This window comes from Kitasatospora sp. MAA19 (genome assembly GCF_029894125.1).
In the GTDB taxonomy this organism is placed as follows: Bacteria; Actinomycetota; Actinomycetes; order Streptomycetales; family Streptomycetaceae; genus Kitasatospora.
The window spans coordinates 57,672-115,342 of sequence record NZ_JARXYZ010000007.1 but is presented as its reverse complement, the minus strand read 5'-3'; the positions used below and the strand labels follow the sequence as shown (position 1 = coordinate 115,342).

The window sequence follows — 57,671 nt, the reverse complement described above, 5'->3', positions numbered from 1 at the left end:
AAGATCTCCAGCAGGTCCTTGCGCAGCCGGCGCGCAGCCGCGCCGGTGTCCAGCTCCGCCTCGATCACGATGCGGCCGCTCACGATGTGCAGCCCGCCCGCGAACCGCAGGATCGCCGACACCTCCGCCTTGCGGCAGCAGGCCCGGGTGACCGGGAGCCGGCTGATCTCGTCCTTCACCGCTGGAGTCATCGCCATGGCCCGATCCTTCCATGTGTCCGGAAAATCCGGTCGTACGCGGCCGCCAACAGCTCCGGGTCGTGTCGCGGGGTGCCGTCGGTGCGGGCCACCCGGCCGAGCACCAGGGCGGCGCCCATCCGCTCGGCGGCCTTCTCCAGCCCGGCCAGGTCCGCCTGGCCGAAGGCGCCGCCGGTGACGGCGCGCTCGTCCACCAGGATCGCATCCACCGCGAGGCCGGGGGCGTGGTCGGCGATGACCTCCAGGTGGCGCTGCGGGGTGAAGCCCTCGGTCTCGCCGGGCTGGGGGGCCAGGTTCAGGGTGAGCAGGCGGCGGGCGCGGGTCTCGGTGAGCGCCTTGGCCAGCTCCGGCACCAGCAGGTGCGGCAGCACGCTGGTGAACCAGGAGCCGGGCCCGAGCACCACCCAGTCCGCCTCCCGGACGGCGGTGACCGCCTCCGGGACGGCCGGCGGCCCGTCCGGCAGCAGCCGGATCGACTGCACGGTGCCGGGCGTGACCGCGACGCTGGCCTGGCCGCGGACGGCCGTCACCTCGCCGGGGCGCTCCGGGTCGTGGCCGCGCACGGTCGCCTCGATGTCCAGCGGCACCGCCGACATCGGCAGCACCCGCCCCTGGACGTTCAGCAGCCGGCCGACCCAGTCCAGGGCCGCGACCGGGTCGCCGAGCTTCTCCCAGAGCGCGACGATCAGCAGGTTGCCGACGGCGTGGCCGCCCAGCTCGCCGGTGCCGGTGAAGCGCTGCTGGATCACCTCGGACCAGGTGCGGCCCCAGTCGTCGTCCCCGCACAGCGCGGCCAGCGCCTTGCGCAGGTCGCCTGGGGGCAGCACGCCCAGCTCGGTGCGCAGCCGGCCGCTGGAGCCGCCGTCGTCGGCGACGGTGACCACGGCGGTCAGGTCGCTGGTGAGCCGGCGCAGCGCGGAGAGCGAGGCGGACAGGCCCTGGCCGCCGCCCAGCGCGGTGATCCGGGGGGCCGGATTGGCCCGGGCGGGGCTGCTGCGCGGCCGGCTCGGGGCCGGCGGCCGGGCCGGGCCACCCGCCCGGTCGGCACTCCTGTTCTGCGGCTGCCGCCCGGGCACGTATCCCGCCACACTCACCTCGCGTTCCTCGCCGCCGCCACCGGCCCCGCCGGCGACCCGGCTAGGAGGCGGCGGTCACTCCCGTCCCATGTCACGGTGGACGAGCACCGTCTCCACTCCGTCGGCGATGAGACGCTTGGTCAGGCGCTCGGACATCGCGACGCTGCGGTGCTTGCCACCGGTGCAGCCTACGGCAAGCGTCATGTAGCGCTTCCCCTCGCGGCGGTACCCCTCGGTGACGATGCGCAGCAGCTCCGCGTAGCCGTTCAGGAACTCGTTGGCGCCGGGCTGCTGGAACACGTAGTCGGCGACGTCCGCGTCGGTGCCGGTGCGGGCGCGCAGCTCGGGCACCCAGTGCGGGTTGGGCAGGAAGCGGCAGTCCACCACCAGGTCGGCGTCGACCGGCAGGCCGTACTTGAAGCCGAAGGACATCACGGTGGCGCGCAGCTCGGGCTCGTCGTGGTCGGCGAACTGGGCGTCCAGCTTGGCGCGCAGCTGGTGCACGTTGAGGTTGGAGGTGTCGATCACCAGGTCGGCCTCGCCGCGCAGGTCGCGCAGCAGGTCGCGCTCCCTGGCGATGCCGTCGACGATCCGGCCGTCGGCCTGCAGCGGGTGCGGGCGGCGCACGCTCTCGAAGCGGCGCACCAGCGCGTCGTCGGAGGAGTCCAGGAACACCACGCTGAGCCGGACGCCGCGCTTCTCCAGCTCGTCGAGCGAGGTGAGCAGGTCGTCGAAGAACTGGCGGCCCCGGACGTCCACGACCACGCCGATCCGGGCGACGTTGCCCTGGGAGCGTGCGCCCAGGTCGACCATGGTCGGGATCAGGGCCGGCGGCAGGTTGTCCACCACGAACCAGCCCAGGTCCTCCAGGCACTTCGCGGCGGTGGAGCGGCCGGCTCCGGACATGCCGGAGATGATCACCAGCTCCGGCGCGTTCTCGGCCACGTCTGACACGGTCACTTCGGTTCCCCGTTCTCGGTCTTTCTGCTGGGGAGAACGCGCAGGGCACGGCCGCCCTTCCCCCGCCCGGACAGGCGGGCGGGAGTGGGGCGCGCCGCCCGACGGGCGACGTCGGCCGTCATGGCGTCTCCTGGGATGGTGCGGTCTGGGGTGCTGCGGCCACCGGCTCGTCCCCGTCCCCGATGATCTCGCCGGTCGCGGTGTTCACCGCGGGGGCGGCGGGTGTACGGGACGACAACGCCGCCGCAACAGTCTCCGCCGTGCGGCGTCCGATGCCGGGTACGGCGCAGAGTTCGTCGACGGTGGCGGCCCGGAGCCTCTTCAGCGAGCCGAAGTGCTTGAGCAGCGCCTGGCGGCGAGTCTCGCCGAGGCCCGGGACGGAGTCCAGCTCCCCGGCGGTGAGTCGCTTGGAACGCTTGCTGCGCTGGTACGTGATCGCGAAGCGGTGGGCCTCGTCGCGGACCCGCTGGAGCAGGTAGAGGCCCTCGCTGGAGCGCGGCAGCACCACCGGGTCGTCCTCGCCGGGCAGCCAGACCTCCTCCAGGCGCTTGGCCAGGCCGCACAGCGCGACGTCGTCGATGCCGAGTTCGTCCAGGGCGCGTTTGGCGGCGGCGACCTGCGGCTGGCCGCCGTCGACGACCAGCAGCTGCGGCGGGTAGGCGAAGCGGCGCGGACGGCCCGTCTCCGGGTCGATCGGGCCGGCCGGGGCCCCGGTGCCGTCGGCGGCGCCCGGGTCGTCGGCCTCGGGGACGGCCCACTCACCGGTCTGCTCGCGCTCCTGGAGGTAGCGGCGGAAGCGCCGGCCGATCACCTCGTGCATCGAGCGGACGTCGTCCTGGCCCTCGAAGCCCTTGATCTGGAAGCGCCGGTACTCGCTCTTGCGGGCCAGGCCGTCCTCGAAGACGACCATCGAGGCGACCACGTCCTCGCCCTGGAGGTGGGAGATGTCGAAGCACTCGATGCGCAGCGGCACCGAGTCCAGCTCCAGCGCGTCGGCGATCTCCTGCAGGGCGCGGCTGCGGGTGGTGAGGTCGGAGGCGCGCTTGGTCTTGTGCAGCGCCAGCGCCTGCTGGGCGTTGCGCTGCACGGTGGTCATCAGGTCCTTCTTGTCGCCGCGCTGCGGGATGCGCAGGTCGACCTGGCTGCCACGCAGGCCGCTCAGCCACTCCCGGACCGGACCGGCCGGCTCGGGCAGCGCCGGGACCAGCACCTCGCGCGGGACGGATTCGTTGCGCTCGTCCTGCCCGGCACCGCCGTAGAGCTGCTGGAGGGCGTGCTCGACCAGGGCGGCGGTGTCGACGTCCTCGACCTTGTCGGTGACCCAGCCGCGCTGGCCGCGCACCCGGCCGCCGCGGACGTGGAAGATCTGGACGGCGGCCTCCAGTTCGTCCTCGGCGACGGCCAGCAGGTCGGCGTCGGTGGCGTCGGCGAGCACGATGGCGTTCTTCTCCATCGCGCGCTTGAGGGCGCCGATGTCGTCCCGCAGCCGGCCCGCCTTCTCGTACTCCATCTCCTCGGCGGCCTCCCGCATCTGCTCTTCGAGCCGGCGCAGGTAGTTGCCGGTGCGCCCGGCCATGAAGTCGCAGAAGTCCTCGGCCAGTGCCCGGTGTTCGTCCGGCGTGACCTTGCCGACGCAGGGCGCGGCGCACTTGCCGATGTAGCCGAGCAGGCAGGGCCGGCCGACCTGCCGGGCGCGCTTGAACACGCCGTTGGAGCAGGTGCGGACGGGGAAGACGCGCAGCAGCAGGTCGACCGTCTCGCGGATCGCCCAGGCGTGCCCGTACGGGCCGAAGTAGCGCACGCCCTTCTTGTGCGCCCCGCGCATCACCTGGACCCGCGGGTACTCCTCGTTCAGGGTGACGGCGAGCTCCGGATAGCTCTTGTCGTCGCGGTACTTGACGTTGAACCGCGGGTCGAACTCCTTGATCCAGGAGTACTCCAGCTGGAGCGCCTCGACCTCGGTGGCCACCACCGTCCACTCCACCGAGGCGGCCGTGGTGACCATCGTCGCGGTGCGCGGGTGCAGGCCCGCCAGGTCCTGGAAGTAGGACGACAGGCGCGGCCGCAGGCTCTTGGCCTTGCCGACGTAGATCACCCGGCCGTGGGCGTCACGGAACTTGTAGACGCCCGGCGAGGTCGGGATCGCGCCCGGCGCCGGCCGGTAGGTGCTCGGGTCAGCCATGAGTCCACCGTACCGAGTGGGGCCGGGGCTGCGGAGGGGAGATCAACTGCTTCAGCTCGGGGTCACCTTGAGGTTCCCGCCGTCGACCGTGACGGTGTAGGCGGGCAGCGGGCTGGGGGCCGGGCCGTCCTGGACGGCGCCGTCGGTGATGGCGAACCGGCTGCCGTGGCAGGGGCACTGGATCTGCTGGTTCTTCACCTGGTCGACGATGCAGCCGGCGTGGGTGCACTTGGCGCTGAAAGCCTTGTACTCCCCGGCGGCCGGCTGGGTCACGACGATCTTCTGCTCGCGGAAGACCTTGCCGCCGCCCTCGGGCACCGCCGAGGCCGGGCCGAGGTCCACCGGGCCCTTGGCGGCGGTGCTAGAGCTGGAGGAACTCGCGGAGGAACCGCAGCCGGTGACCGCCACGGCGCCGCCGGCCGCGAGGACGGCCGCGGCCCCGCAGAGCAGGGTGCGGCGGGAGGTGGCGGGGCTCGTCTCGGGGGCCTCTGACATCGGTGCGCTCCTGCGGTTCGGCGTGCTGCGTGGGACGTCGGAAGTCTATGCGGCACACGCCCCGCCGTTCCCGGGGACGGGAGCGGCGGGGCGGTGTCGGCCGTACTTCTTCGCTGCGGCTCTACTTCTTCGCTGCGGTGGCCCGCTTGCGCGGGGCGGCCGCCTTGGCCCGCGTCCTGGCCGGGGCGGCGACCGGGGCGTCCGCGAACCCGCCCGGCAGGATGTCCCGCAGGAACTTGCCGGTGTGGCTCTCCGAGACGGCCGCGATCTGCTCCGGGGTGCCCTCGGCGACCACCGTGCCACCGCCGGAGCCGCCCTCGGGGCCCATGTCGACGACCCAGTCGGCGGTCTTGATCACATCGAGGTTGTGCTCGATGACGATCACCGTGTTGCCCTTCTCGACCAGCCCGCTGAGCACCTTGATCAGCTTGCTGATGTCCTCGAAGTGCAGGCCGGTGGTGGGCTCGTCCAGCACGTAGACCGTCCGCCCGGTGGAGCGCTTCTGCAGCTCGGAGGCGAGCTTGACGCGCTGCGCCTCGCCGCCGGACAACGTCGGCGCGGACTGGCCGAGCCGGACGTAGCCGAGGCCGACGTCGTTGAGCGTCCTGAGGTGCCGGGCGATCGCCGGGACGGCCTCGAAGAAGGCCAGCGCCTCCTCGATCGGCATGTCCAGCACCTCGGCGATGGACTTGCCCTTGTAGTGCACCTCCAGCGTCTCCCGGTTGTACCGGGCGCCGTGGCAGACCTCGCACGGCACGTAGACGTCCGGCAGGAAGTTCATCTCGATCTTGATGGTGCCGTCGCCCGAGCAGTTCTCGCAGCGCCCGCCCTTGACGTTGAAGGAGAACCGGCCCGGCAGGTAGCCGCGGACCTTCGCCTCCTGCGTCTCCGCGAAGAGCCGGCGGACGTGGTCGAACACCCCGGTGTAGGTGGCCGGGTTGGAGCGCGGGGTGCGCCCGATCGGCGACTGGTCGACGTGCACCACCTTGTCCACCAGGTCGGTGCCGGTGATCCGGGTGTGCCGGCCGGGCACGCTGCGGGCGCCGTTCAGCTCCCGGGCCAGGTGGGTGTAGAGGATGTCGTTGACCAGCGTCGACTTGCCGGAGCCGGAGACGCCGGTGATCGCGGTGAAGGTGCCGAGCGGGAAGCCGACCGTGACGTCCTTGAGGTTGTGCTCGCGGGCGCCGTGGACGGTCAGCTGGCGCTTCTTGTCCCGGTCGCGGCGGCCGGCCGGGATCGGGATGGACCGCTTGCCGGAGAGGTACTGGCCGGTCAGCGACTCCTTGTTGGTCAGCAGCTGCTTCAGCGAACCGGAGTGCACCACCTTGCCGCCGTGCTCGCCGGCGCCCGGGCCGATGTCGACCACCCAGTCCGCCGTCTTGATGGTGTCCTCGTCGTGCTCGACCACGATCAGGGTGTTGCCGATGTCGCGCAGCCGCACCAGCGTCTCGATCAGCCGGTGGTTGTCCCGCTGGTGCAGGCCGATGGACGGCTCGTCCAGCACGTACAGCACGCCGACCAGGCCGGAGCCGATCTGGGTGGCCAGCCGGATCCGCTGGGCCTCGCCGCCGGACAGGGTGCCGGCCGCGCGGTTCAGCGAGAGGTAGTCCAGGCCGACGTCGACCAGGAAGCGCAGCCGCTCGTTGACCTCCTTGAGGACGCGCTCGGCGATCTGCTTGTCCCGGTCGTTGAGCTTCATCGCGCCCAGGAACTCGGCGCAGTCGCTGATCGACATCGCCGAGACGTCGGCGATCGAGCGGTCCTCGACGGTGACCGCGAGCACCACCGGCTTGAGCCGGGTGCCGTCGCAGGTCGGGCAGGGCACCTCGCGCATGTAGCCCTCGAAGCGCTCGCGGCTGCTGTCGCTCTCCGCCTCGGTGTGCCGGCGCTGGATGAACGGGACGGCGCCCTCGAAGCCGGTGCTGTACGAGCGCTCGCGGCCGAAGCGGTTGCGGTAGCGGACCTGCACCTGGTGCTTGTGCCCGTACAGCAGCGCCTTCTTGGCCCGGGCGGGCAGCCCGGCCCACGGGATGTCGGTGCGGAAGCCCAGTTCCTCGGCGAGCGCGTCGATCAGGCGCTGGAAGTACTCCTTGGCGTGGCCGGCCGACCACGGGTGGATCGCGCCCTCCTCCAGCGAGCGCTCCGGATCGGGGATGACCAGCTCCGGGTCCACCTCCATCCGGTTGCCCAGGCCCGAGCAGTCCGGGCAGGCACCGAACGGCGAGTTGAAGGAGAACGAGCGCGGCTCCAGCTCCTCGAACGACACGTCGTCGTACGGGCAGTAGAGGTGCTCGGAGTACATCCGCTCGCGCTCCGCGTCGTCCTCGGGGAGGTCGACGAAGTCGAGCACGACCATGCCGCCGGACAGCCGCAGGGCCGTCTCCACCGAGTCGGTGAGCCGCCGCTTGGCGCTCTCCTTGACGGTCAGGCGGTCGATGACCACCTCGACGGTGTGCTTCTCCTGCTTCTTGAGCTTCGGCGGCTCGGCGAGCTGGATCGTCTCGCCGTCCACCCGGGCGCGCGAGTAGCCCTTGGACTGGAGGTCGGCGAAGAGGTCGACGAACTCGCCCTTGCGCTCGCGCACCACGGGGCTGAGCACCTGGAAACGGGTGCCCTCGGCGAGCTCCAGCACCTTGTCGACGATCGCCTGCGGCGACTGCTTGGCGATCGGGCGGGCGCAGTGCGGGCAGTGCGGCTTGCCGATCCGGGCGAACAGCAGGCGCAGGTAGTCGTAGACCTCGGTGATGGTGCCGACGGTCGAACGGGGGTTGCGGTTGGTGGACTTCTGGTCGATCGAGACGGCCGGGGAGAGGCCTTCGATGAAGTCCACGTCGGGCTTGTCCATCTGCCCGAGGAACTGACGGGCGTAGGACGACAACGACTCGACGTAGCGGCGCTGGCCCTCGGCGAAGATCGTGTCGAAGGCGAGCGAGGACTTGCCGGAGCCGGAGAGGCCCGTGAAGACGATGAGGGAGTCGCGGGGCAGGTCGAGCGAGACGTTCTTGAGGTTGTGCTCGCGAGCACCGCGGACGATGAGGCGGTCGGCCACTGCTTCTGGCGCCTTTCTCCGGGGCGAGAGGGCTTGCGGTGAGATTCGGTACTTCTTCCAGGATGCGGCAGCCAGCCTATAGCTCAGGCGTTCGAATATCGACCTTGTCCAGTGGAGTCCACCCGAACGAGTGAGGGCGCCCCTCGGACCGTCCGCACCCGGACCGAAAAAGGCCCTGCTCAGCGGCCGGATTCGGCGGTAGCGTCAGCTGGTCAACGAGCGAAGCCCCGTGCGGGCAACGCGCCGTCTCCCACAGAAGGCCGATCCGATGACCGACCCGCAGACCGCCGCCGCCTCCGCCGCCCTCGCCACCGAGCGGCTGGGCCTGGTCGAGGAGAGCACCCGGCACCTGCTGCGCACCGTGTCCGAGCTGAAGCCCGCGGCCGCCGCCGAGCCCTCCGCGCTGCCCGGCTGGACCAGGGGCCACGTCCTGGCCCACATCGCCCGCAACGCCGACTCCCTGGTCAACCTGCTGAACGGCGCCCGCACCGGCACCGACATCCCGCAGTACGCCAGCACCGAGGCCCGCGACCGGCAGATCGAGGACGACGCGCCCCGCCCGGTGGACGTCCAGCTGGCCGACCTGGAGGCCAGCCACCAGCGCTTCGCCGCGGCGGCCGCGCCGATGACCGGCGAGGCCTGGACGGTCGAGGTCCGCCACCGCACCGGCTACGTCTTCCCGGCCTCCGACATCCCGTGGAAGCGCCTCGCCGAGGTCGAGTACCACCACGTCGACCTGGACGCCGGCTACACCCCCGCGCAGTGGCCGGAGGTGTTCGCGGTGGCCGAGTTCGGCAGGCTCGCCGCCGGGCTGGCCGGCCACACCGGGCTGCCCGCCGTCCGGCTCGTCGCCGACGACACCGAGGACCGCGGCACGATCGGCGCGGGCGAGCCCGCCCTGACCGTCGAGGGCCCCGTCCGCGCCCTGCTGGCCTGGCTCTCCGGCCGCTCCGACGGCGACGGCCTGCGTCGCACCCCCGACACCGCGCTCCCCCAGCTTCCCCCCATGGGCTGACGGCGGGACGATGATCCTGACCCCTGCAGTCGGACGAGGAGCGGACGGATGACGTACCACGGAGCGGTCAAGGTCGGCGGACCGCCGGACGTGCGCGAGCTGGCCCACCTGATCATCACCAAGGCGGCCGTGGGCCCGTACGACAACAACGCCTACCTGCTGCGCTGCCGGGCCACCGACGAGCAGCTGCTGATCGACGCGGCCGCCGACGCCCCGGTGCTGCTGGAGAGCATCGGCGACGAACTGGCCACGGTGGTCACCACCCACCGGCACCACGACCACTGGGGCGCGCTCGCCGAGGTGGTCGCCACCACCGGCGCCCGCACCGCCGCCGGTGCCCACGACGCCGAGGGCATCGACGTGCCCACCGAGCTGCTGCTCGCGGACGGCGACCGGCTGCGGGTCGGCCAGGTCGAGCTCACCGTCCGGCACCTGGTCGGGCACACCCCCGGCGCGATCGTGCTGGTCTACGACGACCCGCAGGGCCACCCGCACGTGTTCACCGGCGACTGCCTCTTCCCGGGCGGCGTCGGCAACACCTGGGGCGACGCGGAGGCGTTCAAGACCCTCTTCCGGGACGTCAACGAGAAGATCTTCGACGTCCTCCCGGACGAGGCCTGGGTCTACCCCGGCCACGGCAACGACACCACCCTCGGCGCCGAGCGCCCGCACCTCGACGAGTGGCGCGAGCGCGGCTGGTGAACCCGGACACGGCCGAGGCCCCCGCGACCGTCAGCGGTCACGGGGGCCTCGGCCGTCAACGGGCTCAGGCGTCCAGCTTCTCGGCCTCGCGCTCGGCCCGCTCCCGCTTCTTCGAGGCCATCAGGCTGGTGACCGTGGTGACGGCCAGCACGACCACGATGACGCCCAGCGAGAGCGGGATGCCGATCTCCGGCACGTTCGCGCCCGCCTCGTGCGCCGCGTGCAGCACCAGCTTCACCCCGATGAAGCCGAGGATCACCGACAGGCCGTACGACAGGTGGACCAGCTTCTTCAGCAGGCCGCCGATCAGGAAGTACAGCTGGCGCAGGCCCATCAGGGCGAAGGCGTTGGCGGTGAAGACGATGTACGGGTCCTGGGTGAGGCCGAAGATCGCCGGGATGGAGTCCAGCGCGAACAGCACGTCCGTGGTGCCGATCGCCAGCATCACGATCAGCATCGGGGTCATCAGCCGGCGGCCGTTCTCCCGGACGAAGAGCTTGGTGCCGTGGTACTTGTCGGTGGACGGGAAGCGCTGCTCGATCGACTTGAGCAGGCGGTTCTCCTCGAACTCCTCGTCCTCCTCGCCGGCCCGGGCTTCCTTGATCAGCTTCCAGGCGGTCCAGATCAGGAAGGCGCCGAAGATGAAGAACACCCAGGAGAACTCGGAGACCAGCGCCGCGCCGCCGGCGATGAACACCGCCCGCAGCACCAGCGCGATGATCACACCGAACATCAGCACGCGCTGCTGGTAGATCCTCGGCACCGCGAACTTGCCCATGATCAGGATGAACACGAAGAGGTTGTCGACACTGAGCGACTTCTCGGTGATGTAACCGGCGAAGAACTCACCGGCCGGCTGCGCGCCGGAGTGCCACCAGAGGAACCCGCCGAAGATCAGCGCCAGCACGATCCAGACCGCGGTCCAGATCCCGGCCTCCTTGATCGAGACCTCGTGCGGCTTGCGACCCCCGATGAAGAAGTCCGCCACGATCAGTGCGATCAGCACACCGATCGTGGTGACCCACATGGCTATGGAAACGTCCACTACTGCTCCTCCGGCAGGTAGGCGAGACAGTCATCGTCACTGCCGGAGGTCTCTTCCGCCCGCCGGGCCCGCTCCGGGGCGTCCGCACGGACCAGCGCCCCGGGGCGCCGCTCGTGGGCACCCGTGATGACGGGACAACTGCGGGGGAATACTCCCCTCCGCTGCCATCGAGAGTAACAGGAAGCCCAAAGAAAGGTAAAGAAGGTAAAGAACCGTCAGAGGTGCGGCTCGATCGCCGGGAGCAGGTCCTGGAAGGTCCGCCCCTTGGCCGGCGCGCCGATCGCCTGCATCTCCCAGCCGCCGGACCCGTCGCGGAACACCTTCGCCATGATCTGCCCGGTGTGCGGCCCGCCCCCGGCCAGCTCGTACCGGGCCAGCTCCTCGCCCGTGGTCTCGTCCACCAGCCGGCAGTGCGCGTTCTGCACCTCCGCGAAGGTCTGCCCGGTGTACGAGCTCACCGTGAACACCACCTGGGTGATGTGCGGCGGCACGTGCAGCAGGTCCACCAGGATCGCCTCGTCGTCCTCCGCGCCGGAGCCGCCCTCCAGGTTGTCCCCGGTGTGCCGGACGGAACCGTCCGTGCTCTCCAGGTGCTGGAAGAACACCACGTCGGACGGGGTCTTCTCGGCGTACAGGAGCGCCGAGGCGTCCAGGTCGATCGTCCTGGTCCGGCTGCCGAACAGGCCCCGCTTGGGCGCGGCCCGCCAGCCGAGCCCCATCCGGACCACGGTGAGCGTGCCGCCGGGCCCCTTCTGGAGACTGACCCGCTGGCCCTTGGCAAGGTTCACCGACACGGCGTTGTCCTCTCTGCCCGGCCGCGCGGTCGGTCCCCGCGCGGCACCACGGTGGAACACCCCGTGCCGTCCCCCGGCTGAGGCCCCCTGTTGCTGCCGCACCGCCCCGTCCCGAGGTCGATGCCGCAGGCCAGCCTAGGGCCTGCGGAACCCCGCTTCCCCCGGCGTTCGCCGCTTTGTGGCAAGGCTGAGACAGCGCCGGGCTTGACCGGTGTCACACCGGCCCGGCCCGGCGGCCCCCGCCACCCCCTCGATCAGGCCACGCCGGCCTCCCGCATCTGACGCAGCTCCCTCTTCAGCTCCTTCACCTCGTCGCGCAGCCGGGCCGCGACCTCGAACTGGAGGTCGGCGGCGGCCGCGTGCATCCGCTCCGTCATCGACTGGATCAGCTCCGCCAGCTCGGTGGCCGGCAGGCTCTCGCCCTGCTTGCGCTCGATGCCCAGGGCCGGCACCGGCGCCTTGCCCTTCGACGCGGCCCCGCGGTAGCCGGTGGAGAGCAGCTCGTCGGTGTCCACGTCCTCGCGGGCGAGGGTGTCCAGGATGTCGCCGATCTTCTTCCGCAGCGGCTGCGGGTCGATCCCGTGCTTCTTGTTGTAGGCCTGCTGCACGGCCCGGCGGCGGTTGGTCTCGTCGATCGCCTTCTCCATCGACGGGGTGATCCGGTCCGCGTACATGTGCACCTGGCCGGAGACGTTGCGGGCGGCGCGCCCGATCGTCTGGATCAGCGAGGTGCCGGAGCGCAGGAAGCCCTCCTTGTCCGCGTCCAGGATCGCCACCAGCGACACCTCGGGCAGGTCCAGGCCCTCGCGCAGCAGGTTGATGCCGACCAGCACGTCGTACCGGCCCGCCCGCAGCTCGCGCAGCAGCTCCACCCGGCGCAGGGTGTCCACGTCGCTGTGCAGGTACCGGACCCGGATGTCCAGGCCGAGCATGTAGTCGGTGAGGTCCTCGGCCATCTTCTTGGTCAGCGTGGTGACCAGGACGCGCTCGTCCCGCTCGACCCGGCGGCGGACCTCGTGCACCAGGTCGTCGATCTGGCCCTCGGTCGGCTTGACGATCACCTCCGGGTCGATCAGGCCGGTCGGGCGGATGATCTGCTCGACCTGGCCGTCGCCGCGGGACAGCTCGTACGGGCCCGGCGTCGCCGACAGGTACACCGTCTGGTCGGTCCGCTCCAGGAACTCCTCCCACTTCAGCGGGCGGTTGTCCATCGCGGAGGGCAGCCGGAAGCCGTGCTCGACCAGGGTGCGCTTGCGCGAGGCGTCGCCCTCGTACATCGCGCCGATCTGCGGGACGGTGACGTGCGACTCGTCGATGACCAGGAGGAAGTCCTCCGGGAAGTAGTCGAGCAGGGTGTTCGGCGGGGAGCCCGGCTCGCGGCCGTCGAAGTGCATCGAGTAGTTCTCGACGCCCGAGCAGGTGCCGATCTGGCGCAGCATCTCGATGTCGTAGGTGGTGCGCATCCGCAGCCGCTGGGCCTCCAGCAGCTTGCCCTGCTTCTCCAGCCTGGCGAGCGTCCCCTCCAGCTCCGCCTCGATGCCGGTGATCGCCCGCTCCATGCGCTCCGGGCCGGCCACGTAGTGCGAGGCGGGGAAGACGTACACCGACTCGTCCTGGCTGATGATCTCGCCGGTGAGCGGGTGCAGGGTGTACAGCGCCTCGATCTCGTCACCGAACATCTCGATCCGGACGGCCAGCTCCTCGTAGACCGGGAAGATCTCGATGGTGTCGCCGCGGACCCGGAAGGTGCCGCGGGTGAACGCCACGTCGTTGCGGGCGTACTGGATGTCCACGAAGCGGCGCAGCAGGACGTCCCGGTCGATCTCCTGGCCGACCTTCAGCGGCACCATCCGGTCCACGTACTCCTGCGGGGTGCCGAGGCCGTAGATGCAGGACACGGACGCGACCACCACCACGTCCCGCCGGGTCAGCAGTGAGTTGGTCGCCGAGTGCCGCAGCCGCTCGACCTCCTCGTTGATCGAGGAGTCCTTCTCGATGTAGGTGTCCGTCTGCGGGACGTACGCCTCGGGCTGGTAGTAGTCGTAGTACGAGACGAAGTACTCGACCGCGTTGTTCGGCAGCAGCTCGCGGAACTCGTTGGCCAGCTGGGCGGCCAGCGTCTTGTTCGGCGCCATCACCAGGGTGGGCCGCTGCAGCCGCTCGATCATCCAGGCCGTGGTGGCCGACTTCCCGGTACCGGTGGCACCGAGCAGGACGACGTCCTTCTCCCCGCCCTTGATCCGCCGCTCCAACTCGGCGATCGCCGCCGGCTGGTCCCCGTTCGGCTGGAAGGGACTGACGACCTCGAAGGGCGCCACTGACCGCTCAATACTCGTGATGGGTCGCACGGGTCCACCGTACGACCCATCACTGACAAGCGGCACCGGTCCGCTCAGGCCGCGTGCGCCTCGAACCTCATGGCGGGCTCGCGCGCGGGGTCGATCCGGACCACGGAGTCGAAGGCGGCGGCCAGTCACTCGATCAGCGGCAGCGTCGGATCGACGCCGCTCTCCTCGATGCTCTCGACCGTCTCCTCGTCCAGCCCGGCACGCTCTGCGAGCTCGGCGGGCGTCCAGCCGAGAGCGGACCGGCGGGCGTACACGGCCTCGGCCAGCGCCATCCGCCGCCCGATACTCCTCGCTCTCCCGATGCTCCGGCGGCACGACCCACCGCGTGTGATAGCCGCTGCTCACTCGCGCACCTCGGGTTCGATCTCGATCGAGTAGCCCGCTACGGACCCGCCACCGGCCATGCGTCCCCCCTCTGTTCCACGAGGGAGCAACGTCCGACCGGAGTCGCGGGTTACGGGCTCAGGCCTTCGCGCTGTCGCGGGCGAGGGCCACCAGGCGGGAGATGGCGCGGAGGTACTTCTTGCGGTAGCCGCCGCGGAGCATGTCCTCGGGGAAGACCTGGTCGAAGGGGAGGCCGGAGGCGGTGATGGGGAGTTCGCGGTCGTACATGCGGTCGGCGAGGACGACCAGGCGCAGTGCGGTGGACTGGTCGTCGACCTGGCGGACGCCGCGCAGGCAGACGGCGGCGACGTCGTCGAGCAGGGCGCCGTAGCGGCTGGGGTGGACGGCCGAGAGGTGGGCGAGGAGGGTGTCGAAGTCGTCCAGGGAGGCGCCGGGGGTGCGGGCGGCGACGGCCTCGACGGTCTCGTCGGAGTAGGGCGGCGGGGCGTCCGGGAGGCCGCGGTGGCGGTAGTCCTGGCCGTCGATCCGCATCGGGCGGAAGTGCGCGGACAGGCCCTGGATCTCGCGCAGGAAGTCGGCGGCGGCGAAGCGGCCCTCACCGAGCTTCTCCGGCAGGGTGTTCGAGGTGGCGCACAGCTTGACGCCGTTGTCGACGAGGCGGCCGAGCAGGGTGGAGACCAGGACGGTGTCGCCCGGGTCGTCGAGCTCGAACTCGTCGATGCACAGCAGCGTGTGCCCGGAGAGGGTCCGGACGGCCTGCTGGAAGCCGAGGGCGCCGACCAGGTTGGTCAGCTCGACGAAGGTGCCGAAGGCCTTGGGACCGGGCGCGGCGTGCCAGAGCGAGGCGAGCAGGTGGGTCTTGCCGACGCCGTAGCCGCCGTCGAGGTAGACGCCGGCCGGGCCGGTGGGCGCGGGGGCGGAGCGGCGGAACCAGCTGCGCTTGGGCGCGGAACCGTTTCCTCCACCGAGGGTGGTGGCGAACTGCTCCAGGACCTGGACGGCCTCGTACTGGCTGGGCTGGTTCGGGTCCGGGAGGTACGTCCCGAAGCTCACGTCGGAGAACCGGGGCGGCGGGACCATCTCGGCGACCAGCCGCTCGGCGGGCACGACGGGGCGGCGGTCGGCGAGCGCGATCGGGGAGCCGGCCGCGCTCGCGGCGGCTATCGACTCGGTCGCGGTGTCGGGGCGGGGAGCTGCGGGCACGTTAGTAGAGGGTACGCCTGCTCCCACCCCCCTCCGGACGGCCTCCGGTGGAAGACTGTTGGCATGCAACAGTTGATCAGCCCGCTGGGCGAGCCGGTCGCCGACCCGGCCTCGCTGGAGTCGCTCGCCGCCGTCTACGCGTACCCCGACCAGGTGAACCGGGGACGGCCCTGGCTGCGCGCCAACATGGTGGCCGGCCTGGACGGCGGGGCGAAGCTGGACGGCCTCTCGGAGGGCCTGTCCGGGGACGCGGACAAGCGGATCTTCGGTGTGCTGCGCGCGCTGTCGGACGTGGTGCTGGTGGGCGCGGAGACGGTCCGCACGGAGGGCTACCGGCCGGCCCGGGCGCGGGCCGAGTTCGCGGCGGCGCGGGCGGCGGCCGGGCAGGCGCCGGCCCCGGCGATCGCGGTCGTGAGCCGCTCGCTGACCCTGGACCTGAGCGCGCCGCTGTTCACCGCGCCGCTGGTCAGGACGGTGGTGATCACCACCGCGGACGCCCCCGAGGAGCGCCGCCGGGCGGTCGCCGAGGTGGCCGACCTGGTGCTCGCCGGCGAGGGGTCGGTGGACCTGCGGGCGGGCGTGTCGGCGCTGGCGGAACGGGGCTGGACGCGGTTGCTGAGCGAGGGCGGCCCGCGGCTGCTGGGACAGCTGGCGGCGGCGGGCCTGCTGGACGAGCTGTGCCTGTCGCTCGCCCCGCTGATCACGGGCAGCGACGCGCCGCGGATCATCCACGATGCGGAAATGCCTGACGTGCAGCGGATGCGACTGGTCTCATTGATCGAGCAGAAAGGATTCCTCTTCACCCGCTACCTGCGTCCGCCGACCCCGTGACCCCCAGGTCCCGATCCCGTTCCCCAGTGGGGCCTTCGTCACGCGTGGCCGGTGCGCCGGGGGAGCCCGGACGAGCGACGCGTGGCGAAAGCTTCCCCCGGGCACCATGGGATCCGACGCCGGGGCCCGGGGGCCGGCCACTGGAAGGGACTCACGTGTTCAAGACGGTACTGATGATCGAAAAGGCTCTCTCCGACGCGGACGTGGAGCTCGTCACCACGCTCCACAGCGACGAGAAGGTCTCCTTCGTCGTCCTGATGCAGCCGCGCGGCAAGCAGGACGAGCTGCTGCGGGCGCTGGACGACGTCGCGCTCGGCCACCTCGACAGGATGGTGCACGAGCACGACGAGTCCGAGACCGGGCCGACCGTGGCCTCCGAGTCGCTCGAACACAGCCTGCGCCACCTGCGCGAGGCCGGGGCCGAGGCGGTCGGCGAGCTGGTCGAGGAGAAGCCGCTGGACCGGCTGCGGGCGGCGGTCGAGGAACACCGGGCGGACGAGGTGGTGGTGCTCACCTCCCCGCACTTCGTGGAGGAGTTCTTCCACCGCGACTGGGCCTCCCAGGCCCGGCACAAGGTGGGGGTTCCGGTGCTGCGGCTGTTCGCCAGCGACTCCTAGGGCCGGTCCGGTCGGTCCGCGCGGGCCCGGCAGGATCGGCCGGACAGGCCCTGAGTCACCCGGCCGGTGGTGCAGAATCGTCCTTGCGGTCCGCCCGCGAGGACGATTCCCCTCTCGTCCGCCCGATCTGTCCCGCCCTCCTCGCCCGCCGCCGGGCAGGAGGGGTCCCCATCGCCCTACGGAGCCCCGCCTTGAACGACGCCGCGCACGACCTGCACGCCCCGCACTTCATCGGCATCGGCGGCGCCGGGATGTCCGGCCTGGCGAAGATCCTCGCGGTGCGCGGCGCCAGCGTCTCCGGCAGCGACTCCAAGGAGTCCGAGACCGTCCTCGCGCTGCGCGCCCTCGGCGCGACGGTGCACGTGGGCCACGCGGCCGAGCACGTGCCGGACGGCGCCAGCAGCGTGGTGGTCTCCAGCGCGATCCGCGCCGACAACCCGGAGCTGGCCGCCGCCCGCCACCGCGGCATCCCGGTGGTGCACCGCTCCGACGCGCTGGCCGCGCTGATGGGCGGCCGCCGGGCGCTGGCGGTGGCCGGCACCCACGGCAAGACCACCACCACCAGCATGCTCGCCGTCGCCCTCGGCGAGCTCGGCCTGGACCCGTCCTACGCGATCGGCGGCGATCTCGACGCGCCCGGCTCCAACGCCCACCACGGCGTCGGCGAGATCTTCGTCGCCGAGGCCGACGAGAGCGACCGCAGCTTCCACAAGTACGAGCCCGAGGTGGCGATCGTGCTCAACGTGGAACTGGACCACCACGCCAACTACGCCTCGATCGAGGAGATCTACGAGTCCTTCGAGACCTTCGTCGGCCGGATCGCCCCCGGCGGCACCCTGGTGGTCTCCGCCGACCACGAAGGTGCCCGCGAGCTGACCGCCCGGGTGGCCGGCCGCGAGGGCCTCACCGTGGTGACCGTCGGCGCCGCCGAGGACGCCGACGTCCGGGTCCGCTCGGTGGTCGCCCACGGCATGACCAGCGAGGTCACCGTCGAGCTGGACGGCGCCGAGCTGGTCTTCACCGTCTCGGTGCCCGGCCGGCACTACGCGCACAACGCGGTCGCGGCGCTGGCCGCGGGCGTCGCGCTGGGCGTCCCGGCCGCCGACCTGGCCAAGGCGCTCGGCGCCTACACCGGCGTGCGCCGCCGCCTCCAGCTCAAGGGCGAGGCCGGCGGCGTCCAGGTGATCGACTCCTACGCCCACCACCCGACCGAGATGACCGCCGACCTGGAGGCGATCCGGGAGGGCCTGGAGGGCGAGGGCCGGGTGCTGGTGGTCTTCCAGCCGCACCTGTTCAGCCGCACCCAGCAGCTCGCCGAGGAGATGGGCCAGGCGCTGGCGCTGGCCGACGCCTCGGTGGTGCTGGACATCTACCCGGCCCGCGAGGACCCGATCCCGGGCGTGACCAGCGAGCTGATCATCGACGCCGCCCGCCGGGCCGGCGCCGACGTCACCGCCGAGCACTCCTTCGCCGCCGCCCCCGCCCTGCTGGCCGGCCTGGCCCGCCCGGGCGACCTGCTGCTCACCATGGGCGCGGGCGACGTCACCAACCTGGGGCCGGCCGTCCTGGACGAGATCAAGGGAAGCCTGCAGCACCTCTCGAACGTTGCCTCCAACGTCTGACGTACCCCGACCGGGAGCCGTGATGAGCTACGAGATCGAGAAGACCGAGGCCGAGTGGCGGGAGCAGCTGAGCCCCGAGGAGTACCACGTGCTCCGCGAGGCGGGCACCGAGCGCCCGTTCACCGGTGAGTACACCGACACCAAGACCGTCGGCGTCTACGGCTGCCGGGCCTGCGGCGCGGAGCTGTTCAGCTCCGAGACCAAGTTCGACAGCCACTGCGGCTGGCCGTCGTACTACGCGCCGCTGGCCGGGGACCGGGTCCAGTACATCGAGGACACCACGCTCGGCATGCGCCGGGTCGAGGTGCGCTGCGCCCGCTGCGGCGGGCACCTGGGCCACGTGTTCGAGGGCGAGGGCTACGGCACGCCGACGGACCAGCGCTACTGCATCAACAGCGTCTCGCTGACGCTGAAGCCGGCCGAGTAGGACGGCACAGGAGGCCCGGGCAGCCGTGCCGGCGGCCCGGGCCTTCGTGCGGTCCCGTGCCGTCCCGTGCTATCCGGCGACCGGGGCGAAGCGGACCGGGAGGTGGACCAGGGCGCGGTGGAAGGGGCCGGGGCGCCAGAGCAGGTCCTCGGCCGGAGTGGCCAGTTCGAGGTCGCTGAGCCGGCTGGTCAGCTGTTCGATCGCGGTGATCGCGATCAGCAGCGCCGGGTCCCGGGCCGGGCAGGCGTGCGGGCCGGCCGCCCAGGCCAGGTGGGCGCTCTCACCGCTGCGCAGTTCGGTGCCGTCGGTGGGCGGCGCGGCCTGCGAGTTGGCGGCCGCGTAGGAGACCAGCACCAGGGTGCCGGCCGGGATCTCCCGACCGTGGAAGGTGATGTCGTAGCGCGGGTAGTGGGCGGACAGGTTGGCCAGCGGCGGCTCGTGCCAGAGCACCTCGTCGATCGCCTGGTAGGCGGTCATCGCGCCGCCGATGAGGGAGCCGGCGTAGCGGGCGTCGGTGAACAGGCGCAGCAGGGCGTTGCCGATCAGGTTGGTGGTCGGCTCGTGCCCGGCGATCATGGTGAGGGTGATCTGCCGGATCACCTCCTCGTCGTCCAGCTCCGCCGGGTGGGTGACGAACCAGGAGGCGAGGTCGTGCCGGGGCCGCTCGCGCCGCTCGGCGACCATGGCGGTGACCACCGCGACGAGGTCCGCGTACGCGACGACGGCCTTCTCGGTGGACTCGATCATCCCGGCGATCCCGGCGACCAGTCGGGCGCTGTGCTCCTCGGGCACGCCGAACCAGGTGGTGAGGACGAAGGCGGGCAGCTGGCGGGCGTACTGGGCGATCAGGTCGGCGGTGCCGGCCGCCTCGAAGCGGTCGATCAGCTGGTGGGCGACCTCGGCGACCCGGCGCTGGAGCCGGTGCGGTTCGAGCAGGGCGAGGCCGTCGGTGATCACCGCGCGGTAGCGGGCGTGCACCTCGCCGTCGCTGAACAGGGCGGTCGGGCGGTAGCCGAGCACCGGCAGCAGCGGGTTGTCCGGCGCGACGGTGCGCTGCCAGGCGCGGGAGTCCTTGGAGAAGGTGTCGGTGTCGCGCAGCAGGTCCAGGGCGGCCTGGTAGTCGGTGACCAGCAGGGCCTCGACGCCGGGCGCCATCTCCACCGGGGCGACCGCGCCGTGGCGGCGCAGCCGGTCGTAGACCAGCTGTGGATCGGCGGCGAAGACCGGGCCGTAGATCGGGGTCGGGCGGGTCTCGGTGGTCACGGGCGCTCCTCGGCGGCGGAAGCGGCAGGGGCGGGGGCGGGCGGCACGGAAGCGGCAGGGGCGGGGGCGGCCTCGGCGGGCAGGCCGTCCAGGACGTGCTCGGCCAGCGCGATCAGCGCGTCGAGGCTGGCGCCGCGCTCGCGGGCGTCGCAGAGCAGCAGCGGGGTGGCGGGGTGCAGGTCCAGGTGGGCGCGCAGCACCTCGACCGAGTGGCCCGGCGCGTCCGGGAAGCAGTTGACGGCGACGGCGTACGGCAGGCCCTGCTCCTCGACCATGTCCATGATCTCGAAGGAGTCGGCGAGCCGGCGGGTGTCGGCGAGCACCAGGGCGCCGAGCGCGCCGCGGGCGATGTCCTGCCAGAGCGGGAAGAAGCGGCGCTGGCCGGGGGTGCCGAACATGTAGAGCACGAGGTTGCCGGGCAGGGTCAGCCGGCCGAAGTCGACGGCGACCGTGGTGGTGGCCTTCTCGGGCAGGCCCGCCAGGTCGTCCACCGGTCGTCCGGTCTCGGTCATCGCCTCCTCGGTGTGCAGGGTGGCGATCTCGGAGAGGGTGCGGATGAGCGTGGTCTTGCCGACCCCGAACGGGCCGGCCACCAGCAGCTTCATCAGCGTCTGGTCCCGGTCGGGCAGGTAGCCCACCCGGCTCGGCCGGTCGGCCGGGCTACCGGAGCGCACGGAGTCCAACGAGGAGCCTCTCGACGATGGAGCGGTCGGTCTGCTGGGCGCGGGGGATCGGCGCGCGGGCGCGCAGGCAGCCCGCCTCGACCAGATCGGCCGCGAGGAAGACGGTGGCGCTGACCGGCAGGCGCAGGTGCGCGGCGGCCTCCACCACGGTCAGCGCGCCGGGGCGCAGCAGTTCCCAGAGCCGGTGGTGTTCGGGTTCCAGTTCGCGCGGCGGTTCGGCGCGGTCCGCGAACAGCACGGTGAGCCGGTCGAAGCCGGCGGTGCCGGGGCGGGTGCGGCCGCCGGTGGCCAGGTAGGCGGGCACCATCCGCCTGCGGGGTACGGCGGTCATGATCGGGCGGTGCTGTCCGGCTGCCGGGTCGGACTCGCGAGGGCACGGCCCAGGGCGGCGACCTGCACCTGCATCTGGTAGGCCACGTTGCCGAGTTGGGCCTCCAGGGAGGTGAACACGGCGAGCGAGGTGTTCTCCCCGGCCGGGACGACGACGGCGTAGCCGAGGTCGGACTCGACCACGGTCTGGGCCAGCCGGGGCCGCTCGGTGCCGGTGAAGGCGCTGGTGAACGCGCGGGCGGCGGCGTGCACGGTGGCGGTCATCGCGGCGACCCGCTCGGCGGAGGCCCGGTCGAGCCCGTCCGAGGCGCCCTCGACGAGGCCGTCGCCGGTGGCGATGACCGCGTGCAGCACCCCCGGCAGCTCCAGCAGCGGGGTCAGCACCCACGAGATCTCGTCGGTGGTGGTCGGGCTGGGCGTGCTGCTCACTGCTCGGCTCCTTCAGGGGTCGGGGCGGGCGGGCGGCCGGTGGTGCGGGCACCGGTGTCGCGGGCGGCCGTGGTCGGGCCGGGCTCGCCCGTCGCGCCGGTCCCGCCGTTCGGACCGGTCTCGTCGTTCGGACTGGTCCCGCCGTTCGGACCGGTCTCGTCGTTCGTACGGGTCTCACGGGCGGCCTGGGTCACGGCGGCCCGGCCGGAGCCGGTGCCCTGCTGCAGCGCCTGCCAGTGCTCGGCGGCCCGCTCGGGCGTCCGGACCGGCGGCTCGGCCGGTCCGGCGGACGGCCGGGCGGCGGCCTCGGGAGCGCCCGGGCCGTCGGCGGGGAGCGGACGGCGGCGGCGCCGGCTGGGCAGGCCGGTGCCGTCGTCGGCCGGGTCGGCGGGGCCGGCCGACGCGTCGGGCACCACGTGGATGGCGGGCGCGGGGTGCGGGCCCGGCTGGTTGTGCCGGTCGGCGAGCGCGGGCGGGCCGTCGCCCTCGTCGGCGTCGCGCATCGGCGGGACGGCCTGGACGGTGGGCGCGGGGGCCGGGCCGGCACCGGCCCGCAGCGGCAGCGGGGTGAGCACCGACAGCTGCTGCTCGTCGTCGACGACCGTCACCAGCGCGGCCGGGATCCGCAGGAGGGTGCGCATCCCGCCGTACGGCGAGGGCTCGATGTGGCAGGAGAAGCCGTACTGGCGGGCCAGCTTGCCGATCACGGCGAAGCCGGTCTTGGGCGGGTTGCCGAGTTCGGTGAGCAGGACGTCGGGCGGGCCGGCCAGCAGCCGGCGGGCCCGGCGCAGCTGGTCGTCGTCCATGCCGATGCCGCTGTCGTCGATGATCACCAGCGCGCCGCGGCCGCCCTGCTGGACGGTGACCGGGATGTCCGTCTCCGGATGCGAATAAGCGGAGGCGTTGGCGAGGAGTTCGGCGACGGTGATGGCCAGCGGCTCGGCGGCCCGGGCGACCACGGCGAGCCGCTGCTCCCGCAGGTGGTTGGCGACCTTGATCCGGGCGTAGCCGGGCACCCGGGAGAGCGCGCCGACCACCACCTCGGCGAGCGGCGAGTCGGTGCGGGCCAGGCCCGGCCAGGCCTCGCAGAGCACGGCGACGGTCTGGATCCGGCGCAGCGCGACCTCGTTGCGGAAGTCGACCTCCAGCAGCCGGGGGTCGTCGTTGTCGTCCTGGAGCTGCTGGACCAGGCTCTGGATCTGGTAGAGCAGGGTCTGGATCCGGGAGGTGGCGCCGCGCATGGCGGCGCGGGCGGCGGCGTCGACCCGCTCGCGCTCGTCGGTGAGGGCGGCGGTGGTGGCGTCCAGGACGGACTGCAGCGCCCGGACCGCCTCGGGGCCGACGGTCTGCGGGTCCAGCGGGCCGACCAGCGGGGCGTTGGCGTGGCTGAGCCGGACGGCCGTGGCGGCCACCCGTTCCTGGGCGAGGTGGCCGATCTCGGCGAGCAGGGCGGCGGTGTGCGCCTCGGCGGCGGCGAGCCGCCGTTCGGCCTCCTCGGCCCGGGTGCCCGCGGCGGTGGCCCGCTGGTCGGCCTCCCGGGTGGCGTCCTCGGCGGCGCGGCCGCGGCTCTCGGCCTCCCGGCTGCGCTCCTCCGCGGCCCGGTAGCGGCCCTCCGCGTGGCGGGTCTCCTCGACGGAGCGCCGGGCGGCCTCCTGCGCCTCGCGCAACTGCTGCTCGGCGCGGGCCAGCCGGCCCTCGGCGGCGCGGGCGCGCTCCTCGCCGTGGCCGCGGGCCGTCTCGGCGGCGACCGCCCGGGCGAGGGCCCGGGCCCGGCCGCGGGCGAGCAGGGCCGCCGTCGCGGCGGCGACCAGCGCCAGGGCGATCAGCGCGACCAGCGCGATCTGCGTCATCGAAGTCCTCGGGAGTCCTCAGGGGGTCCTGGCTGGTGGGCTGCTGCCGGGGCCGGGCGGGTGGCGGTCCGGCCCGGGCCCGGCGGGCGGTCGGTCGGTCCCGGACGGTCAGTCCCGGGCGGCGGCGCGCGGACGCGGGATGCGGGCGGCGTCCTCGGCCAGTTCGTGGGCCACCAGGGCGACCTCGCTCATGGCCTCCAGGACGTTCGGCACCTCGGTGCCGTCCAGGTGCCGGTACTCGGCGGCGACGGTGAGCACCAAGCGCTCGGGCAGGCCGAGTTCGGGGTGGCGCTGCTCGGCTATCACCCGCCGGGCGGCGTCCAGCGCGGGGAGCCCGGCGGTGTGCAGGGCGTGTGCGCGCTCCCGGACGTACTCCAGGTAGGCGATCTGGGTGCGGACGCCGTCGCGGTCGAGCACCGGGCCGTGGCCGGGGACGAAGATCTCCGCGCCGGTGGCCAGGACCAGCTCGCAGGCGGCGATCACGTTCTCCAGCGGGCCGGCCCAGTGCACCGGGTGGTCGCCCGGGTACTCCGGGGTCGAGCCGAAGATCACGTCGCCGGTGAACACGGTGCGCTGGTACGGGAGGTGGACGATCAGGTCGCCGCCGGTGTGGGCGGCGGGCAGCCCGGTCACCTGCACCGGGTACTCCCCCACTCGCAGCTCCAGCTCGCCGGTGAAGACGGTGTCCGGGTGCACGGGCGCGGTGGCGGACCAGTCGAACCGTCCGAAGTGCTCCCTGAGGTAGCCGCCGAGCGGGGAGTGCGGGTCGCCGCCGACGACGAGCGCGTGCTGCTGCTGCGGGGTGGGCTCGTAGTGGATGTGCTCCAGCGCCTCGCGGGTGGAGATCACCTCGGCGTCCGGGACGACCCCGGCACCCCACAGGTGGTCGCCGTTGGCGTGGGTGACGATCACCCGGTCGACCTCGACCCCGGCCGGCAGCAGGCGGCGGCTGGCGGCCAGGAACTCCCCGGCCAGGGTGGGGTCGTAGGGGGTGTCGATCCAGAGCGCGGTCTTCGCCGAGGCCAGCAGCCCGCAGTTGGCCAGGCCCCAGCCCCGCTTCGGGGGGAGCCACACGTACAGGTCCTCGGCAATCGCGCTCACGTTCGCACGGTTGATCGTCATGTGCGCGATTATGCCCATACCGTGTCAGGAGTGGGGCAAAACCTGTACGACCGCCAGGAGTTGCTGCCCCAGACTCTCCCGAGCTGTCCGGTTTCACCCCTGGTGGTCGAGACCAATCGTCTCAATGTTCGGGATCGTCCGTGGACACCTGGAACGCCCGGACACCCCGCGCGGCGATCGGGACGGGGCCGGGGCGGAGACCAAGGCGGGGCCCGGATCAGAGCGTCGGCAGGATCCGGCAGACCTCGACCGTGACGTCCACCGGGTCCAGGCCGATCACCCGCCCCTCGACCGCGACGAATCCTTTCTCCCCGGAGCGGAAGATCGCCGCCAGCGGAGATTGCCGGCCCGCCGCGGCCAGCGCCTCCACCGCCATCGCGGACCCGAAGGCGAACACCCCGCAGAGCACGATGCACGGCGCCTGCCGGGGCGTCCGGGTCACGAAGATGAAACCGTGGTCCCGGATCAGCTCCCCGGCCGGGTTGTACAGCGACTCGAAGGTCATTCCGCCCCAGCGGGCGCGGGCCTCGTCCGGGTACTCGATGCCGAAGTCCGGGAACACCGCGTCCAGGACGCCCCGGGAGTAGGAGTTGACGCCCGGGCCGCCGATCGAGAAGGTCGGCATCCGCGGGTCCTGCGCGCCGGCCACGACCAGTTCGATCGTCGCCTTCCGGTTGACCTTTCGCAGCAGGTCCGTCAGCTGCGCTATCGCCCTGGCCTCGGCCATCGGCATGAACAGCACGTTCTTCGGCCCCCGGCTGGTCAGCTGGCAGCCGTCCACGGCGAAGGCGAACTCCTCGACCTCGATGCTCGGCGTGATGATCTGCACCCGGCCGTACGGGGCGAGCATGGCCCGGAGGAAGCCGTACTGCAGGAACAGCCGGGTGCGGGCGAGGGAACGGGCCACGAGGAAACCGATCACGGCCGGAACCGAGGCGATCAGGACCTGAAGCAGGATCTCCATATCATTCCCCCGGGGGAAGACTCGGCCACGAACTGTGTGCCCTCAGGTAAGTCCCCGCCGACGGACCGGAATACCCCCGTTACCGCGCCCCGAATACCTCCGCCCACACAATTCCCCGCCGCCTTCCCGGGGAATATCCTCAACCGATCCGGCTCCGCCCATTCCGACGTACCGTCACATCCACTTGCCAGACGGCGACTTCAGGCGCCAAGCCGCTTGATCCCCTTGAACTCCCCGGCACAGCGCTCGTACCCCAGCCACGCGTTGATCGCGAGCATCGGCGCGTTGGTCGCGTCGTTCGCGGTGTACGCGTGCCGGACGCCGGCCGCCGCGGCCAGCCGCAGCGACTCCAGCTTGGCCAGCTTGCTCAGGCCCCGCCCGCGGAACTGCCGACGGCAGGCGGTGAATCCGGACCAGTACAGGCCCCGTCCGTCGGTCTGCGCGATGGTGAACGCGGCCGGTTCGCCGTCCACCACCGCGACCGTGGTCAGCGCCTGGTCCAGGTCCGGCCGATTCCAGACGCCCTGCCGCCAGTCCTCGTACTCGGTGGCGTCCAGCACCACCTCGCCGGGCTCGTCGCGGCTCGCGTCCTCGTCGATCACGAAGAGCGGGAGCGGGTCGTCCGCCCAGTCGCTCCCCGGGCGCAGCTCCACGCCGGCCGGGAGGACGGGCGCCTGCGGAAGCGGCAGCGTCAGGTCCCGTCCGGAGAAGTAGCCCTGCCGCCCGATCACGAAGCCCCGGGCGGCCGCGAAGGCCAGCGACCCGGGTGCGTCGTCCACCCAGCCGTGCACCTCGGTCACGCCGTGCTCGGCCAGGTGCCGCTCGGCGGCCGCGAGCAGGCCGGTGAACGCGCCGCGCCGCCGGGCCCCGGGCAGCACGCTGCCGTTGGCGTAGCCGACGCCCACGGTCGTCGTCCCGACCGCCACCGCGCAGCGGACCGAGCCGACCACCCGGCCGTCCAGTTCGGCGACGAAGGTGCGGAAGTGCTCGCCGGGCAGCTGCCGGTCGTTCATCCAGACCAGGTTCTCGGCGGTCATCACCAGGTGCGCGCGCCCGGCCCGGTGCGCGGCCACGGCCGCCTCGGCGTCGTCGGGGCGGAAGTCACGGATTGTCAATGAAGTCTTCGAAGTCATGGATTCGCACGCTATCCGCAGTGGGCCGCCCGCCGCTTCGCATTTTCCGCCGGCGGGCCCGCCGTTGTGGCACCCCACCTGCGGCAACGTCCGGATCCGGGGACTAAAGTCCCTCATCACCAGGACGGCAAGCTCAAATAATGCTCTGAGATGACCGGGTGAGGCTTGGCAGCCACCCCACCCGGGGACATCCTCAGCAGCACGGCCGCGCGGTCCTGGCGACGACGCCCGCACCACCCGACGGCCCTCCCCACCCAGCCCTCCGAAGGGGGCGAACCGATGACCTCCCCTGCACTGGAACTGCCCGCACGGGCAACCGCCGGCCCCGCCACCGCGGACCGGACCGCGGCGGAACGGACGACCGCGGACCGGACGGCCGCGGACCGCGCCACCGCGAACCGCCTCGGTGTCGGCCTCGGCTGGCGCGCGGAGATCGACATCGTGGTCGAACGCCAACCCGGCCTGGACTGGGTCGAGGTGGTCGCCGAGAACATCTGCGCCGACCACCTGCCCGAGTCCCTGACGGTCCTGCGCGCCCGCGGCGTCACCGTCGTCCCGCACGGCGTCGCGCTCGGCCTCGGCGGCGCCGACCTGCCCGACCCCGCCCGGCTCGCCCGGCTCGCGGAGACGGCGCTCGCACTCGAATCCCCGCTGGTCACCGAGCACCTGGCGTTCGTCCGGGCCGGCGGCCTGGAGGCCGGCCACCTGCTGCCGGTCCCCCGCACCCGGGACTCGCTGCGGGTCATCGCCGAGAACGTCCGGATCGCCCAGGACCAGCTCCCGGTCCCGCTCGCCCTGGAGAACATCGCCGCCCAGCTGGCCTGGCCCGACGACGAACTGACCGAGGGGCAGTTCCTCGCCGAACTGGTCGAGCGCACCGGCGTCCGGCTGCTGATCGACGTCGCCAACCTGCACACCAACCGGGTCAACCTCGGCGTCGACCCGGCCGCCGAACTCGACCGCCTGCCGCTAGAGGCGCTCGCCTACGTCCACGTGGCGGGCGGCACCCTGATCGACGGCGTCTGGCACGACACGCACGCCCACCCCGTCACCGAACCGGTGCTGGACGTCCTGGCCGAACTCTGCGCGCGGATCGCACCACCCGGCGTCCTGCTGGAACGGGACGCCGCCTTCCCGCCGCCCACCGAGCTGGCCGGTGAACTGGACGCCATCCGCCGGGTGCTGGAGGGGAGCACCCGCGGATGAGCGACCTGACCACCCGCGTCGAACCGAACGGGCCCGCCGGTGCCGCCGCCGGCACCGGGGCCGAGCGCCCCGGAGGCGAGTGCGCGACCGGCGCAGCCCGCGCCCGGCTGGCACGGCGCCAGCAGGAGCTGCTGGCCGCCCTGGTGGCCGGCGGCCCCGTCCCGCCCGGCTTCGACCCGGACCAGGTCCGCGCCCAGTCCACCGGCCTGGCCACCAAACGACGGGACACCGTCGCCAAGGTGGCCCCCGACCTGCCCCGCCTGCTCGGCCCGCAGTACGGGCCGCTGTTCCTCGGCTACGCCCGCCGGCACCCGCAGACCGGCGGCTACCGCGCCGACGCCCGGGCCTTCGCCGCCTGGGCGCTGGCCGACGACGGCCCACTCGCCGCCGACCGCCGCCGGGCCCTGGAGCAGTGGCTCCACCCGGCCCCCGAGCGGCCGACCGGCCCGCTCGCCCGTCTGCGCCAGGCCCTGCGGCGCTGAGTACCCGCCTTCACCGCACACCTCGGGGGAACCCGCCCATGTGGCACAACAGTTACTTCGTCATCCCCGCCGTCCTGCTGGCGGCGGCCGCCCTGTACGCGACCCGGACCAGGCAGCGGATCGGTCACGTCCGGTACGCCCGGGGCCTGCCCGGCCGCGGCCTGCCGCTGATGGACACCGCGTTCCTGTCCGGCGGCCCGGGCCGGGTGTTCGACACCGCCCTGGTCCGGATGCACCTGGCCGAGCGGGCCGTGATCAACCGCGCCGGCCTGGTCACCCTCATCGGCCACAAGCCGTACGACGCCGTCGACCAGGCCATCCTGGAGGCCGTCGGCCCGGGCGGCAGCCGTGAACTCGCCCCGCTGCGCCGCGCCGTGATGCGCTCCGCCGCCGTGCAGGAGATCGGCGACCGGCTCGCCGACCGCGGTCTGCTGCGCCGGCCCGAGCGGCTGCGGCGGGCCCGCACCGCCCGGCGCCTGCTCTGGCTCGCGCTGCTCGGCGTGGTCGTCTTCACCGTCCTCGCCTACGTGCTGGACGACGGCGGCGCCGGCTCCGACCGGCCCGCGGTGTGGATCCCGCTGCTGCTCCTGTTCATCGGCGTGGTCAGCCTGCTCGTCACCCCGACGGTCAAGGGCCGGATCACCCCGGCCGGGCAGCGCCAGCTCTCCCTGATGACGGTCGGCTCGCCGTGGACGCCGAGCGCCGGCCTGTCGCCGAAGATGACGGGCGGCGCGCTGCTGGGCGCCCTCGCGCTCGGCGGGTTGGCCGCCGCCGGGCTGGAGAACGACGAACTGCAGGAGGTGATGCTGGCGGCCGCCCAGGAGGAGGCGGTGAAGTCGGCCGCCGCGAGTGCCTACTCCTCCTCGACGAGCTCCTCCTCGTCCGGCTCGTCCAGCTGCTCCAGCTCCTCCGGTTCCTCCTGCGGGGGCGGCTCCGCGGCCTGGTGCGGCTCCTCCGACTCCGGTTCCGGCTCCCACTCCCACTCCTGCGGCGGAAGCGGCAGCAGCTGCGGCTCCAGCTCCAGCAGTTGCGGCTCCTCGTCCTCCAGCTGCGGGTCCTCGTCCTCCAGTTGCGGCTCGTCCTCGTCGAGTTGCGGGTCGAGCTGCGGTGGCGGCGGCTGCGGCTCCTGACGTCACAGTTCGGTATCGCGGTCCGGTAAGCCGTTCCCCGCGCCATCGGCCCAGGCATACAACAAGCCCATGTGGTTGCTGTTCCTGATACCGGCGTGCGTCGCCGCGGTCCTGTCCTGCATCCGGCTGGTCCGGACGACCGCCGCCGCCGACGCCCTGGCCGAGGCGGACGGGCTGCGGCCGCCGGAGGCCGTCGGGATCGGCCTGTACGAGACGGCCTACCTGGCCGGCGGCCCGGGCCGGGTGGTCGAACTCGCCCTCGTCCTGATGGCCGGCCGGGGCCGGCTGCACCTGGCGCACACCGGCTGGACCACGGTGGTCGACCCCAAGGGCCGCAGCCGCCTGGAACGCGCGATCATCACCACCGTCGGCCCCGACGGCCAGTGCCGCACCGACGAGCTGCGCCGGGCGATGGCCGAGCACCCGACCGTCCTGGAGATCGGCGCCCGGCTCTCGCTGGCCGGCCTGGCCACCCCGGCCCTGATCCAGCGCAGCACCGTCCTGGTGGTCCGGCAGGTGCGGCACGCGCTGCTGCTGTCGCTGCTCCTGCTGGCCGCCGCGCTGGCCCTCAGCGGCTTCACCGGCGGTGACGCCCTCGCCCCGCTCGCCTGGTTCTCCCTGCCGCTGGTGCTCACCTCGGGCACCCTGCTGATGGCCCGGGTCGACGTCTACCCGTACACCCGCTGGGCGTCCCCGGTCGGCCAGGAGGTGCTGCGCGAGGTCCGCCCGGCCCGCCAGCGCGGCCTCGCCGACGACGAGGAGCGCGAACTGCTCACCGCCGTCGCCATGAACGGCCCCGCCGTCCTCCCCGACGCCCGCCTGCGCGCCGCCCTCCGCCCGCACCGGACGTGACGGCGCCGCGCCGGACGCACCGGACGCGCCAGACGCACCGGACGTGACAAACGGAACGGGGCCCGCCGAAGCGGACCCCGTTCTCCGGCCCCGAAGTGGTCAGGCCAGGCCGTTCAGCAGCTCGCTGACCGGCTTGCGGCGGCCGGTGAAGAACGGCACCTCCTCGCGGACGTGCAGCCGGGCCCGGGAGGGGCGCAGGTCGCGCATCAGGTCGACGATGCGGTGCAGCTCGTCAGCCTCGAAGGCGAGCAGCCACTCGTAGTCGCCGAGCGCGAACGAGGCCACCGTGTTGGCCCGCACGTCCGGGTAGCCGCGGGCCATCTGACCGTGCTCGGCGAGCATCGCGCGCCGCTCGGCGTCCGGCAGCAGGTACCACTCGTAGGAGCGGACGAACGGGTACACGCAGACGTAGTCGCGCGCGCGCTCGTCGGCGAGGAACGCCGGGATGTGCGACTTGTTGAACTCGGCGGGGCGGTGCAGCGCCATGTTCGACCAGACCGGCTCCAGCTGGCGGCCCAGGCCGGTGCGGCGGAAGCGGTTGTACGCCTCCTGCAGGTCGTCCGAGTCGCCGGCGTGCCACCACACCAGGATGTCGGCGTCCGCGCGCAGCCCGGACACGTCGTACGTGCCGCGCACCGTGACGTCCTTCGCGGCCAGCTGGGCGAACAGCTCGTCCACCTCGGCGGCCAGGGCGCTGCGGTCCTCGGGCAGCGCGCCCTTGAGCTTGAACACCGACCACATGGTGTAGCGGATGACCTGGTTCAGGTCGCGCGCCTTCTTCTTCTCGGGCTGCTGCTCCGGCTGCTCCGGCTGCCGCTCAACGGTCTCAGTCATGCGCCCATTGTCCTCTCCGTGGAACCTTCCCCGGTCGCCGGGGCCAACAGTTTGTCGAGGGCGGCCACCGCGGCGGCCGCCGAGCCGATGCAGGCCGGAATGCCCACCCCGTCGTACGCGGCGCCGCACAGCGCCAGTCCCCCCACCCGGGCCGCCGCCGCCCGCACCCGGGCCACCCGGTCCAGGTGGCCCACCGGGTACTGCGGCAGACCGGCCCGGAAGCGTGAGACGGCGGTGTCGTACGGCCGGGCGGTCAGGCCGATCGCCTCCCCGAGGTCCGCCAGCGAGCGGGCCACCAGTTCCTCGTCCGGCAGCTCCAGCGCCTCCTCCTCGCGGTAGCGGCCCAGCGAGGTGCGCAGCAGGAACGCGTCCGGGGCGGAACGCTCCAGCCAGCCCCACTTGTTGGAGGAGAACGTCGACGCCTTGATCCGCCGCCCGTCCACCGGCGGCACCAGGAACCCGCTGCCGACCGGCACCTCGGCCAGGTCGGCCCGGCGGAACGCCAGGGTCACCAGCGCCATACCCGCGTACTCGACGGTGTCCAGCTCGGCGGCCGTCGTCGGCGCGTCCGCGCGCAGCAGCCGGGCCGCGGCCGGGGCCGGGGCGGCCAGCACCACGGCGTCCGCGTGCAGCACCTCGCCGCCGGTCACCACCCGCCAGCCCTCGGGGGTGCGGCGCAGCTCGTCCACCGGCGCGTTCGTGCGCAGGTCCACGCCCGCCTTCACGCAGGCTGCGGCGACGGCCTCCGGCAGGGTGCCGAGGCCGCCGTGCAGGCCCTGGAACACCGGGGTGCCGACCACCTTCGGCCGCGAGGCCAGCTCGTGCACCCCCTCGACCAGCGAACCGCCGCCGCGGGCGATCGACAGCAGCTGCGGTACGGCGGCGCGCAGCGAGATCTCGTCGGCCCGCCCGGCGTAGACGCCGCCCAGCAGCGGCTCGACCAGCCGGTCCACCACCTCCTGCCCCAGCCGGTCGGCGACGTAGCGGCCGATCGCCACGTCGTCCCCGACCTCGGTGGCGCCCTCGTGCCGGGCCCGCTCCAGCCCCTCGGCGGTGAGCACCCCGGAGGCCGCCAGCGCGTCCAGATCGCCCGGGACGCCCATCACCTGCCCGCCCGGCAGCGGGCGCAGCGCCCCCCGGGTCCAGATCGACGCCTTCGCGGTGGTCGGCGGCTCCAGCTGCTCCGCCAGTCCGACCGCCCGCGCCAGCTCCACCGCCTCCGGCCGCCGCGCCAGCATCGACTCGGCCCCCAGGTCCACCCGGACCCCGCCGACCTCGCCGCCCCACAGCTTTCCGCCGACCCGCTCCGACGCCTCCAGCAGCGTCACCCGCGCCCGCACCGGCCCCCCGGCGGCCCCGCTCAGAAAAGCGGCCGCGGCCAGCCCCGCGATCCCACCACCGACGACGACGACCTGTGCATCCGACATGCCTCGCAGTCTCGCAGGTCTTTACACGCAGGCCTCAACCCGCCCGCTTCGGCACCAGGCTGTCCAGGTCGATCGTGATCGGGAACGGCACCGGCCGCTCCAGCACGCCCCGGAAGATCCCGGCGGGTGCGTAGGTGGAGGTCGGAACATCCAACTCGTAGACGTGCACGACCGGCAGGCCGTCCTCCTCGACGATCCAGTAGTGCGGGATCCCGGCCTCGGCGTACTTGCGAAGCTTGACCGTACGGTCCCGGTGCGCGGACTCCGGGGAGACGACCTCGACCACGAGCGTGACGTCGGCCGGAGCGAACCAGGTGCGATCGGCGTCGTAGGCAACGGTGGTGACCACCACGTCCGGCTCCGGGCGATTGCGCCGATCCGGCTTGATCGTCATCTCGCGATCGACCAGCGACCCCGCCGGTGCCAGATCCTCCAGGGCGGTGGTCAGCCTCGTCACCGTCCGGCTGTGCCAGGAACGCCGGGGCGACATCATGAAGACCAGGGCTCCATCGATCAGTTCGGTGTGCCGCGGTGCCTGCGGCAGGTGGTCGAGGTCATCGGCCAACCAGCCCTCGTCCCTGGGCGCGTACATCCAGTCCGGCAGCTCACGCATGGTCCGAAGATAGCGATTTGCGAGGCGCGGAGAGCCACTGCTTAGGCTGTGCGCTGTGGAACCTATCGTGGTGAGTGCGTGTCTGGCCGGGGTGCCGTGCCGGTACGACGGACGGGCGAAGACCTCCCCGGGCGCCGTGCGGCTGGTCGAGGAGGGGCGGGCCGTCGTGGTGTGTCCGGAGGGGGCGGGCGGGTTGCCGACGCCGCGGCCCCCGGCGGAGATCGTGGGCGGGGACGGGGCGGACGTGCTGGACGGGCGGGCGCGGGTGGTGGACGCGACGGGGGCCGACTGCACGGCGGAGTTCGTGGCCGGAGCCCGGGCGGCGCTGGCGGCGGCCGAGGCGGCGGGAGCGCGGCGGGCGCTGCTGATGGCGCGCAGCCCGTCCTGCGGCTGCGGCCGGGTGTACGACGGGACGTTCACCGGGGAGCTGCGCCCCGGGGACGGGGTGACGGCGGCGCTGCTGCGGCGGGCGGGGATCGAGGTCGCGACCGGGTAGCGGCGTGTCCGGCCCGCCGCCGAGCCGTGCTCGAGTCGCGATCTCCCGGTGGGGTCCGTTCGGCCCGCCCTCTCGTCCAATGAGGAGATCTGCCAACGGACTTGGGGAGGGCCCGATGAGGGGACGAAGAGCGGGAGCAGGGGCGTCGGCGGCGGTGGCGGTGGCCGTCCTGCTGCTCGGGGGGTGCGGCGCGGGGGCCGAGCGGGATGCGTCGGCCGGCTCGGCGGCGGGGAAGGCGGACGCCGCAGCACCGGCCGCGCCCGCGGCAGCGCCGAACGCCGCCGCGGCGGTGGCACCGTTCCTGCTGGTGCTGGGCGTCCCGGCGGCGCTGGTGTACCGGGTGTGGCGCCGGCGCCGCCCGGCGGCCGCGCTGCCCCCGGAGCCCGGCCCGGAGGAACCGGACGAGGACTGACCGCGCCGGTGGCGGCCCCGGACCGGGGGCCGCCGCCAGGGGGCCGTCAGCGGGCGCTGGCCTCGTGGACGAAGGCGACGAGACGGGAGAGCGCGTCCGGGTCCATGGACGGCAGGACGCCGTGGCCGAGGTTGAAGATGTGGCCGCTGGTGCCGAGCGCCTGGGCGGCGTGCAGGACCTCGCGGGCCTTGGTCTCGACGACCTTGGTGGGGGCGTACAGCACGGCCGGGTCGAGGTTGCCCTGCAGGCCCTTGCCGGGGCCGACCCGCTCGGCGGCGACGTTCAGCGGCACTCGCCAGTCGACGCCGACGATGTCCGCGCCGGCCTGGCCCATCAGGCCGAGCAGCTCGCCGGTCCCGACGCCGAAGTGGATCCGCGGCACGCCGTAGTGGGCGACGGCGTCGAACACCTTGGTGCTGGACGGCATGACCGAGCGGCGGTAGTCGTCGGGGGCGAGCGCGCCGACCCAGGAGTCGAAGAGCTGGACGGCCGAGGCGCCGGCCTCGATCTGCACCTTCAGGAAGGCGGAGGTGATGTCGGCGAGCCGGTCGACCAGGGCGGCCCACAGCTCGGGCTGCCCGTACATCATGGCCTTGGTGTTCTCGTGGTTCTTGGACGGCCCGCCCTCGATCAGGTAGCTGGCCAGGGTGTACGGGGCGCCGGCGAAGCCGATCAGCGGGGTGGTGCCGAGCTCGTCCACCAGCAGGCCGACGGCCTCGGTGATGTAGGGGACGTCGTCGGGCTCCAGCGGGCGCAGCCGCTTGAGGTCCTCGGCGGTGCGGATCGGGTCGGCGATGACCGGGCCGATGCCGGGCTTGATGTCGACGTCGATGCCGACGGCCTTGAGCGGCACCACGATGTCGCTGAAGAAGATCGCCGCGTCCACCTGGTGCCGGCGCACCGGCTGCAGGGTGATCTCCTTGACCAGCTCGGGCCGCATGCAGGACTCCAGCATGGGGATGCCCTCGCGGACCTTCAGGTACTCGGGCAGCGAGCGGCCGGCCTGGCGCATGAACCACACCGGGGTGTGCGGCACCGGCTCGTGCCGGCAGGCGCGCAGGAACGCGGAGTCGTGCGCGGCGCCGCGGCGCGCGGGGGTGGGCGGGCCGTCGATGGTGGCCGCCGTGGTGTCTGCCGTAGTCTCGCTCACGGTTCAAATCTTCGCATGCGCCTCGGGGCGGCTTTCCCGGCCGGTCTCGTGGGTTCCTCCAAGATCTGACCGGGTTTGCCGTTCCGGCACGCCGCTCGGACGGAAGTTGCGGCGTTAACCGAAGCTTTCGACCTAGTCTTCGGGTCATGGCAGCGGTCGGCGGGCACCCCGCGCAGGGTGGCGGAGCAGGTGGCGGAACAGGTCGGGAGGGGGCGCCGAGCGAGTTCCGGGCCGCCCTGGAGGCCCTCGACGGAGCACGGCTGCGGCCCGAGATCCAGCTCTCTCCCGCGCCGGCCCCGCGCCGGCTCGCCCCGCATGCCTTCGCGGTGACCGCCTCGGTGGAGGTGGACGGCGAGGAGTTGGCGGACGGCCGGCTGGTGCTGCTGTACGACCCGGCCGGGCAGGAGGCCTGGAACGGGGACTTCCGCGTGGTGACGATGACCCGGGCGGAGCTGGAGCCGGAGATGGCCGGCGACCCGATGCTGTCGGAGGTCGGCTGGGCCTGGCTGCTGGACGCGCTGCAGGCGCACGGCGCCGGGTACGCGGAGCCGTCCGGCACGGTGACCCACTGCGCCTCGCAGTACTTCGGCGCGCTGGCGGAGCGTCCGTCCTCGACCGAGATCGAGATCCGGGCCTCCTGGACGCCGGCCGACGGCCGGTTCGAGCGGCACCTGGCGGCCTGGGGGGATCTGCTGTGCATCAGCGCCGGTCTGCCGCCGGCCGCGCCGGCCCCGCAGGCGCCGGCCGACGTGCCGTCACTCGGTGGGGTGGTCCCGATGCCCGCGCGGCGGCGTCCGCGTTCGCACTGAGGAGTGGCGCGCGGGCCGGGCGGCACCGGTCGGCCCGCGCGCCACCCCCAGGACTGACGGAGTGTGACTTCGACCCCGCTCTGCGTCAATTAACCGGTCGAAGCCGATCGATCAGCACCGGATCTGATCGATTTTGTGCGAATACGGGGCATGTCCCATCACTCATATGCGCGATTTGTCCGTATTGTTACTCACTAGATCGTGATCATTCGCTAAAGCCGGGCGCGGTAGCTGCCGAAGCAGACTGTGACCCTTTCCGAACGCGGAACACTCCGACCGCCCCCTCGGGGTTCCGTCCGCCACTCCCCGCAGGAGGCCTGGTGTCGGTCCTTCTTGAGCACCCCGCAAACGTGGTCGCCTACCGGCCGACCAAGCCCACCGCCATGGTGGTCATCGCCGATCCCCGCGTCCGAAACACCGTCACCCGTCATCTGTGGGCGCTAGGCGTCCGGGACGTGATCGAGGTGTCGTCAATCGCCGAGGCCCGCCCCCGGGTCTCCACCCCGCGCGACATCTGCGTCGCCGACGTGCACCTGCCGGACGGCTCCGGCCTGACCATCCTGGCCGAGACCCGCGCCGCGGGCTGGCCCAACGGTCTGGCCCTGTCCGCCGCCGACGACATCGGCGCCGTCCGCAGCGCGCTGGCCGGCGGTGTGAAGGGCTACGTCGTCACCGGCACCCGCACCAACGTCGCGATGCCCGGCCGCCCGGGCCTGCCGCTCGGCGCCGCCGGGCTGGCCGGACGGATGCGCCGCCCCGGCATGCCGGGCGTGCCGGGCGCCGCCGGTGCGCCGGGCGCCCACGGAGCCCCCGGTGCACCCGGTGCGCCGGGCGCGCAGCAGTCCGCCTACCGCGAGCTGTCCGGCCGCGAGGTCGAGGTGCTGCGGCTGGTCGCCGAGGGCCAGTCGAACAAGGCGATCGGCGTGGCGATGGGCCTGTCCGCACTCACCGTCAAGAGCCACCTCGCCCGGATCGCCCGCAAGCTGGGCACCGGTGACCGCGCAGGGATGGTCGCGGTCGCGCTGCGCACCGGCATCATCCACTGAGTCCCCGAACGGGCCCGCCACGGCGGTCGAGGAGGAACGTTTCCTCCTCGACCGCCGTCGGCGTGTGCCGCAGCCACCCGTCCGGCCCCCGCAGGGCGGTCATGGACCCGGTCTGACCAGTCCGACAACACTCCCGGCCGCGAGGACCGTCGTACCCTTGGTGGGTGACCGACGCCGTAGCAGCCATCCCAGAAGAAGCAGCCCCGGTCCCGCTCCTCGAACCGAAGGAGGGGATCCCGCCCGTCGTGGCGGACGAGCAGGCGCTGGCCGCCACCGTCGCCGCCTTCGCCGCGGGCACCGGACCGGTCGCCGTCGACGCCGAGCGGGCCTCCGGCTACCGCTACGGGCAGCGCGCGTACCTCATCCAGCTGCGCCGCGCGGGCGCCGGCACCGCGCTGATCGACCCGATCGCCTGCCCCGACCTCAGCGGCCTGGGCGACGCCCTCGCCGACACCGAATGGGTGGTGCACGCCGCCACCCAGGACCTGCCCTGCCTGGCCGAGGTCGGCATGAGACCCCGGCGGCTCTTCGACACCGAGCTGGCCGGACGGATCGCCGGCTTCGCCCGGGTCGGCCTCGGGCCGATGACCGAGAGCGTGCTCGGGCTGAGCCTGGCCAAGGAGCACTCGGCGGTGGACTGGTCCACCCGCCCGCTGCCCGAGCCGTGGCTGCGCTACGCCGCTCTGGACGTCGAGGTGCTGGTCGAGCTGCGCGACGCACTCGAACAGGAGCTGGACGCCCAGGGCAAGCTCGGCTGGGCCCTGGAGGAGTTCGCGGCGATCGCCGCCGCGCCGCGCCCGGCCCCGCGCACCGACCCGTGGCGCCGCACCTCGCAGCTGCACAAGGTCCGCCGGCGCCGTCAGCTGGCCGTGGTGCGCGAGCTGTGGCTGGCCCGGGACCGGCTGGCGCAGGAGCGCGACGTCTCGCCGGGCCGGGTGCTCTCGGACGCCGCGATCGTCAACGCCGCGCTGGCCATGCCGCTGAACATCGCCGCGCTGCAGGCCGTCCAGGGCTTCGGGCCGCGGGTGCACCGGCGCCAGCTGGAGCAGTGGCTGGCGGCCGTCCAGCGGGGCCGGGAGGTCCCGGAGAACCAGTTGCCGCCGGCCGCCGCGCCGCACGACGGGCCGCCGCCGCCGCGGGCCTGGGCCGAGAAGGACCCGGTGGCCGCCGCCCGGCTGTCCGGGGCGCGCGCCGCGGTCGCGGACCTCGCCGAGCGGCACAACCTGCCGGCCGAGAACCTGATCACCCCGGACCTGGTCCGCCGGGTCTCCTGGGAGCCGCCGGCCGCCCCGGACACCGAGGGCGTGGCCGCCGCGCTGCGCCGGCTCGGCGCCCGGCAGTGGCAGGTGGACCTGGTGGCGCCGGTGGTGGCCGCCGCCTTCACCGAGGCCGCGGCCGCACAGGCCTGAGCGAGCCCACCCGAAAGGGGGCACCGTCCTTGCGGCGGCGCCCCCTTCGGCGTGTCCGGGGCGACCGCGCCGGTCGGACGTGTCGCGGGACACACGGTCCGAACCCTCCGAGGGGCCTGGGCAGGTTGGTTACCGACCGGTAGCATGACGGTGAAGCGGCGCCGCTCGGATCTTCGCCGGCGGCAGCCTGCCCACCTCGAAATGTTGGTCCCTGGGAGGAGAGCCCCCGTGCCTCGTACCGTGAGGGACGTCGTCTTCGTCGACGGCGTCCGCACCCCGTTCGGCAAGGCCGGCCCGAAGGGCATCTACCACGAGACGCGCGCCGACGACCTCGTCGTCAAGTGCATCCGGGAGCTCGTGCGTCGTAACCCGAACCTGCCCGTCGAGCGCATCGACGAGGTCGCCGTCGCGGCCACCACGCAGATCGGTGACCAGGGTCTGACCATCGGGCGCACCGCCGCCCTGCTGTCCGGCCTGCCCAAGTCCGTCCCCGGCTACGCGATCGACCGCATGTGCGCCGGCGCGCTGACCGCCGTCACCACCACCGCCGGCGGCATCGCCTTCGGCGCGTACGACGTGGTCGTGGCCGGCGGCGTCGAGCACATGGGCCGCCACCCGATGGGTGAGGGCGTCGACCCGAACCCGCGCTTCGTCTCCGAGAAGCTGGTCGACGAGTCCGCCCTGTTCATGGGCATGACCGCGGAGAACCTGCACGACCGGTTCCCGCACCTGACCAAGGAGCGCTGCGACGCCTACGCCGTGCGCTCGCAGGAGAAGGCCGCCAAGGCGTACGCCAACGGCGACATCCAGCCCGACCTGGTGCCGATCTCGATCCGCAACACCAACCCCGAGGTCGGCGAGACCGGCTGGGGCCTGGCCACCGTGGACGAGCCGATGCGCCCGGGCACCACGATGGAGAGCCTGGCCGGTCTGAAGACCCCCTTCCGCCCGCACGGCAACATCACCGCGGGCAACTCGGCCGGTCTCAACGACGGCGCCACCGCCTCGCTGCTGGCCGCCGAGGACGTCGCCGAGGAGCTCGGCCTCCCGGTCAAGATGCGCCTGGTCTCCTACGCCTTCGCGGGCGTCGAGCCCGAGGTCATGGGCATCGGCCCGGTGCCGGCCACCGAGAAGGCGCTGGCCAAGGCCGGTCTGACCATCGACGACATCCAGGCCTTCGAGATCAACGAGGCCTTCGCCGTCCAGGTGCTGTCCTTCCTGGACCACTACGGCATCGCGGACGACGACGAGCGGGTCAACCCGTACGGCGGCGCGATCGCCTTCGGCCACCCGCTGGCCTCCTCCGGCGTGCGCCTGATGAACCAGCTGGCCCGCCGCTTCGAGCAGCGCCCGGACGTCCGCTACGGCCTCACCACGATGTGCATCGGCTTCGGCATGGGCGGCACCATCGTCTGGGAGAACCCGCACTGGAGCGGAGCGGAAAAGTCGTCCGAGTCCGAGGGTGGTAAGTGAGCATGAGCACCACGACTGAGCTGCTGCAGCACGGCGCCGAACTGTTCCCGGGCGAGGTCGTCACGACCGCGCACGTGCGCCACCTGGACCTGCCGCTGCAGGCCGGCCGGCTGGCCCTGATCACCCTGGACAACGGCTTCGACCACACCAAGCCGACCACCTTCGGCCCGGGTTCGCTGCTCAAGCTGTCCGCCGCACTGGACCAGGTCGAGGCCGAGGCCGCCGAGGGCAAGATCGTCGGCGCCGCGGTGACCGGCAAGCCGTTCATCTTCGCGGTCGGCGCCGACCTCAAGGGCGTCGAGATCCTCAAGGAGCACGCGGACGCGCTGGCCATCGGCAAGGGCGGCCACGAGGTCTTCAAGCGGATCGCCGCGCTGCCCGTCCCGTCCTTCGCCTTCTACAACGGCGCGGCGATGGGCGGCGGCGTCGAGGTCGGCCTGCACGCCACCTACCGCACGGTCAGCGCGGGCGTCCCGGCGTTCTCGCTGCCGGAGGTCTTCCTGGGCCTCGTCCCCGGCTGGGGCGGCTGCACCCTGCTGCCGAACCTGATCGGCCCCTCGAAGGCGATCAAGGTCATCATCGAGAACTCGATGAACCAGAACAAGCAGCTCAAGGGCAAGGACGTGTTCGAGCTGGGGATCGCCGACGCGATCTTCGAGCCGGCCGACTTCCTGGAGCAGTCGCTGCTGTGGGCCGCCAAGGTCCTCAAGGACGACGTCGTCGTCGAGCGCGAGGAGATCGACCGCGGCAAGGCCTGGGACGACGCCGTCGCCTGGGGCCGCCTGGTCGCCGACGCCAAGGTGCACGGCGCCGCGCCGGCCGCCTACAAGGCGCTGGACATCATCGCCCAGGTCAAGGACTCCGACCTGCAGGCCGGCTTCGACGCCGAGGACGCGGCCCTGGCCGACCTCATCATGAGCGGCGAGCTGCGCAGCGGCATCTACGCCTTCAACCTGGTGCAGCGCCGGGCCAAGCGCCCGGTCGGCGCGCCGGACAAGTCGCTGGCCCGCCCGGTCACCAAGGTCGGCGTCGTGGGCGCCGGTCTGATGGCCTCGCAGCTGGCGCTGCTGTTCGCCCGCCGTCTGGAGGTGCCGGTGGTCCTCACCGACATCGACCAGGAGCGCGTCGACAAGGGCGTCGGCTACGTCCACGCCGAGATCGACAAGCTGCTCGGCAAGGGCCGGATCGGCCCGGACAAGGCCAACCGCCTCAAGGGCCTGGTCAGCGGCTCGCTCGACAAGGCCGCCGCCTTCGGCGACGCGGACTTCGTGATCGAGGCCGTGTTCGAGGAGATGGGCGTCAAGCAGGCCGTCTTCGCGGACCTGGAGAACGTGGTCTCGCCGACCTGCGTGCTGGCGACCAACACCTCCTCGCTGTCGGTCACCGAGATGGCCTCGAAGCTGAAGCACCCCGAGCGGGTCGTCGGCTTCCACTTCTTCAACCCGGTCGCGATCCTGCCGCTGCTGGAGATCGTCCGCGGCGAGCAGACCGACGACGCCTCGCTGGCCACCGCCTTCGGCGTCTCGAAGAAGCTGAAGAAGACCTCGGTGCTGGTCAAGGACGCCCCGGCGTTCGTGGTGAACCGGATCCTGACCCGCTTCATGGGCGAGATCCAGACCATCATCGACGAGGGCACCCCGATCGCCACCGTCGAGAAGGGCGTCGAGCCGCTCGGCCTGCCGATGTCCCCGATCGTGCTGCTGGAGCTGGTCGGCCCGGCCATCGCGCTGCACGTCTCGGAGACCCTGCACGGCGCGTTCCCGGAGCGGTTCGCCGTCTCCGAGAACCTCGGCAAGGTGGTCAAGGCCGGCAAGCGCGGCTTCTACACCTGGGTGGACGGCAAGCAGGTGCTCGACCCCGAGGTGCTGGAGCTGCTGTCCTTCGGCGACACCGTGCTGACCGAGGAGCAGGTCCTGACCCGCGCCCTGGAGGCCGTGGCGCAGGAGATCGGCCTGATGCTGGAGGAGGGTGTCGTCGCCGAGGCGCAGGACATCGACCTCTGCATGATCACCGGCGCCGGCTGGCCCTTCCACCTGGGCGGGATCACCCCGTACCTGGACCGTGAGGGTGTCTCGGAGCGGGTGAACGGCAAGCGCTTCCTCGCCCCCGGCGTGGCCTCGGTGCCCGCGTAGGGCGCAGCGGTACGAACGTCGGAGCCCCGGTGACCTGGTCCAGGTCACCGGGGCTCCGGCGTGTGCGGGGGCGGTCAGTGCTTGAGGCGGTAGACCACGGTGTCCGCGAAGACGCCGACCATCTCGTAGTGGGTGTCCAGCAGGTTCTCGATCCGCGGGACCATCCCCGGCTGGTACGGGGCGATGCCGGAGTCGTCCACCACGACCTCGGGCAGGTTGTCGGCGAGCTCCTTGTCGAAGGTCTGCCAGGCGTTGCTGACGCTGAACTGCTCGCCCACGTTGGGGTTGCCGTCCTTGCCGCCGCTGTAGTTGGTCAGGAAGCCGGCCGTCAGGTATCGGGTGGCGGGCTTGCGGTCGGCCAGCCAGTACAGCTCGGGGTGCATGCCCCAGACCAGCACGGTGTCCTTGGGGCTGGTCTGGGCGGCGACCGCGGTGGCGACCTCGGTGGTGCGGTCGAGCCGCTCCCCCGGCCAGGCCAGGGCCAGCGCCCAGAAGACCGTCGAGGCGACCGTGGTGTACACCAGGACGGGCTTCCAGCGGACCGCCGAGGTGGCCACCGCCCCGGTGCCCAGCAGCACCAGCGGGGGGATCAGCTGCAGGTAGTAGTGGCCGAAGAAGTGGAAGCCCACGCTGACCGCGACGACCGAGGAGGCCAGCCAGACCCAGAGGTCGGCGGTGGAGCCGTGCTCCTCCCCGGCGACCGGCAGCGGGCGGTGGCGGTACTTGAGCCAGAGCCGGCGCCCGACCGGGAGCAGGAAACCCAGCCCGGCGGCGACCAGGATGGCCGAGTTGCCGAGCGCGCGGCCGGTCATCTGCAGCCAGGCGCCGCCGAAGGAGGCGTAGTCCCCACTGCCGGTGACCACCCAGAACAGGAAGCCCTTGGGCTTGGTCAGGATGACCGCGACCAGCGCTATCGGCAGGGTGAAGCCGAAGCCGATCTTGAACAGGGCGGGCGGCCAGCGCACCCCGCGCCGGCGGGCGTCCTGGAACAGCATCCAGAGCACCGGCAGCAGCACCGCGCCGCCGGTCTGCTTGGTCAGCGAGCAGAGCGCCACCGCGATGCCGGCGGCCAGCCAGCGGCGGCGCTCGGCGTACCGGAAGGCGGCCACCATCGCGGGCAGCATGAAGACCTCGAAGGTCGCCGCCTGGGTGTCCTCCGGGGAGAGCCCGATGGAGACCAGCAGGTAGAGCAGTCCCGCGCCGGCCCCGGCCCGGTTGCCCCAGCGGCCGCGGGCGAGGGAGGCCAGCAGGATCGCGGTGCCCAGGTGGGCGGCCACCGCCAGGGTGCGCAGCGGCCACAGCGAGGCGGAGCCGAAGACCGCGAAGCAGGCCTGGTAGAGCCAGGGCAGCAGCGGCGGCTTGCGGTCCACCACGGTGTCGTACAGCACGCCGCCGTCGGCCAGCATCCGGGCCTGGGTGGCCAGGAACCCCTCGTCGGGGCTCCAGACGGGCCGGGCGAAGGAGGGGATGTGGGTGAGCAGCGCGACCAGCGCGAGCACCGGCACCAGCCTGGTCCAGTACCCGATCAGGACTTGGGTACGGACACGCTCGGGCAGGCGCTCGGCCAGTCCGGCGAGGCGGAGGCGGGTGGGGGTGGGCACGGGTGACAACCTACCCGGCGGGATCGGCGCGGGCCGCGCCGGTCCCGCCTTTCGGTGCGATTGTCAGCTTGTTTCGTGACGAACTGTTACAGGGTTACGACGAACGGTCGTCGACGGAACGCGCTCCGGGCTGCGCCCTCAGGCCTCGACCGGCGCCGCGTCCAGATTGCCGACCAGGGCCGTCACCTTTCGGGCGATGTCCGGGGCGTTCAGGCCGATCTCGGCCAGGATCTCGTTCCGGCTCGCGTGGTCCAGGAACTCCTGCGGGATCCCGAAGTCGCGCACCGGCAGGTCCACGTCCGCGTCGCGCAGGGCCTGCGCCACGGCGGCGCCGACGCCGCCCACCCGGCCGTTGTCCTCGATCGTGACGACCACCCGGTGCTCGGCCGCCAGGCCGGGCAGGGCCTGGTCGACCGGCTTGACCCAGCGCGGGTCCACCACGGTGGCGGTGATGCCCTGGGCGGCCAGCAGGTCCGCGACCTCCAGGCTGGTGGCGGCCATCGCGCCGACCGAGACGATCAGCACGTCCGCGCGGTGCGTGCCGCCCGGCGCCTCGGCGGCGCGCAGCACGTCCATGCCGCCGATCCGGCCGACCGCGGGGACGGCCGGGCCGACCGTGCCCTTGGAGTAGCGGACCACGGTGGGCGCGTCCTTGACCTCGACGGCCTCGCGCAGCTGGGCGCGCAGCTGGTCGGCGTCGCGCGGGGCGGCCAGCCGCAGGGTCGGGACGACCTGCAGGATCGACATGTCCCACATGCCGTTGTGCGAGGCGCCGTCGTCACCGGTGACACCGGCCCGGTCCAGAGTGAAGGTGACGCCCAGCTTGTGCAGGGCGACGTCCATCAGGACCTGGTCGAAGGCGCGGTTCAGGAAGGTCGCGTAGACCGCGAAGACCGGGTGCAGGCCGCCGGTGGCCAGGCCGGCCGCGCTGGTGACGGCGTGCTGCTCGGCGATGCCGACGTCGAAGATGCGGTCCGGGAAGGCCTCGGCGAACGGGGCCAGGCCGACCGGGTGGAGCATCGCGGCGGTGATGCCGACGATGTCCTCGCGCTCGTGGCCGAGCGCGACCATCTCCTCGGCGAAGACCGAGGTCCAGCTCTGCCCGCCGCCGCTCTTGATCGGCAGGCCGGTCTCCGGGTGGATCTTGCCGACCGCGTGGAAGCGGTCCTCGTCGTTGTTCTCGGCGGCGTGGTAGCCGCGGCCCTTCTCGGTGAGGCAGTGCACGATCACCGGGCCGCCGAAGCCGCGTGCCTTGGTCAGCGCGGACTCCAGGGCGGTCAGGTCGTGGCCGTCGATCGGGCCGATGTACTTGAGGCCGAGGTCCTCGAACATGCCCTGCGGGGCGATGAAGTCCTTGAGGCCCTTCTTGGCGCCGTGCAGCGTCTCGAACAGCTGCTGGCCGACCACCGGGGTGCGCTGCAGGGCGTCCTTGCCCCAGGAGAGGAAGCGCTCGTAGCCCCGGGTGGTGCGCAGCGTGGCGAGGTGGTTGGCCATGCCGCCGATGGTCGGCGAGTAGGAGCGCTCGTTGTCGTTGACGACGATGACGAGCGGGCGGTCCTCGGCGTCGGCGATGTTGTTCAGCGCCTCCCAGGCCATGCCGCCGGTGAGCGCGCCGTCGCCGATCACCGCGACCACCGGGTCGGAGGTGCCGCGCAGCTGGTTGGCCTTGGCCAGGCCGTCGGCGTAGGAGAGCACGGTGGAGGCGTGCGAGTTCTCGATCACGTCGTGCTCGGACTCGGCGCGGGACGGGTAGCCGGACAGACCGCCCTTCATCCGCAGCATCGAGAAGTCCTGGCGGCCGGTGAGCAGCTTGTGGACGTAGCTCTGGTGGCCGGTGTCGAAGAGGATGCGGTCGCGCGGCGAGTCGAAGACCCGGTGCAGCGCGATGGTGAGCTCCACGACGCCGAGGTTGGGGCCGAGGTGGCCGCCCGTCTTGGAGACCTCGGTCACCAGGAAGGTCCGGATCTCCTGGGCCAGTGCGGCCAGCTGTCCGGGCGTGAGCCGGTCGAGATCGCGCGGTCCCCGAATGCGGGTCAGCAGGGCCACCCGTTCCTCCTCGTTCAGTGTTCGCGGACCGCGGGCGGTCCGACGGGCGTCGCTGCCCGGTCTGGCAGCTGGCCGGCGGTCGCGGCCGGTGCCGACCGGTCGAGTCTAATGTCCGCTTGCCGGACACCGAGCGGCGCGCCCGGTGCCACCGACCCGATACCGCCATTCCCGGAGGTCGGCCCGGGGGTGCGCGTCAAGACGGATTGACGAACGGGCGTGCGGAGCGGCTCGGGTGCGCCCCGGGCTCGTCAGACGAGCCCGAGCGCCCCGGACTCGCCCATCTCGCTCATCACCAGGGCCAGTGCACCGAGCACCTCCGCCCGGCCGCCCAGGGTGCCGGGGACCACCGAGAGCTGGCGGGCGGCGCTCGGGATGGCGTAGCGGGCCACCGAGTCGCGGATCGGGGCGAGCACCAGCTCACCGGCCTCGGCGAGGTCGCCGCCGAGGATCACCCGGCGCGGGTTGAGCAGGTTGCACAGGGTGGCGACGCCGGTGCCGATCTGCCGGCCGGCGTCGGCGATCACCCGGCGGCAGCCGAGGTCGCCCTGGTGGGCCAGCTCGACCACCCGGGTCAGGGTGAGGTCCGGGCCGAGGGTCGAGGTGAGCAGCGAGAGCAGGTAGCGGGAGCCCACGAAGGTCTCCAGGCAGCCGCGGTTGCCGCAGCGGCAGACCGGCCCGGCCTCGTCCAGGGTGATGTGCCCGATCTCACCGGCGGTGCCGCCCGGCCCCCGGTAGATCTGGCCGTTGACCACCAGACCGGCGCCGACCCCGCTGGCGATCTTGATGTACGCGAGGTCGCTCAGCCCCCGCCCGGCACCCCAGACCAGCTCGCCGAGCGCGCCCAGGTTGGCGTCGTTGTCCACGTGCACCGGCATGCCGAGCCGCTCGGCCAGCTCCCGGCCCGGGGCGATGCCCGTCCAGCCGGGCAGGATCGCGGTGGAGCCGAGCGCGCCGGTCTCCACGTCGATCGGGCCGGGCACGCCGAGGCCGACGCCGATCACCTTGTCCGGGCGGAACCCGGCCTGCTGGAGCAGCCGCTCCACCATCGCCTCGGCCCGGTCGAAGCCCTGCGCGGCGGAGACGTCCACGTCGATCGGGGCGCTCTCCTCGGCCAGCACCCGGTGCGCGAGGTTGCCGACCGCGACCCGCAGATGGGTATGACCGAAATCGATGCCCACCACGATGCCGGCGTCCCCGCTGAGCGAGACGCTGCGCGCGCGCCGGCCGCCGGAGGAGGTGTCGGCGACCACGACGGTGCCGCTCTCCTTCAACTCCCGCACGATGTTGGACACGGTGGCCGCGGAGAGGCCGGTGCCGCGGGCGATCTCGGCCTGGGTCAGCGAGCCGGCCATCCGCACCGCACGCAGCACCCGTTCCAGGTTCGCCCGGTGCAGTGACGACTGCGAGCCCGGTGTGTCCGTCGACATGATCCACCCTCCCAGGGCGGGGACCCCTCCGCCGGACGTCCCCTTCAACTCCTGAAGGGTAGGGCCTGTGCCGTGGATCGGCGCGGATCGGACCTGAGACCGACTGGCACATGGTCTTAGCCGAGGCCGGTGGGGCCGGCGGCGGCCGGGGCGGGGAGCCGCGCGGCCGGCACGGCCGGGAGCTGCGGAAACGGGCTACCGGAGTCCTGGCGTTGGCCGAAAACCACTCACCACTACCATGGTGCCCTATCTCACGCGTCCCCCCGGAACCGCGGACGGTACCGGCAGGGGGCACTTCCAGACATGACGGGGAATCAGATGGCAGGGGATCACCCTACGCCGGGGGCGGGCGAAAAGCCCGGCAGCGGGCCGCAGGACAACCGGGGCGTCTCGTTCGGGCGCCCGCCCGGCGGCGTGGACCCGGCCGCCGTGGCGGACCAGATGACACAGCTCGACGGCTCGGCGATCCCGGGCCCGGCCTCGCCCGCCGGACCGCCTCCGGCCCAACCGCCGGCACCGCCCGCGCAGCCGCCGGCCGGCGGCGGGGGATTCCAGCCGTACGCGCCGACCGCGGCCGCCTTCCCCGGCCAGGCCCCGCCGCCGCCGGCCGGTGCGCCGATGGGCCCGTACGACCCGGTGCCCGGTGGTGCCTACGGTGCGCCGGACGCCGGGCAGGCCTACGGCGCCGGCTACGGATACCCGCAGCAGCAGCCCGGGTACGGCTACCCGGGTGCGCCGGTGCCCCCCGCGCCCAAGCAGCGCAACCCCGTGATGCTCTGGGGCGGGATCATCGGCGGCGTCCTGGCGATCGCCATCGTCGCCGGGCTGATCGTGCTCCTCAAGGGCAACCCCGACCCCGCGCCGAGTGCCAGCTCCGGCGGCACCACCACCTCGGGCGGCACCTCCGGAGGCACCGTCACCGACGCCCCGACCGCCGACAGCACCGGCGGCGGGGCCGGCTACAACATCGCGTGGAGCGCCGCCAAGGCCGCCAACGCGGACAGCAGTACGCAGATGCTCGGCATCTGGGGCACCGACAAGGTCGCGGTGCGCGCCGACAGCGCCGGCATCCGGGCGTTCAACACCTCGGACGGCAAGGAGGCCTGGACCATCCCGGTGCCGGCCGGCAGCAAGGAGCTGTGCAGCGCCTCCTACTCGACCAACTCGAAGAGCATCGCCGCCGTCTCCTTCAACACCGGTGACAGCGACTGCTCCACCGTCGGCGCCGTCGACATCAGCCAGGGCAAGCTGCTGTGGACCGTCAAGGTCTCCAACGACCGGGTGTCCTCGCCGACCCTCAGCGTCACGGACAAGGTGGTCGCCATCGGCGGCAACGTGGTCGGCGGCCTGAGCATCGACAACGGCTCCGCCGTCTGGCAGTTCCAGCCCCGCGACAAGGACTGCAGCCTCTACGGCCGCGCGGCCGGCAACCAGCTCGCGGTCAGCGACCGCTGCTACGGCGGCTCCGGTCCCAAGTCGCAGCTGGTGATCGTGGACGCCGACAGCGGCAAGGCCGCCAGCACGCCGATCACCCTCACCGGCACCATCGAGCGGATCGACAAGGTCGTCCAGGACCAGCCGCTGGTGCTGCTGATGAGCAGCGGCCCGAACGGCGACTACATCCTGCCGTTCGACAAGACCAACAAGCCCGGGAACCAGATGTCGGTCAAGGAGCCCGGCGCGGACAGCCTGCGCCTGTCCGGCCAGTCCGACGCCTACACCCAGAACGTGGTCAGCGGCACCACCCTGTACGCCCAGATCACCGGCACCAAGTCGGCCGTCAACGCGTACGACCTGACCACCGGCAAGCGCCTCTGGTCCGCCGCCAGCGCCACGTCCAGCCAGGACATCCGGCTGGTGTCCGGCACCGACAAGGACGGCAAGGTCCGCGCCATCGTCAGCCAGGGCTACAACAAGCCCGCCCGGCTGGTGACGCTCTCGCCGACCGACGGCTCGATGACCGACCTCGGCACCATGGCCATGCCCAACGGCCTGGACATCGGGATGAGCCTGTCCGAGTACGTCGTCTCCACCGACGGCAGCGCGGTGTACGCCTTCCGCCGCGGCAGCTCCGACGCGCCGCTGACCAAGTGGAAGAAGTGACGCCGCGGGGCTGACCCCCCACCGGGCGCAGGCCACTGGGCGCAGGCCCTCGGGCCGGACGGGGCGGGGCGGGAACGGGCCATCGGCCCGGGCCCGCCCCGCCTGTGATTTTTCAGGTGGCTCGTCCGTTGGGTCATGGGAGGATTCGCCCCATCAGCCTGACGAAGGAGTGCAGCGAGTGCCCGGCACCAACCTGACCCGTGAGGAAGCCCGCACCCGGGCCGACCTCCTCCACGTGGACGCGTACGACATCGAGCTCGACCTGAGCTCGGCCCGCGAAGGTGGCACCTTCCGGTCCACCACCGTGGTCCGGTTCACCGCCACGACCCCCGGCGCGGACACGTTCATCGACCTCGTCGCGCCGAGCGTCGAGGAGATCACCCTCAACGGCGCGCCGCTCGACCCGGCGAGCTTCACCGACAGCCGGATCCCGCTGCCGAACCTGGCCGCGGAGAACGAGCTGCGCGTCGTCGCCACCTGCGCCTACACCAACACCGGTGAGGGCCTGCACCGGTTCGTCGACCCGGTCGACGGCGAGACCTACCTGTACACCCAGTTCGAGGTGCCGGACGCCCGTCGCGTCTTCGCCTCCTTCGAACAGCCCGACCTGAAGGCCGCGTTCGCGTTCACCGTGACGGCCCCCACGGGCTGGGTCGTGGTCTCCAACTCGCCCACCCCGACGCCGGTCGGCGAGGGCTCCGCGCAGGTGTGGACGTTCGAGCCCACCGGCCGGATCTCCAGCTACATCACCGCGCTGATCGCCGGCCCGTACGTCGGCGTCTTCGACACCTACGAGAACGGCGCGCAGAAGGTGCCGCTGGGCGTCTACTGCCGCCCCTCGCTGCGCGAGTACCTGGACGCCGAGAACGTCTTCGCCGTCACCAAGCAGGGCTTCGACTACTTCCAGGAGAAGTTCGACTTCCCCTACCCGTTCGCGAAGTACGACCAGCTGTTCGTCCCGGAGTTCAACGCCGGCGCGATGGAGAACGCGGGCGCCGTCACCCTGCGCGACCAGTACGTGTTCCGCTCCAAGGTCACCGACGCCGCGTACGAGGCCCGCGCCGCGACGATCCTGCACGAGCTCGCCCACATGTGGTTCGGCGACCTCGTCACCATGGAGTGGTGGAACGACCTCTGGCTGAACGAGTCCTTCGCCACCTTCGCCGAGGCCGTCTGCCAGGCCGAGGCCCCCGGCTCGAAGTGGCCCCACTCCTGGACCACCTTCGCCAACCAGATGAAGACCTGGGCCTACCGGCAGGACCAACTGCCGTCCACCCACCCGATCATGGCCGACATCAACGACCTGGAGGACGTCCAGGTCAACTTCGACGGCATCACCTACGCCAAGGGCGCCTCGGTGCTCAAGCAGCTGGTGGCCTACGTCGGCCAGGACGCCTTCTTCCAGGGCGTGCAGGCCTACTTCAAGCGCCACGCCTGGGGCAACACCCGCCTCAGTGACCTGCTCGGCGCCCTGGAGGAGGCCAGCGGCCGCGACCTGCGGACCTGGTCCAAGGCCTGGCTGGAGACCGCCGGCATCAACGTGCTGCGGCCCTCGATCGTGCTGAACACCGACGGCGAGATCGAGTCCTTCGCCGTCCTCCAGGAGGCCCCCGCGCTGCCCGCCGGCGCCAAGGGCGAGGCCGTGCTGCGCCCGCACCGCATCGCCATCGGCCTGTACGAGCTCGCCGACGGCGCGCTGGTGCGCACCGACCGGATCGAGCTCGACGTCGACGGCCCGCGCACCGAGGTGCCCGAGCTCGTCGGCCGGCACCGCCCGGCCGTCGTGCTGCTCAACGACGACGACCTCTCGTACGCCAAGATCCGGCTCGACGAGGACTCGATGGCCGTCGTCACCGAGCACCTCGGCGGCTTCACCGAGTCGCTGCCGCGCGCCCTGTGCTGGGCCTCCGCCTGGGACATGACCCGCGACGGCGAACTCGCCGCCCGCGACTACCTCGCGCTCGCCCTCGCCGGCATCGGACGGGAGAGCGACATCGGCGTCGTGCAGTCCGTGCAGCGCCAGGTCAGGCTCGCCCTCGACGCCTACACCGACCCCGGCTGGCGCGAGCAGGGCCTCGCCCGGTGGGCCGCCGCCGCCGAGGAGCACCTGCGCGCCGCCGAACCCGGCAGCGACCACCAGCTCGCCTGGGCCCGCACCCTGGCCTCCGTCGCCCGCACCGACGGGCAGCTCGGCCTGCTCGACGGCCTGCTCGACGGCACCGCCGAGATCAAGGGCCTCGCCGTCGACACCGAGCTGCGCTGGAGCCTGCTCACCCGGCTCTGCGCCACCGGCCGCGCCGACGAGGCCGCCGTCACGGCCGAGCTGGCCCGCGACAACACCGCGGCCGGCCAGGAGCACGCCGCCACCTGCCGCGCCGCCCGGCCCACCGCCGAGGCCAAGGCCGAGGCCTGGGCCGCCGTCGTCGAGTCGGACACCCTCACCAACTACGTCCAGGAAGCGACCATCGCCGGCTTCCAGCAGAGCGACCAGCGCGAGCTGCTCGCCCCGTACGCGGCCAAGTACTTCGCGGCCGTCAAGGACATCTGGGAGACCCGCAGCCACGAGATCTCGCAGCAGATCATCGGCGGGCTGTACCCGTCGCTGCAGGTCACGCAGGCGACGGTGGACGCGACCGACGCGTGGCTGGCCGAGGCCGAGCCGGCGCCGGCGCTGCGGCGCCAGGTCGTCGAGGCCCGGGCCGGGATCGAGCGCGCGCTCAAGGCCCAGGTGGTCGACCGGGCGGCGGGCGCCCGCTGACCGGCTGACCCGCTGAAAAGCCTCGAAGGGGCACCGGAGAGATCCGGTGCCCCTTCGAGGCTTGTGCGGTCCTGGTGGACGCGGCGGTTACTTCTTCTTGCCCTTGCCGTACGGCAGGCCCGCGAGGGCGGCGATGATCACGAAGGCGGCGATCGGGATCAGCACGTACAGACCGATGGTCTGGCCGACGCTCAGGCCGGCCCCCGGGTCGTCGCCGTCGTCCCGGGTGACGGCCATGGCGGGCGACGACAGCAGCATCATCAGCGTGACCGTTGCGGAGACCGCGCCGGCTCGCAAAGCGTTCCTCTTGTCCACGTTTCCAACTTACCCGCCCCTTACGCGCCCCCGCGCGCCGGGGTCGGCCCTTCGGGCACGGGGTTCGGGGCCGGGGGCGCAGGTGGGGGCCGGGTCGGCCGGTCGGGGACGGGGGCGCTCGACAACCGGACGGGTTCAGACCGACGGGTGGGGCCCGGGCGGGGCCAGCAGGTGGGCGAGCAGGCGGGCGGCCGGGGTGGCGGCCAGGCGGTCGAGGGTGACCGGGTCGCCGGCGTGGTCGGCGACCGGCAGGCGCCAGTTCGGGTACTGGTCCCAGGTGCCGGGCAGGTTCTGCGGACGCGGGTCGCCGACCAGGTCCGGCAGCCAGACCCCGACCAGCTCCGCCGGGGTCGAGCGCAGGAAGCGGTACAGCACCGGCATCGACAGCGGCTCGCCCGGTGTGAGCAGCCCCCGCCGGGTCAGCTCGGCCCGCCAGTCCGCCAGCTCGGCCGCCGCCTCCTCCTGCTCCTCGCCCAGCGGACGGGCCAGCAGCCCGAGCCGGTGCCGCAGCTCGACGTGCTCGCCGGAGAGCCGGGCCGCGGTGCTCGGCAGGTCGTGGGTGGTGAGGGTAGCCAGGCAGCCCGGGCGCCAGCGGTCCGGGGCGAGGATCTCGCCCCCCGCCTGCCAGTCCCGCTCGAACCAGAGCACCGACGTCCCCAGGATGCCGCGCGCCGCCAGCTCCTCCCGGACGCCCGGCTCCACCGTGCCCAGGTCCTCGCCGATCACCGCCGTCCCGGCCCGGTGCGCCTCCAGGGCCAGCACGCCGAGCATCGCCTCCGCGTCGTAGCGGACGTACGCGCCCTCGGTCGGCGGGTGGCCGTCCGGCACCCACCAGAGCCGGAACAGGCCCATCACGTGGTCGATCCGGATCGCCCCCGCGTGCCGGGCCGCCGAGCGCAGCAGCTCCGCGTACGGGGCGTAGCCGGCTGCGGCCAGCGCGTCCGGGCGCCAGGGCGGCAGGCCCCAGTCCTGGCCGTGGGCGTTGAAGGCGTCCGGCGGGGCGCCGACCGAGATGCCGCCGGCCAGGACGTCCTGGAGCGCCCAGGCGTCGGCACCGTCCGGGTGGACGCCGACGGCCAGGTCGTGGATCAGGCCCACCGGCATGCCGGCCCGGCGGGCCGCGCGCTGGGCGTCGCCGAGCTGCTGGTCGACCTGCCAGGCGAGCCAGCGGTGGAACTCGACCCGGTCGGCGAGGTCCCGCGCGGCCTGGCCGACCTGTGGGCCGTCCGGGTGACGCAGCCCCTTCGGCCAGCCGTGCCAGTCGGCGCCGTGCACCTCGGCGAGCGCGTTCCACAGCGCGTGCCGGCGCAGCCAGTCGCCCTCCCGGCGCTGGTACGCCTCGTACGCGGCCTGGCGGCCGGCCCCGCGCGGCACCTCGTGCAGCAGTTCCAGCGCCTCGCGCTTGAGCGCCCAGACGGCGTCCCGGTCGATCAGGCCGTCGTGCGCCAGCACCTCGTCGCGCAGCCGGGCGGCCCGGCGGCCCAGTTCCTCCGCCTCGGCCCGCTGGTCGCCCGTCAGGTAGGCGTACTCGGGCACCGCCTCGACCCGCAGGTGCACCGGGTCGGCGAAGCGGCGGGAGGAGGGGCGGTAGGGGGACGGGTCGGCGGGGGCGGTGGGCAGCGCCTGGTGCAGCGGGTTGATCTGGACGAAGCCCGCGCCGAGGCCGGCGCCCGCCCACTGCGCCAGTTCGGCGAGGTCGCCGAGGTCGCCCATGCCCCAGGAGCGGTCGGACAGGACGGAGTACAGCTGGGCGAGGAACCCCCAGCCGCGGCCGGGGAGCGCGGGCAGCTTCTCGGGGGCGACGATCAGCGCCGCCTCGCTCTTGCCCTCGCCCGTCTCGGCCCTGAGGACGTGTCGGCCGAGCGGCAGGTCGGCCGGCAGCCAGTGCGAGTGCCCGCGCGGCAGCTCCCACACCCCGCCGTCCTCCAGCGCCACGTGCAGCCGCGCGTCGGCCGGCACGTCCAGCGCCGTCCGCCGCCCGGCCCGCACCACCACGCACGGCGGCAGCAACCGGGCCTGCTGCTCGGCCCGGTGACGCTCCAGCGCCTCCCGCGCCTCCTCCGGCGTCCCCGCCGCCACCCCCAGTGCCCCCAGCACCGCGACCAGCGTCCGGGCCCCCACGGCCGGACCCCCCGGACCCGGATTCCGGGTGTCCACCCCGTACGCCTGCGCCAGCGCCACCAGCTCCGCCGGCGGTGGTGGCGCGTCCTGCGCCGGTACCCTCAGCCCGTCGGCTCCGTCACGGTCGAGATAAGCGGCCACTCGCGGCTCCTGCGATGTCTCGGCAACGCCTGGTCAGGACGACCACAGTCCTACCCGTGTGACGGCCCGACGACGCTGCGCGACACGAGCGCGCGGATGGATCGGTCGGGTGCCGGGCGCTCTCACGGCGGCTTCACCGAATTCGCCAATCGGGGTAAAGCGGGCATAGCAGTCGGTGACGTTGACACCGGGTTTGGGTAGCTGGTGGGGTGGCGGCGATGTGGTCCAGGCCTGGCGAGGAGGCCCCTGTGCAAGCCCGAGTGTCCGTTGTGGCCGGGCGGCGGCTGCGGCAGCAGCTGGAGCAGAGTGCGGCGCTGCGGGAGGTGTTGTACCACCCGACGGCGCTGGCGGCGCGGCGGGCCACGGCGCGGACGTGCCGTCAGCTGGCGCCGAAGACGGCGGACCGGCTGATCGCCGACCTCAAGGGGACGGAACCGCTGTTGGCGTCGGTGCGGGCGGAACGGGCCGGGCGGGCGGCTGGGCTGCCGGGGCGGCGGACCCTGCAGATCGCGGCGGGTGTCGTGGCGGCGGCGGTGGTCGGCGGGCTGCTGGCCGGGCCGGTGCCGTCCGCGGCGGCGTACGCGGCGACGGGGCCGGACGTGGTGAGCAGCGCGCCGCAGACGCCGCTGGGGAGCGTGACGAACCCGCAGGTGTTCCCCCGGCCGCAGGAGCAGACGGTGGCCGGGAAGCCGGTCGCGGTGCCGGCCGCGGTGACGCTGGTGCCCGCGCCGAAGGTCGACCGCGGCGCGGTCGACGCCGTCCACGAGGTGCTGGGCGTCGCCGGGGCGACGGACGTGACGCCGCGGCCCGACGCCGGGACGCCGGCCGCCGGATCGCTGGTGGTGTACGTCGGCGGGCCGGCCGAGGGCGCCGACGGCGCGGTGGACCGGGCGCTGAGCGAGCTGTCCGCCGCGGCCGGCGGCAAGAACGGCGCCGCGCCCTCGACCGCGGGCCTGCCGGCCGGCGGGTACGTGCTGTCGGCCGGCCAGCTGCCCGCCCAGGGCGGCGGGACGTACGGCGTGGTGGTGCTGGCGGGCGCGGACGCGGCGGGCACCTTCTACGCCGCGCAGAGCCTGCGCCAGCTGCTCGCCGCCGTACCGGCCGGGCAGGGGCAGGCACCGGGCGCCGCCGGGCTCGGCCTGCCCGGGATCACGCTGCGGGACTGGCCGAGCGGCGCGCCGGTGCGCGGCACCGCGGAGGCGTTCTACGGCACCCCGTGGACCGCGCAGCAGCGGCTCGACCAGGTCGACTTCCTCGGCCGCTCCAAGCAGAACTTCTACCTCTACGCCCCCGGCGACGACCCGTTCCGGCTCTCCCGCTGGCGCGACGCCTACCCGGCCGCCCGGACCGACGAGCTGCGCGAGCTGGGCGGCCGCGCCCGGCAGAACCACGTCACCCTCGGCTACGCGATCGACCCGGGCCAGTCGCTCTGCTTCAGCTCCGGCAAGGACGTGGACGCCCTGGTGGCCAAGCTGGACGGGCTGCGCAAGCTCGGCTTCACGGCCTTCCAGCTGCAGTTCCTGGACGTCAGCTACGACGAGTGGCACTGCGGTGACGACCGCGACGAGTACGGCACCGGGCCCGCCGCGGCCGCCAAGGCGCAGGCCGAGCTGGTCAGGAAGGTGCAGGACCGGCTGATCGCGAAGAACCCGGGCCTGGCCCCGCTGTCCGTCGTGCCCACCGAGTACCACCAGCAGGGCGCCACGCCGTACCGCAAGGCGCTGGCCGCGGCGCTGCCGGACGGGGTGCAGGTGGCCTGGAGCGGGGTCGGGGTGATCCCGGAGAAGATCACCGGCGCCCAGGCCGCCGACACCGGTGCCCTGTACGGGCATCCGCTGGTCACCATGGACAACTACCCGGTCAACGACGCCAGCCCGGACCGGCTCTTCCTCGGCGCCTACACCGGGCGCGAGCCGGAACTGGCCACCCGCTCGGCGGTGATGCTCACCGGCGCCATGCAGCAGCCGGTGGCCTCCCGGATCGCCCTCGCCACGGCCGGCGACTTCGCCTGGAACCCGACCGGCTACAAGCCGGAGGACTCCTGGCAGGCCGCGGTGCGCTCGCTCGCCGGCCCGACCGGTGCCGGCAGCACGCCCGTCGGCAGTGCCCTGTCCGCGGTCACCGCGCTGGCCGGCAACAGCTCCTCCTCGCCGCTGTCCGCGCAGGAGTCCGGCTACCTGACGCCGCTGCTCGACCGGTTCTGGGCCAACGCCGAACCCACCTCGGGCACCGCGCCGGACCTCGCCAAGCTGATAGAGGCGGCCGCGCCGCTGCGCGAGGCCTTCGCCGCGATGGCCACCGCCCAGCAGACCCTCACCGGCACCCAGGCCACCGCCCAGCTCGCCGCCGAGGCCGCCCCCTGGCTCGCCCCGCTGCGCGACTACGGGCAGGCCGGGCAGGCCGCGCTGGACATGCTGCTGGCCCAGCACGGCGGCGACGGCGCGGCCGCCTGGAAGGCCCGGGTGCAGCTCAACCGGCTGCGCGAGCAGCTCGTCCAGAGCCCCGCCACGATCGGCGCGGGCGTGCTCGGACCGTTCCTGGAGCGCGCCGTCCGGGCCGCCGACAACTGGGCCGGCGTGGTCGGCGGCGGGGTCACCCCGACCACCACCATGGGCACCGCGCAGGACCACCTGCCCGCGCTGATGACCGACGGCGTGGCCGACACCTTCTACTGGAGCTCCGCTCCCCCGCAGCCCGGCGACGCGGTCGGCGTGGACCTCGGCGGCGGACGTCCGGTCGGCTCCGTCACCGTGCTGATGGGCTCCTGGGGCGGCGGGCCGGACGGCGAGAACGCGGTCGACGACTACATCCGCGACGGCGTGCTGGAGTACACCACCGGCGAGGGCGGCTGGCAGCCGCTCACCACGGTCAGGAACCAGAAGACGGTCAGCGCCCGCCTGCCGGCCGGCACGGTGGTGCGGGCCGTCCGGCTGCGGGCCACCGCCGCCCAGAAGACCGCCGTCGCGGTGCGCGAGTTCAGCGTCACCGCGCCCGACGACGCCCCGG

General features: G+C 73.2%; 46 protein-coding genes and 1 pseudogene (2 of these 47 cut by a window edge). 19 read left to right on the top strand and 28 right to left on the bottom strand.

What is annotated here, in order from left to right:
- The 6 genes from whiA to uvrA all read right to left on the bottom strand — a co-directional run.
- On the bottom strand, nt 1-197 hold the start of the coding sequence (gene whiA / locus P3T27_RS13825; protein ID WP_280677996.1) for a DNA-binding protein WhiA. It extends 784 nt beyond the left edge of the window; only the first 197 of its 981 coding nucleotides appear in the window; it begins with the start codon at nt 195-197; its stop codon lies beyond the left edge, outside the window.
- Nucleotides 188-1,285: a uridine diphosphate-N-acetylglucosamine-binding protein YvcK gene (gene yvcK / locus P3T27_RS13820; RefSeq protein ID WP_280678319.1), complete on the bottom strand. Its 1,098-nt coding sequence runs from the start codon at nt 1,283-1,285 to the stop codon at nt 188-190. Before yvcK ends, whiA begins: the two co-directional genes overlap by 10 nt.
- A 63-nt stretch (nt 1,286-1,348) precedes the next feature.
- Nucleotides 1,349-2,233 carry an RNase adapter RapZ gene (gene rapZ, locus P3T27_RS13815; protein WP_280677994.1) on the bottom strand — a complete coding sequence of 295 codons (885 nt, stop codon included), beginning with the start codon at nt 2,231-2,233 and terminating at the stop codon, nt 1,349-1,351.
- A gap of 118 nt (nt 2,234-2,351) precedes the next feature.
- Nucleotides 2,352-4,415, bottom strand: coding sequence for an excinuclease ABC subunit UvrC (gene uvrC / locus P3T27_RS13810; RefSeq protein WP_280677992.1), 2,064 nt, complete (start codon nt 4,413-4,415; stop codon nt 2,352-2,354).
- Nucleotides 4,416-4,466: 51 nt separating this feature from the next.
- Nucleotides 4,467-4,910, bottom strand: a complete 444-nt coding sequence (locus P3T27_RS13805; protein WP_280677989.1) for a Rieske (2Fe-2S) protein — start codon at nt 4,908-4,910, stop codon at nt 4,467-4,469.
- Between the two features lie 121 nt (nt 4,911-5,031).
- On the bottom strand, nt 5,032-7,959 hold the full coding sequence (gene uvrA, locus P3T27_RS13800) for an excinuclease ABC subunit UvrA (protein ID WP_280677987.1): 2,928 nt from the start codon (nt 7,957-7,959) through the stop codon (nt 5,032-5,034).
- Between the two features lie 268 nt (nt 7,960-8,227).
- Between uvrA and P3T27_RS13795 the strand changes: the two genes are divergently transcribed.
- Nucleotides 8,228-8,974: a maleylpyruvate isomerase family mycothiol-dependent enzyme gene (locus P3T27_RS13795; protein WP_280677985.1), complete on the top strand. Its 747-nt coding sequence runs from the start codon at nt 8,228-8,230 to the stop codon at nt 8,972-8,974.
- A 48-nt stretch (nt 8,975-9,022) separates the two neighbouring features.
- Nucleotides 9,023-9,676 carry an MBL fold metallo-hydrolase gene (locus P3T27_RS13790; protein WP_280677983.1) on the top strand — a complete coding sequence of 218 codons (654 nt, stop codon included), beginning with the start codon at nt 9,023-9,025 and terminating at the stop codon, nt 9,674-9,676.
- A 64-nt stretch (nt 9,677-9,740) separates the two neighbouring features.
- On the opposite strand, the gene P3T27_RS13785 is transcribed toward P3T27_RS13790, so the two are convergent.
- The 5 genes from P3T27_RS13785 to zapE all read right to left on the bottom strand — a co-directional run bounded on the left by P3T27_RS13785 (nt 9,741) and on the right by zapE (nt 15,372).
- Complete coding sequence (locus P3T27_RS13785) at nt 9,741-10,721, bottom strand: TerC family protein (protein WP_280677981.1); 981 nt, start codon at nt 10,719-10,721, stop codon at nt 9,741-9,743.
- 215 nt (nt 10,722-10,936) lie between these two features.
- Entirely contained in the window at nt 10,937-11,515 is a 579-nt protein-coding gene (locus P3T27_RS13780) for a TerD family protein (protein WP_280677979.1), read from the bottom strand.
- A 254-nt stretch (nt 11,516-11,769) separates the two neighbouring features.
- Nucleotides 11,770-13,863: an excinuclease ABC subunit UvrB gene (uvrB, locus tag P3T27_RS13775; protein WP_280677977.1), complete on the bottom strand. Its 2,094-nt coding sequence runs from the start codon at nt 13,861-13,863 to the stop codon at nt 11,770-11,772.
- 125 nt (nt 13,864-13,988) lie between these two features.
- Complete coding sequence (locus tag P3T27_RS13770; protein WP_280677975.1) at nt 13,989-14,135, bottom strand: hypothetical protein; 147 nt, start codon at nt 14,133-14,135, stop codon at nt 13,989-13,991.
- Nucleotides 14,136-14,325: 190 nt separating this feature from the next.
- Nucleotides 14,326-15,372 (bottom strand): cell division protein ZapE, encoded by a 1,047-nt coding sequence (gene zapE, locus P3T27_RS13765; RefSeq protein WP_280678317.1) that lies wholly within the window; start codon nt 15,370-15,372, stop codon nt 14,326-14,328.
- Nucleotides 15,373-15,474: 102 nt separating this feature from the next.
- Here zapE and P3T27_RS13760 point away from each other — a divergent pair, with 102 nt between their 5' ends.
- The 4 genes from P3T27_RS13760 (at nt 15,475) to msrB (ending at nt 18,908) form a co-directional block, all read left to right on the top strand.
- Entirely contained in the window at nt 15,475-16,242 is a 768-nt protein-coding gene (locus P3T27_RS13760; RefSeq protein WP_280677973.1) for a pyrimidine reductase family protein, read from the top strand.
- A gap of 155 nt (nt 16,243-16,397) precedes the next feature.
- Nucleotides 16,398-16,859, top strand: a complete 462-nt coding sequence (locus P3T27_RS13755; protein ID WP_280677971.1) for an indole-3-glycerol phosphate synthase — start codon at nt 16,398-16,400, stop codon at nt 16,857-16,859.
- A gap of 212 nt (nt 16,860-17,071) precedes the next feature.
- Nucleotides 17,072-18,481 carry a UDP-N-acetylmuramate--L-alanine ligase gene (gene murC, locus P3T27_RS13750; protein WP_280678315.1) on the top strand — a complete coding sequence of 470 codons (1,410 nt, stop codon included), beginning with the start codon at nt 17,072-17,074 and terminating at the stop codon, nt 18,479-18,481.
- 22 nt (nt 18,482-18,503) lie between these two features.
- Complete coding sequence (msrB, locus tag P3T27_RS13745; protein ID WP_280677969.1) at nt 18,504-18,908, top strand: peptide-methionine (R)-S-oxide reductase MsrB; 405 nt, start codon at nt 18,504-18,506, stop codon at nt 18,906-18,908.
- Nucleotides 18,909-18,977: 69 nt separating this feature from the next.
- Here the strand turns inward: msrB and P3T27_RS13740 are convergent, their stop codons facing one another.
- From P3T27_RS13740 to P3T27_RS13705, 8 genes are all read right to left on the bottom strand, one after another.
- Nucleotides 18,978-20,171: a cytochrome P450 gene (locus tag P3T27_RS13740; protein WP_280677967.1), complete on the bottom strand. Its 1,194-nt coding sequence runs from the start codon at nt 20,169-20,171 to the stop codon at nt 18,978-18,980.
- Complete coding sequence (locus tag P3T27_RS13735) at nt 20,168-20,776, bottom strand: ATP/GTP-binding protein (RefSeq protein ID WP_280678313.1); 609 nt, start codon at nt 20,774-20,776, stop codon at nt 20,168-20,170. The genes P3T27_RS13740 and P3T27_RS13735 overlap by 4 nt, the downstream gene beginning before the upstream one ends.
- 55 nt (nt 20,777-20,831) lie before the next feature.
- Entirely contained in the window at nt 20,832-21,185 is a 354-nt protein-coding gene (locus tag P3T27_RS13730; protein WP_280677965.1) for a DUF742 domain-containing protein, read from the bottom strand.
- Nucleotides 21,182-21,613: a roadblock/LC7 domain-containing protein gene (locus P3T27_RS13725; RefSeq protein WP_280677963.1), complete on the bottom strand. Its 432-nt coding sequence runs from the start codon at nt 21,611-21,613 to the stop codon at nt 21,182-21,184. The genes P3T27_RS13730 and P3T27_RS13725 overlap by 4 nt, the downstream gene beginning before the upstream one ends.
- Nucleotides 21,610-23,463, bottom strand: a complete 1,854-nt coding sequence (locus P3T27_RS13720; RefSeq protein ID WP_280677961.1) for an ATP-binding protein — start codon at nt 23,461-23,463, stop codon at nt 21,610-21,612. Before P3T27_RS13720 ends, P3T27_RS13725 begins: the two co-directional genes overlap by 4 nt.
- 108 nt (nt 23,464-23,571) lie before the next feature.
- The gene (locus tag P3T27_RS13715) at nt 23,572-24,585 is read right to left on the bottom strand and encodes an MBL fold metallo-hydrolase (RefSeq protein WP_280677959.1); all 1,014 of its coding nucleotides are present in this window, start codon (nt 24,583-24,585) and stop codon (nt 23,572-23,574) included.
- A 217-nt stretch (nt 24,586-24,802) separates the two neighbouring features.
- Nucleotides 24,803-25,549 (bottom strand): hypothetical protein, encoded by a 747-nt coding sequence (locus P3T27_RS13710; RefSeq protein ID WP_280677957.1) that lies wholly within the window; start codon nt 25,547-25,549, stop codon nt 24,803-24,805.
- 200 nt (nt 25,550-25,749) lie between these two features.
- Entirely contained in the window at nt 25,750-26,682 is a 933-nt protein-coding gene (locus P3T27_RS13705) for a GNAT family N-acetyltransferase (RefSeq protein WP_280677955.1), read from the bottom strand.
- A gap of 279 nt (nt 26,683-26,961) precedes the next feature.
- Between P3T27_RS13705 and P3T27_RS13700 the strand changes: the two are divergent.
- From P3T27_RS13700 to P3T27_RS13690, 3 genes and pseudogenes are all read left to right on the top strand, one after another.
- Nucleotides 26,962-28,370, top strand: a pseudogene (locus P3T27_RS13700) (DUF692 domain-containing protein).
- A 38-nt stretch (nt 28,371-28,408) separates the two neighbouring features.
- Complete coding sequence (locus P3T27_RS13695) at nt 28,409-29,500, top strand: TIGR04222 domain-containing membrane protein (RefSeq protein ID WP_280677953.1); 1,092 nt, start codon at nt 28,409-28,411, stop codon at nt 29,498-29,500.
- A gap of 69 nt (nt 29,501-29,569) precedes the next feature.
- Nucleotides 29,570-30,352, top strand: coding sequence for a TIGR04222 domain-containing membrane protein (locus tag P3T27_RS13690; protein ID WP_280677951.1), 783 nt, complete (start codon nt 29,570-29,572; stop codon nt 30,350-30,352).
- A gap of 99 nt (nt 30,353-30,451) precedes the next feature.
- On the opposite strand, the gene hemQ is transcribed toward P3T27_RS13690, so the two are convergent.
- Genes hemQ through P3T27_RS13675 form a run of 3 tightly spaced genes read right to left on the bottom strand, consistent with a single transcriptional unit; the run spans nt 30,452 to nt 33,226 of the window.
- Nucleotides 30,452-31,186, bottom strand: coding sequence for a hydrogen peroxide-dependent heme synthase (hemQ, locus tag P3T27_RS13685; protein WP_280677949.1), 735 nt, complete (start codon nt 31,184-31,186; stop codon nt 30,452-30,454).
- Nucleotides 31,183-32,613 (bottom strand): protoporphyrinogen oxidase, encoded by a 1,431-nt coding sequence (hemG, locus tag P3T27_RS13680; protein WP_280677947.1) that lies wholly within the window; start codon nt 32,611-32,613, stop codon nt 31,183-31,185. Before hemG ends, hemQ begins: the two co-directional genes overlap by 4 nt.
- 34 nt (nt 32,614-32,647) lie before the next feature.
- Nucleotides 32,648-33,226 (bottom strand): Uma2 family endonuclease, encoded by a 579-nt coding sequence (locus P3T27_RS13675; RefSeq protein ID WP_280677945.1) that lies wholly within the window; start codon nt 33,224-33,226, stop codon nt 32,648-32,650.
- 55 nt (nt 33,227-33,281) lie between these two features.
- Between P3T27_RS13675 and P3T27_RS13670 the strand changes: the two genes are divergently transcribed.
- Together P3T27_RS13670 and P3T27_RS13665 are read left to right on the top strand one after the other, a co-directional pair.
- Nucleotides 33,282-33,722 carry a DUF523 domain-containing protein gene (locus P3T27_RS13670; RefSeq protein ID WP_280677943.1) on the top strand — a complete coding sequence of 147 codons (441 nt, stop codon included), beginning with the start codon at nt 33,282-33,284 and terminating at the stop codon, nt 33,720-33,722.
- A gap of 115 nt (nt 33,723-33,837) precedes the next feature.
- On the top strand, nt 33,838-34,134 hold the full coding sequence (locus tag P3T27_RS13665; RefSeq protein ID WP_280677941.1) for a hypothetical protein: 297 nt from the start codon (nt 33,838-33,840) through the stop codon (nt 34,132-34,134).
- A gap of 46 nt (nt 34,135-34,180) precedes the next feature.
- Here the strand turns inward: P3T27_RS13665 and hemE are convergent, their stop codons facing one another.
- Nucleotides 34,181-35,248, bottom strand: a complete 1,068-nt coding sequence (gene hemE / locus P3T27_RS13660) for a uroporphyrinogen decarboxylase (protein WP_280678311.1) — start codon at nt 35,246-35,248, stop codon at nt 34,181-34,183.
- A gap of 182 nt (nt 35,249-35,430) precedes the next feature.
- On the opposite strand from hemE, the gene P3T27_RS13655 reads away from it, so the two are divergent.
- From P3T27_RS13655 to P3T27_RS13635, 5 genes are all read left to right on the top strand, one after another.
- Nucleotides 35,431-36,093 (top strand): DUF3000 domain-containing protein, encoded by a 663-nt coding sequence (locus P3T27_RS13655; protein WP_280677939.1) that lies wholly within the window; start codon nt 35,431-35,433, stop codon nt 36,091-36,093.
- A gap of 320 nt (nt 36,094-36,413) precedes the next feature.
- Nucleotides 36,414-37,139 carry a response regulator transcription factor gene (locus P3T27_RS13650; protein ID WP_280677938.1) on the top strand — a complete coding sequence of 242 codons (726 nt, stop codon included), beginning with the start codon at nt 36,414-36,416 and terminating at the stop codon, nt 37,137-37,139.
- A 164-nt stretch (nt 37,140-37,303) separates the two neighbouring features.
- Nucleotides 37,304-38,548 (top strand): ribonuclease D, encoded by a 1,245-nt coding sequence (locus P3T27_RS13645; RefSeq protein WP_280677936.1) that lies wholly within the window; start codon nt 37,304-37,306, stop codon nt 38,546-38,548.
- A 228-nt stretch (nt 38,549-38,776) separates the two neighbouring features.
- On the top strand, nt 38,777-40,021 hold the full coding sequence (locus P3T27_RS13640) for an acetyl-CoA C-acyltransferase (protein WP_280677933.1): 1,245 nt from the start codon (nt 38,777-38,779) through the stop codon (nt 40,019-40,021).
- Nucleotides 40,022-40,023: 2 nt separating this feature from the next.
- Nucleotides 40,024-42,153: a 3-hydroxyacyl-CoA dehydrogenase NAD-binding domain-containing protein gene (locus P3T27_RS13635; RefSeq protein ID WP_280677931.1), complete on the top strand. Its 2,130-nt coding sequence runs from the start codon at nt 40,024-40,026 to the stop codon at nt 42,151-42,153.
- 74 nt (nt 42,154-42,227) lie between these two features.
- On the opposite strand, the gene P3T27_RS13630 is transcribed toward P3T27_RS13635, so the two are convergent.
- From P3T27_RS13630 to P3T27_RS13620, 3 genes are all read right to left on the bottom strand, one after another.
- Nucleotides 42,228-43,754 carry a glycosyltransferase family 39 protein gene (locus P3T27_RS13630; protein WP_280677929.1) on the bottom strand — a complete coding sequence of 509 codons (1,527 nt, stop codon included), beginning with the start codon at nt 43,752-43,754 and terminating at the stop codon, nt 42,228-42,230.
- Between the two features lie 138 nt (nt 43,755-43,892).
- The gene (gene dxs / locus P3T27_RS13625) at nt 43,893-45,800 is read right to left on the bottom strand and encodes a 1-deoxy-D-xylulose-5-phosphate synthase (RefSeq protein ID WP_280677927.1); all 1,908 of its coding nucleotides are present in this window, start codon (nt 45,798-45,800) and stop codon (nt 43,893-43,895) included.
- A gap of 248 nt (nt 45,801-46,048) precedes the next feature.
- A complete protein-coding gene (locus P3T27_RS13620) occupies nt 46,049-47,227 on the bottom strand; it encodes an ROK family transcriptional regulator (protein ID WP_280677925.1) in 1,179 nt (392 codons plus the stop codon).
- A 318-nt stretch (nt 47,228-47,545) separates the two neighbouring features.
- On the opposite strand from P3T27_RS13620, the gene P3T27_RS13615 reads away from it, so the two are divergent.
- Complete coding sequence (locus tag P3T27_RS13615) at nt 47,546-49,330, top strand: PQQ-binding-like beta-propeller repeat protein (RefSeq protein WP_280677923.1); 1,785 nt, start codon at nt 47,546-47,548, stop codon at nt 49,328-49,330.
- Nucleotides 49,331-49,508: 178 nt separating this feature from the next.
- Nucleotides 49,509-52,088, top strand: a complete 2,580-nt coding sequence (gene pepN, locus P3T27_RS13610; RefSeq protein ID WP_280677921.1) for an aminopeptidase N — start codon at nt 49,509-49,511, stop codon at nt 52,086-52,088.
- 87 nt (nt 52,089-52,175) lie between these two features.
- Here the strand turns inward: pepN and P3T27_RS13605 are convergent, their stop codons facing one another.
- Together P3T27_RS13605 and malQ are read right to left on the bottom strand one after the other, a co-directional pair.
- Nucleotides 52,176-52,403, bottom strand: a complete 228-nt coding sequence (locus P3T27_RS13605; protein WP_280677919.1) for a hypothetical protein — start codon at nt 52,401-52,403, stop codon at nt 52,176-52,178.
- Nucleotides 52,404-52,538: 135 nt separating this feature from the next.
- Nucleotides 52,539-54,560 carry a 4-alpha-glucanotransferase gene (gene malQ / locus P3T27_RS13600; RefSeq protein ID WP_280678309.1) on the bottom strand — a complete coding sequence of 674 codons (2,022 nt, stop codon included), beginning with the start codon at nt 54,558-54,560 and terminating at the stop codon, nt 52,539-52,541.
- Nucleotides 54,561-54,913: 353 nt separating this feature from the next.
- On the opposite strand from malQ, the gene P3T27_RS13595 reads away from it, so the two are divergent.
- On the top strand, nt 54,914-57,671 hold the 5' portion of the coding sequence (locus P3T27_RS13595; protein ID WP_280677917.1) for a beta-N-acetylglucosaminidase domain-containing protein. 1,247 nt of this gene lie beyond the right edge of the window; the window shows 2,758 of its 4,005 coding nt (coding positions 1-2,758); it begins with the start codon at nt 54,914-54,916; its stop codon lies beyond the right edge, outside the window.

Bases quoted from the DNA above. Each gene is read 5' to 3' on its own strand.
- uvrC (WP_280677992.1), bottom strand. From the start codon at position 4,415: ATGGCTGACCCGAGCACCTACCGGCCGGCGCCGGGCGCGATCCCGACC.
- P3T27_RS13805 (WP_280677989.1), bottom strand. From the start codon at position 4,910: ATGTCAGAGGCCCCCGAGACGAGCCCCGCCACCTCCCGCCGCACCCTG.
- P3T27_RS13795 (WP_280677985.1), top strand. From the start codon at position 8,228: ATGACCGACCCGCAGACCGCCGCCGCCTCCGCCGCCCTCGCCACCGAG.
- P3T27_RS13790 (WP_280677983.1), top strand. From the start codon at position 9,023: ATGACGTACCACGGAGCGGTCAAGGTCGGCGGACCGCCGGACGTGCGC.
- P3T27_RS13770 (WP_280677975.1), bottom strand. From the start codon at position 14,135: ATGGCGCTGGCCGAGGCCGTGTACGCCCGCCGGTCCGCTCTCGGCTGG.
- P3T27_RS13760 (WP_280677973.1), top strand. From the start codon at position 15,475: ATGCAACAGTTGATCAGCCCGCTGGGCGAGCCGGTCGCCGACCCGGCC.
- msrB (WP_280677969.1), top strand. From the start codon at position 18,504: ATGAGCTACGAGATCGAGAAGACCGAGGCCGAGTGGCGGGAGCAGCTG.
- P3T27_RS13735 (WP_280678313.1), bottom strand. From the start codon at position 20,776: ATGAAGCTGCTGGTGGCCGGCCCGTTCGGGGTCGGCAAGACCACGCTC.
- P3T27_RS13730 (WP_280677965.1), bottom strand. From the start codon at position 21,185: ATGACCGCCGTACCCCGCAGGCGGATGGTGCCCGCCTACCTGGCCACC.
- P3T27_RS13720 (WP_280677961.1), bottom strand. From the start codon at position 23,463: ATGACGCAGATCGCGCTGGTCGCGCTGATCGCCCTGGCGCTGGTCGCC.
- P3T27_RS13715 (WP_280677959.1), bottom strand. From the start codon at position 24,585: ATGACGATCAACCGTGCGAACGTGAGCGCGATTGCCGAGGACCTGTAC.
- P3T27_RS13710 (WP_280677957.1), bottom strand. From the start codon at position 25,549: ATGGAGATCCTGCTTCAGGTCCTGATCGCCTCGGTTCCGGCCGTGATC.
- P3T27_RS13705 (WP_280677955.1), bottom strand. From the start codon at position 26,682: ATGACTTCGAAGACTTCATTGACAATCCGTGACTTCCGCCCCGACGAC.
- P3T27_RS13695 (WP_280677953.1), top strand. From the start codon at position 28,409: ATGTGGCACAACAGTTACTTCGTCATCCCCGCCGTCCTGCTGGCGGCG.
- P3T27_RS13690 (WP_280677951.1), top strand. From the start codon at position 29,570: ATGTGGTTGCTGTTCCTGATACCGGCGTGCGTCGCCGCGGTCCTGTCC.
- hemQ (WP_280677949.1), bottom strand. From the start codon at position 31,186: ATGACTGAGACCGTTGAGCGGCAGCCGGAGCAGCCGGAGCAGCAGCCC.
- hemG (WP_280677947.1), bottom strand. From the start codon at position 32,613: ATGTCGGATGCACAGGTCGTCGTCGTCGGTGGTGGGATCGCGGGGCTG.
- P3T27_RS13675 (WP_280677945.1), bottom strand. From the start codon at position 33,226: ATGCGTGAGCTGCCGGACTGGATGTACGCGCCCAGGGACGAGGGCTGG.
- P3T27_RS13665 (WP_280677941.1), top strand. From the start codon at position 33,838: ATGAGGGGACGAAGAGCGGGAGCAGGGGCGTCGGCGGCGGTGGCGGTG.
- P3T27_RS13655 (WP_280677939.1), top strand. From the start codon at position 35,431: ATGGCAGCGGTCGGCGGGCACCCCGCGCAGGGTGGCGGAGCAGGTGGC.
- P3T27_RS13635 (WP_280677931.1), top strand. From the start codon at position 40,024: ATGAGCACCACGACTGAGCTGCTGCAGCACGGCGCCGAACTGTTCCCG.
- P3T27_RS13620 (WP_280677925.1), bottom strand. From the start codon at position 47,227: ATGTCGACGGACACACCGGGCTCGCAGTCGTCACTGCACCGGGCGAAC.
- P3T27_RS13615 (WP_280677923.1), top strand. From the start codon at position 47,546: ATGGCAGGGGATCACCCTACGCCGGGGGCGGGCGAAAAGCCCGGCAGC.